Here is a 56,451-nt window from a genome sequence, read left to right as displayed (position 1 = left end):
GATGTTTCGGTCAAGGTGCGTGGGACACGCGACGCTCTAGATTACCCGAGCGGGTCCGGCCTGACAAAATCACGGACCGCCGCCGAGTGGTTCGACCCCTGCGGGGATCCGTGAGACGATGACCTGTCCCGTGTTCACCGACGAGGAGATGCATGCCCGCTCCGCGCCCAGGCAAGACCGACCCTGCCATCATCCGCAACTTCTCCATCATCGCGCACATCGACCACGGGAAGTCCACCCTGGCGGACCGCATGCTGCAGTTGACCGGTGTCGTCGCGGGCAGGCAGATGCGCGCGCAGTACCTGGACCGGATGGACATCGAGCGTGAGCGCGGTATCACCATCAAGTCGCAGGCCGTGCGCATGCCGTGGATCAAGGACGGGGTCACCCACGTCCTCAACATGATCGACACGCCTGGCCACGTGGACTTCACCTACGAGGTGTCCCGATCGCTGCAGGCCTGCGAAGGGGCCATCCTGCTGGTGGACGCCGCTCAGGGGATCGAGGCGCAGACCCTGGCCAACCTCTACCTGGCCCTGGAGGCGAACCTGCACGTCGTCCCCGTGCTGAACAAGATCGACCTCCCCGGCGCCAACCCCGACAAGTACGCCGCGGAGCTGGCCGGGATCATCGGCTGCGAACCGGACGAGGTGCTCCGGGTGTCCGGCAAGACGGGCCAGGGCGTGGCGGAACTCCTCGACGTCGTGGTCGACCAGGTCCCCGCCCCCCAGGGCGATCCGAACGCACCCGCACGCGCACTCATCTTCGACTCGGTCTACGACACCTACCGCGGCGTGGTCACCTACGTCCGGGTGATCGACGGTGAGCTGAGCCACCGCGAGCGCATCCGGATGATGTCCACCAAGGCCACCCACGACCTGCTCGAGGTGGGGGTCATCGCCCCGGACCCGGTCAAGACCGACGCCATCGGCGTGGGCGAGGTCGGCTACCTCATCACGGGTGTCAAGGATGTGCGGCAGTCCCGCGTGGGCGACACCGTCACCGTGGACGCGCACCCCGCCACCACGGCCCTCGCCGGTTACCGGCATCCCAACCCCATGGTCTACGCCGGTCTGTACCCCATCGACGGCGATGATTTCGGCGTGCTGCGGGAGGCCTTGGAGAAGCTCCAGCTCAATGACGCCGCGCTCACCTACGAGCCGGAGAGTTCCAGTGCCCTCGGCTTCGGGTTCCGGATCGGCTTCCTCGGACTCCTTCACATGGAGATCGTGCGCGAGCGCCTGGAGCGGGAGTTCAACCTCGACCTCATCTCCACCGCCCCGAACGTGGTGTACCGGGTGGTGATGGAGGACGGCTCCGAGCACACGGTCACCAACCCGTCGGAGTACCCGGAAGGAAAGATCGCGGAGGTGTACGAGCCGGTGGTGCGCAGCACCATCCTGGCGCCCTCGGAGTACATCGGCACCATCCTCGAGCTGTGCCAGACCCGACGCGGCATCCAGCGTGGTCTGGACTATCTCAGCGAGGACCGCGTCGAGATCCGCTACACGTTGCCGCTGGGTGAGATCATCTTCGACTTTTTCGACGCCCTGAAGTCGCGCACGAAGGGCTACGCGTCGCTCGACTACGAGCCCGACGGCGAGGAGACCTCGGATCTGGTCAAGGTCGACATCCTTCTGCACGGCGACCCCGTCGATGCCTTCTCCGCGATCGTGCACAAGGACAAGGCTTACTCCTACGGGCTCCTGATGGCCTCCAAGCTGAAGGAACTCATCCCGCGCCAGCAGTTCGAGGTGCCCATCCAGGCCGCGATCGGTTCCCGGGTGATCGCGCGGGAGACCATCCGCGCCATCCGCAAGGACGTGCTCGCCAAGTGCTACGGCGGCGACATCTCCCGCAAGCGCAAGCTGCTGGAGAAGCAGAAGGAGGGCAAGAAGCGGATGAAGATGGTCGGACGCGTCGAAGTGCCCCAGGAGGCATTCGTCGCCGCGCTGTCGACCAACGAGTCCACTGCGAAGAAGGCCTGAGCGCCGGGCTCAGATCAGGCCCAGCCGGGCAACGGCGGCCTCCTCGGACCGGAGTTCCGCCACCGAGGCGTCGATCTTCGCGCGGGAGAAGGCGCTGTGGGTGAGGCCCTGCACGATGCTCCAGGAGCCGTCGTTGGTGGTGACAGGGAAGGAACTCACGAGCCCCTCCGGCACCCGGTAGGAGCCGTCGCTCACCACCGCCATCGAGGTCCAGTCGTCGGCCGGGGTCCCAGCGAACCAGTCGCGCACGTGCTCGATGGTCGCGTTGGCCGCCGAGGCGGCACTGGACTTCCCCCGGGCGGCGATGACGGACGCCCCCCGGCGGGCCACCTCGGGGAGATAGTCGAAGGCCACCCATCCGTCGTCGACCCAGTCTGCCGCGGGACGCCCGCAGATCCGGGCATGGTAGACATCCGCGTACTGGGTAGTGGAGTGGTTGCCCCAGATGGTCATCCTGGTGACCTCGTCAGGCCGACGTCGGGTCCGCCGGGCCAGGAGCGAGACCGCACGGTTGTGGTCCAGACGGGTCAGGGCACTGAAGCGCTCGGGCGGAACCCCGTGGGCGTTGCGCTGGGCGATCAGCGCGTTCGTGTTGGCGGGATTGCCGGTCACCACGACCCTCAGGTCACTGGCGGCAGCGGCAGCCAGCGCCTTGCCCTGCGTCGCGAAGATCGCCCCATTGGCCTGAAGCAGGTCAGAGCGTTCCATCCCGGCCTTGCGCGGTGAGGCGCCCACCAGCATCGCCACGTTGACCCCGTCGAAGAGTCGGCGGGGGTCGTCGCCCACTTCTACGCCGGCCAGGACGGGGGAGGCGCAGTCCTCCAGCTCCATGGCGACGCCGGCCAGCGCGGGCATGGCCGCGGGCAGGTCCAGCAGCCGGAGCTCGACCTGCCGGTCCCCGAACACATCGCCCGCGGCGATCCGGTAGACCAGCGAATAGCCGATCTGACCGGCCGCGCCGGTGACCGCGATCCTGATCGGCGCCATGGTCACCGGACGTTCAGGTCGCCGACGAGGACGCAGCGGCGCAGGCGTGCGAAGTTCCTGGCCCGGGTCAGTCCTTCACCCGTGGGGCCCGCGATGGTGAAGGTGCAGTAGCCCTCGCCGCCGATCCCGATGCCGTTGAAGGAGGATCCGTTCTTGACGAAGATCGTGGTCTGGATGCGCTTGGCCATCCTGGTCAGGTGAGACACGTCGCGCGAATGCATGATGGCGGTGTGCCGGTTTCCGTGCTCGAGCTCGCAGGCCAGGTCGATGGCCGCGTCCACATCCGCCGCGCGGACCATCCCGATCACCGGCATCATCAGCTCGTGCACCACGAACGGGTGGTCCCGGTCAGCCTCGCAGACGAGCAGCCGCACGCCCGCCGGGGGCTCCACCCCGATGGCCTTCAGGATCGCTGAGGCCGGCTTGCCCATCCATTCGACGGCCGGGGTGCCGCGGGCGGTGAGGATGACGCCCTCGACGCGGGCCCGCTCGTCGGCGTTCAGCTCGTAGGCGCCGTGCTTGACCATGGAGAACTTCAGCAGGTCGGCGATCGCGTCGACGGCGACGATCTCCTTCTCCGAGGTGCACGGGAGGTTGTTGTCGAAGCTGGCCCCGTCGACGATGCACTTGGCGGCGCGGTCGATGTCGGCGGTGTCGTCGACCACCACGGGAGGGTTGCCAGCGCCTGCGCCGATGGCCTTCTTGCCCGAGCTGAGCACCGTCTTGACGATGCCGGGACCACCTGTGGCCACGATCATGCGCACGTCCTCGTGCGCGATCATCGCGGTGGTGTTCTCGATGGAGGGTTCGGCGACCGTCACCACCAGGTTCTCCGGGGCGCCGACGGCGGAGAGCGCCCGGTTGATCTGCTTGACCTGCCAGACGGAGAGGTCCCGGGCCCTCGGATGCGGACTGAACACCACGGCGTTACCGGCGGCCAGCAACCCGATGCTGTTGCAGGTGATGGTCTCCGTGGGATTGGTGGTGGGGGTGATGGCGCCGATCACTCCGAAGGCGGAGTACTCGACGGTGGTCAGCCCGTCATCGCCGGAGTAGGCCTCGGTGACCAGGTCCTCGACTCCCGGGGTCAGCTCCGCCGCCAGCTTGTTCTTGAGGTACTTGTGCGCGACGTCGCCCATCCCCGTCTGCTGAACCGCCTCAACGGCCATGTAGTCAAGATTCTCGGGGCGCAGCATGACCTCGCGGACGGCCGCGACGTAGCGGCGCCGGTCCGACATCGACCGGGTGAGGTACTCCCGTGACGCCTTGGCAGCGGCCGCGATAGCCGAGTCCATGTCGGCGAAGACGCCGTCGCCTGTGGTGTCCCCGTCGGACGGTAGCTTGGCCAGCACCCGGCGGATCGTCGCTTCGAGCAGAGCAGGATCCAGCTTCATGATTGTTCTCCCATCACAGCGTTCAGTGCATAACTCACAATGTCGGAGTCCTGTTCGACGGTGCCGCCAGAGACGCCGAAGCCTCCCGCGAGGGTCGGGCCGTCGAAGAGCGGCATGCCGCCGCCGAACAGTACGACGCGGCCCGCGTTGCCGTCGGCCAGGCCCGGAAGCGGTCCACCATCACCGGCCAACCGGCCCAGCTCGGACGTGGAGGTCCTGAACGCGGCTGCACTCCAGGCCTTGTTGGCGGCGATGTCGAGTGAGGCGAGCAGCGACCCCGTCATACGGTGCAGAAGAACCGGGTTGCCGGCGGCGTCGACGACAGCCACCACGACGGGCACGTTCAGTTGCGCCGCCCGACGTTCGGCGGCATCAGCCAACTCCTTCGCGCGGCCCAGGCAGGCATCGGCGGACAGGACCGCGCGGTCTGCGGGGCCGCTGAGGGAGGCTGCCACCGCGGCGCGGACCATGCGCTCGATCCGGTCGCGGTCCGCCCACGTCTCCGTGAGGCGAGCCATCGCGTAGACGGCGTCGGAGAGCCGGTTGAGGTACTTGATGAGCTCCGGGCGCACCGGCTCGGACTCGGAGAGGGTAAGGGTGCGGCGCTCGGCTCGGCGCACCACAGTCCGCGCCTGGTGGAATGCCGACGAGCGCTGATCGCGCCCGGGCACCACGAAGGCGCGCTGGGGTCCGGTGATGGCCAGGCAGTCGTCGATGAGCCGCTCGAGGTCGGTGATGTCCGCGTCGCCGACGGTGTCGGCGAGCGTGGCTGTGCCTTTGGCGTCGCTGGCGAGTTCTGCGGCCAGGACGAAGAGTCGCTGCTGCACCTGATGGAGCCGGGCGCGCCAGGGGCCATCGTCGAGGCCCGCCTTGGCCGCCCCGACCGCAGCGTTGGCCTCGTCGACGGTTCCGTAGGCCTCGACGCGCAGGCTCTGCTTCGCCACGCGCGATCCTCCGAAGAGCCCGGTGTCGCCCCGGTCTCCGGTGCGGGTGTAGACGGCGGGCATGACTAGGCGTTCTCGATCTCGACGGCGTCGACGATCCCCACGATGGTGGCGTCGAGGGGGGCCTGGGGGCGATCCGCGGCGAACCGGGCGGAGGAGCCCTTGGTCACGATGACGGTCTCCCCGGTGCCCGCGCCCACCGTGTCCACACACACCTCGGGCGAACCCGTGGCCTCGCCGTTCTCGTCGACGCGGCGGGTCAGCATCAGCTTGAAGCCGATGAGACGTTCGTCCTTGCTCGTCGACACGACGGTGCCGATCACCTTGGCGAGGTACATGTCAGGACCCTTCCTGCAGAGTGATGTGGCGCTTCGCGGCGGCCTCGCGGGCGAGGTCGGTGACGATGGCGCGGGGGTGGAGTCGGATGATGGCGCCGTCAGCCCTGGCCGCGACGGTGGCCTCCGTGACCACGCGCTCGGCCGGGGCATCCGGCTGTGGGGCGCTGCCCGCACCTCCGGCCTGGCGCAGAACCGCCCTGTCGAGACGCGACGCGTCGGACAGCTGCACCCCGAAGGACCGCAGCGTGGCGAGGTTCTTCCGGAGCATCGCCTGGTAGCCGGAGGGCATGTGGGGAAACCAGGAACGCTTGCCCTCGCTGTCCGGGCAGGCGGCGTTGGTGACCACCACGACGGGCTTGCCGCTCATGATGAACTCGGCGATGACGTTGGAGGCCAGACAGTCGCCGACGCCGTGGACCACCTTCGCGACCATGTTGACGGTGAGCGTGGGCACGATGAGGAGGTCGTGGCTGGCCACCAGCGACTTGTCCGCCGGGGTCATGCCGATGCCCGCGATCGTGTCCTGGTCCAGGACCCTGCGGGCCGAGTCCGTCTGGATCCAGTCCAGCGACATCTGGGGATTCAGGCGGGTGAGCGAGGCGCAGGCCTCCTCGAAGCCGAGCAGGGCGCCGGTGAACAGCACGAGCCCGGTCGTCGACGAGGGACTGGGAGCGACCCGCTGGGGCATGAGGCCGACGATCACCTCACGGATGAGGTCTCGCAGCTGCGATTCGTTCATGGGGTCCTCCGCATCGCGGTGCCGAGTGGGGTGGGGAACAGCGGTTCGACGGAGCGCACGACGTCGTGGCCGAGCACATCGTCGAAGACCTCGGCGGCCCGGGGGAAGGAGCTCGATCCGCCGACCAGGTGGATGGCCCCGGGGTCACCGGCGCCGCGGAGGGCGTCACGGGCGATGGTGGCCATCTTCTCTAAAGTGGGGCGGATCAGGCCGAACACCAGCTCGGCGTTGGCCGGGTCACGCTTGAAGTCCTCGGCGTCGGCGTAGTCCATCCCGAGAGCGCCGGAGATGACCAGGGTCATGTGGTGGCCGCCGGTGGCCTCATCGATGGAGAACTCCACTTGCCCGTCGCGCAGCAGCGAGACGCCGGTGGTGCCGTGGCCGACGTCGATGACGGTGCCGTCGCGCACCCCGAGCGCGGTCGCGGCCGCCACCGGTTCGTCGACGATCTCCGCGGTCTGCAGCCCGCAGGACTCCAGCACGTTGCCGAACACCTTCGCGGTGCCGGCGTCGATGCCCGGCGGTGCGGCGACGGTGGCGCGCTCGAAGCGGGTGCCGATCCTCTCCTCCAATGACGTCTTGAGCGCGGCGACGATCCGGACGGCGCCGAGCCAGTCCACCACCACTCCGTCGCGCACCACGGTGGCGCGACGCCACGCCCCAGCCACGGGCGCGCCGGCGTCGTCGACCACCCCGAGCACGATGTTGGCCGTGCCGAGGTCGACGCCGAGGCGCAGTGCGCCGGAGCCGGGGGCGACCTGCTCGGTGCGCACGAGGTGTGCGAACGTCTGCAGGTGGCGGCTGGGGGAGGCGAGCATGGGATCAGTCCTTCACAATGCGCACGTAGTCGCCGGTCCGGGCGCCGACGGCGTTGCCTTCGTCGGTGTCGAGGTGCAGTTCGGCGAGGTAGGAGTCCTTCACGCGGATGAGGAAGTGGTCCAGGCGGCCGCCGCGCTCGCCCTCGAAGAGCACGCTGACGCGGTCCTGGTCGGCGAGCCCCAGCGCGGCCGCGTCGGCGGGACTCATGTGGATATGGCGTCCTGCGACGATCGCCGCGTTGGTGGACGCCACCCGCCCAGCTGGTCCCGAGATCTCGATCGGCGCGGCGTCGTCCAGCCGACCCGACTGGGCCATCGGTGCCGCGACACCCAGCGCGTAGGCGTCCGTGCGACTGAGCTCGACCTGCGTCGCGGGGCGGTTGGGCCCCATGACGCGCACCCGTTCCATGGAGCCCTTGGGCCCATGCAGCGTGACTGTCTCCTCCGCGGCGAACTCGCCGCGTTGCCGCACCATCTTCCGCACGTTCGGCCGGGGGTAGCCGAACAGCGTGAGAAAGTCGGCGTCGGACAGGTGCACGTGCCGGTTCGAGATGCCGACGATCACGCGATTCGGGTCCGCCTCACACAGTCTGGTGAGGACCCTCTCGGCGATCTCGGAGATCAGCTGGGCTTCGGTCATCTCAGGCCTTCGGGAGCAGCTTCTCGACGTCTGCGTGGGGACGCGGGATGACGTGCTGGCTGACGAGCTCGCCGACCTTCGCGGCGGCTGCCGAACCGGCGTCGACGGCAGCCTTGACGGCGCCGACGTCACCGCGGACCATCACGGTGACGAAGCCGGCACCGATCTTCTCGCTGCCGATCAGCGTGACGTTGGCGGACTTGGTCATGGCGTCGGCGGCCTCGATGGCCCCGACGAATCCTTTGGTCTCGACGAGACCGAGCGCTTGGCTCATGCTTGCTTCCTCCTGCTGGTGGTGATGGCGGGGGAGTCCGCCGTCGCCGGGGCGGGTGCCGCGGCGGGTTCTGGGGTGGGGTCTGCCTGAGGTATCTCGGGCGCGGCGGTGGGCTCCTCGACAGCTGGGGGCGCTGCGGAGGGCACCGGCTCGTCGGGGTGGTAGCCGACGGTGGTGCGGTTGAAGACCATCGACTCGACCTGGTCCGAGGGACGGGCGATGACGAGCTTGCTCACCACGCGGCTGACGCGCGCGGCGGCGACCGCGGCGGCGTCGATCGCGGCGTTGACCGCGCCGACCTGGCCGAGGACCTTGATGGTGACGTAGCCGCCACCCTTGGCCAGCTCGTAGCCGACCAGTTCGACGTTGGCGGCCTTGCAGGCTACGTCAGCGGCCTCGATGCCGGCGGCGAGACCGACGACCTCGATCGTCCCTAGCGCTTGCATGGTGGGTCCTTTCCTAGGTGGTGCGAATGAAGTTTCGGAGCGGAATGCGTTTGACGATGCGGGCGGCGTTGGAGCCGACGATCCGGTCGGCCGCACCCCGCTCGAAGTGGCGTGCCACGTAGGGGCGGTGTTCGGGCAGCTTGTCGGTGGTGATGACCACGTAGTCCAGCGCCACGCCGAGGCCGATTCCCAGCCGGGAGGTGACGGCCGCGTCGTGGGCGAGCACGAGCGGGTTGAGGTGGTCGTGCCGCGACACCTCCACGGGGACGCCTTCCTCCTCGATGCCCAGCAGCAGATCGGTCAACTGCTCGTCGGTGGTGCTCTGGTGAACGTGGACGCAGATGGCGGGTGGGCCGTCGATCATCGGGCACCGGCTTCCTCGGCCCAGCTGAGGGCCAGGCCGGTGGCGACGGCGTTGCGGGGTCCCTCGGTGCCGCGGATGTTGGCGCGCCCCGCGACGACGCGGTACTCGGCCAGGGCCTTGGTCACCAGTTGGGGGATCTCGAAGTCGAGCGCCGAGCCGCCCACCAGGACCACGAAGTCGATATCGCGCACGTTGGCGGTGGGGCTCACCTTGCGGAGTGCGCGCACGGCGTTGGTCACGAAGACGCGCTCCTTGGCGCGGATCCGCACCTGCCGGATGGTCTCCAGCGGAAGATCCAGATCCAGGGGCACCATGCCCTCTGGCTTGAGGACCACCACGCGTGCGTAGGCGTGCGGCGGCAGCGGCTCCTCGAAGAATTGGACGGTGCCGTCCTCGTGCCGGATGTTGAACACCGTCTCCACCCGTGCCAGCGGATGTCGCTTGATGTCCTCGGCGGCGTCCCACGAATCCAGGCCCAGCTCGGACTGGATCATCAGCGTGACCATGTTGCCCGCGCCTGCGAGGTGGATCGAGGTGCCGGACCCGTCGGCGTGCATGACTGAGGCGTCTGTGGAGCCTGCGCCGATGTCGAGGATGGCAAGCGGCACGGCCGTCCCAGGGGTGGTCAGCGCGCCGCGGATGGCCATGTCGGCCTCCACTCCGCCCACTTCGACGGGGATTCCGAGCTCTGCGGCCATGTCGGTGGCGATGCGCTGCATCTGCAGCCGGTCGGTCTTGACCATCACCGCGATGCCGACGGCGGCCTCCATGGAGAACTCGTTGGCAATGCCGCCGGAGACCTGGCGCGGGACGTGGGTGTCCACGGCCAGCAGATCGGTGATGCGGATGTCGCGGGGGGAGTGGTTGGTGAGCTGCCCCATCGTGACGCGCACCTTCTCCATCATGCCGCCGACGTTGGTGCCGGGTTCCCCGACGATGTCCTCGACGTGGCGCACCTGCTGGGCCGCGTCCATGATCTCCTCGGAGCCCCGGTCGACGTCGACGTCGACGTGGCGGTTCTCGCCGCGGAAGGTGAGGGTGCCGGCGGGGATGCGGCGTTCCTTGACGTCACCCTTCGGCGTCTTGATGACCACCGCGGAGCGGTTGCCGACCAGCGATCGGGCCAGGGGGACCACCTGCTTGGTGTCCTCGGGGTCCAGCCCGAACAGGGTGGCCAGGCCGAAGGGGTTGGAGAGCACCTCGACGATCCGGCCCACCTCGGCCACCTCGATGGCCGCCAGCATGCCCAGGGGCACCTTCTGGATGAGGGAGACCTCGTCGACGATGGGGATCTTGGTGTGCAGGCGGTTGTGGACGAGGTTGCCGTCGTCGGCCTGAAGGATGGCGCCCGTGATGGTCAGGCGACCGGAGGCGTGGTTGAGCCGCCGGGCCACGTCGTCGTGCGGGTGGCTGCGGTCGGCCACCACGATCAGCGGTTCGGTGGTCGAGGTCGAGTCCAGGTCACCGATGGCGACCGTCTTCCCGACGCCGATGCCGAGCCCGCCGGGGGTGGAGGGGTTGTGGCCGATCATCGTGGACTCCGTGATGATCGTCTCGGTGATGGTCTCCATCGCCACGTCGCCGATGACGGGGGCCGCCTCGTTGATGCGGATGACCTCAACGTCGTCCATCAGCCTGCCGGCGCGGTCGAGGGCCACCCGCAGTGCGTGGACGACGCCCTTGATGTTGGCGTCGGTGCCTTTGATCCCGGTGGTGGGGATGGTTGAGCTCGCCAGAAAGACGAGCTCACCGCCGCGACGCTCGGCCAACGCGACCTCGGTGGTCGCGTTGCCGATGTCGATGCCGGCAACCATCCCCATCGTCGGAGTCCTCTCTTCGGTGTGTGCGGTGGGCTTTTGAGGGTCAGTCGACGCGCAGGCGTCCGCGGCCCTCATAGACGTCGGCTGCCTCGCGGACGAAGCCGGCCGAGACCTTCGCCCCGTAGCTGCCCTCGAGCTCGGCGGCGATGTCGTACAGCTCGGCCTTCGTCGAGCGGTACGGGCGCAGCGCGTTGTAGATCTCGAGGAGCCGCTCGTCGGGCACCTTCACCAGTTCCGCCGCGCGCCGGAGGTTGCGCGCCAGGCTGGCGCGTCCGGAGTCATCAGCCACCTGGGCCTGAAGCTCCAGCGTCTCAGAGGAGATGCGGAAGTCGTCGGGCTTCAGCGCGCCGGAGCGCAGCCCCGCGAAGGTGAGCTCGGAGAGGGGCTTGCCGTTGTTGGTGGTCACCATCTCCGGGTGCTTCTCCGCCAGCGGGTAGTGCTGGCGGCCGATGGTGGCAGCCCCTCCAGCGGCTGCCGTTCCCGCGGGCTTCTTGGCGAACGAGACCTGCTCGCCGTTGAGGTTGGCCATGACCTCGGCCATGATCTGTCGGATGAGTTGTTCTTGATCCATGTCGATTCCTCAGGCCTGGCTGACCTGCAGCGTTTGGGTCTTCTTGGTCAGATCACACAGCCGCGTTTCCTTGTTGTGCAGCAGTGCGGCGATGGCCTGATACTTCGGGCGGGCCATCTGGTCGTTGCGGGTGGGCACCGGTGAGGGAGACTCGCCCTTGGCGTACTTCGCCGCGTTCTTGCCGATGGCGCGGAACACGTCGAGGTCGATGAGCGGCGACTGGCTGAACAGCTCCAGGTTGCTCAACGGGGGGAGGTCCTTCTGGTGGATCACGGTGGTGCCGCGGGACTGCAGCCCGATGCCGATGCCCGAGCCTGACAGCTTGGCTGCCTCGTGGGCGATGAAGCCGACGTCGGCCGTGCGATACACCTTGAGGAGCCGGTAGTGGAGTCCCTCCTCCTCGATGCCCGCGCAGATCTGCTTCAGCACTTCGCCGTGCGGGAGCCCGATGATCGTGGCGAAGATCTGGGAGCTGAACGCCGGCGACAGCGCGATCACCACCTCCTTGGGGTCGGTGCCTCGTTGCGCGGGCCCGGTCTCGGTGAGGGTGATCCGGCCGGCCAACGATTCGGCCGGGATGGAGGGTGACGTCGGTGCGGCAGCCGCCTCGCCGGCCATCTCGCGCACCACCTGCTCGATGATCTGCTTGAGCGTGCTCTGATCGATACTCATTGCGGTCACCTCAAATACTTTCCGGGCTGACGGCCTGACGGATGTCCTTGATCCGGTTCCACAACTCGTCGGAGATCTGGTAGCCGGTCATCGGGCCCGCGTAGTCGTTGGGGTAGTTGACGGCGGAGTTGACGTTGAACTGCTCGTCGAAGATCGCCGCCGTGTGCAGGTAGTCGCCCGCCACACGGCACTTGAGGAGCTTGAACACGGACTCGGCCACGTCCTCGAAGCCGCCCTTGATGAGCGCCTGGACGACGTCGAAGCCGGTCACGGTGCGCTTCATCATCTCCTCGGCCGCCTTGAGGTCCTCCACGACGTTGCGCTTGGGCATGTCGTTGGAGCTGTGGGCGTACGTCGCGGCCTCCACCTCGGCGTCGGTGATCGGCGGGAGCCCGAGCTCACGGAACACGGCCTGCAACGCACGGGTGGCCTTGCGGCGCACCGCCACCACGTCGTCCTCGAGAACAGGGACCAGGCCGCCGTCGACGCGGAGGTCGCGTTGGATGATGTTCCAGTCGTCGTAGTCCTCGGCGTCCCAGTTCGATCCGGCGAACATGTTGTCCAGGTTGGGCGTCGCGCTGTAGCCGGAGCAGATGAAGTCCGTGCCGGGCACGAACTGCATGAGCGAGCGGGCGACGCGGCGCAGGTCCGAGTGGGTGAACGTCTGGTCGTTGCTGGAGGCGCATTCGAGGTCCATCATCATCGCGATGAGGTTCTCGGCCAGGATCGCGCGGATGCCCTGCGGGACCGCGGCGGGGACGCCGACGCAGCTCACGGAGCCGTTCTGCGTGCCCTGGGAGCCGGCGGCCTTGGTGATGAACTGGCAGCGGGCCTCCAGGTAGAGCATGGACTTGCCCTCGGCGTAGCCCATCTGCACCTCGGATCCGGTGCCGGAGGTGAAGCGCATCTTCAGGCCGCGCGAGGCGTAGCTGGAGGCGAGGAACGCCTTCGACCACGGGGTGTCGTCTCCGTCCATGAACACCGCCTCGGTGCCGTAGACCGACACGGTCTCGGCATAGGCGGTCAGACCGCGCATGCCGAGCTGCAGTTCGGTGGCCTCCTCGACGGCGCACTGGGTCAGCACGCCGGGGCGTCCAGTCTGGGCGCCCACCAGCAGGCTGAGGGCGTTGAACGGGGCGTAGCGCACGACGGCGACCGTGGTCTCCATCTCGGCGAAGCCCCGGATGCCTGCCTCGGCGGCGTCTGCAGCGATGAGGACCGGGTGGTCCTGCACGTTGGTGACGTGGCACTGGTTGGCGGGCTGCTTGCGGGCACGCAGCTTGGTGACCGCCATCATCATCTCGAGCACGCTCATCATGCCGACCACCTCGGTGGCCTTCGCCGGCGTCATGGCGGTGGTCAGGGGGATGATCTGGCTGCGGGGGACGTTGATGTCGCACAGCATGCGGGCGAACTGGAGCGAGTCGATGGCCATCGCCTCTTCGGCGCGCTCCAGGTTGATGCCGTAGGTGGCGATGAACGTGTCGAGCATGTCGAAGTCGGCGCAGGCCTTGCCGTCGAGCTCGACGACCTTGCCGCCCTCGATGCGGATCGACGGCTTAGGGTCGTTGGGGCTGTCCATCGCGATCAGGCCCACCTCAGGCCATTCGCTGACGAACCCGTCCTGGTTGACCGGGCGCGCGTCGAGCGCCTCGAACCTCTTGGATCTCATGGGTTGGTCATCCTTCAGATGTAGGGAGTCGTCGAGGACTCGGGGTAGGTGCCCAGCGAGCCGAGCAGGGCGCGCCCGACCTCGCGTGCGGCGACGATGGCCTGCCGGACCGCGCCGGAGTCACCGCTGAAGAAGGAGATGACCTCGTTGGAGTAGCTGGTGCCGGCGGCGGGGCTGGCGTAGCCCACCACCTCGATGGTCGAGGCCTTCACAGCGGTGTCGGCGAGCACGACGCCGATGGCGGCCGGGGCTCCGACGGTGATCCCGAAGGCCTTGCCGATCGGGGCGTTGAACGCCTTCGCCAGAGCGTGCGAGGCACGCGCGGTGTACTGGAACTCGAGGTGGCCGGCTTCGTTGCCGTACACGTCGCCGAAGGTCCTGTCCAGCTCGGACAGCGTCACCTCGACGGCGCGGCGGGCGTCGGAGACGTCCTCGGCACCGAAGACGATGAGGGAGCCGTGGCCGGCTCCGCCCTTGGTGTCGCGGGGGAGCTCGATGGTGAGGACCTCGCAATTGGTGGCCTTGACGGCCTCGTCGGCGGCGAAGATGTGGGGTCCGGCGCCGGTGCGTGCGCCGACGATACCGATGGAGCGGTACTTCGGGTCCAGGTTCATCATCTGGTGCAGCTGGGGGTCCACGTTGGCGATGACCAGGCCGATGGTGTCTCCCAGGGCGTTGGTGCCGACGAACTCGGTGGCCGCGGGCCGCGCGGCGGCGGCCGGGGTGGGGGCGCTGTCGCCCATCTTCTTCATGACTTCAGCCATGACCTTGTTGATCATTTCATCCGACATGTCAGGCCTGCTTCGCGCATCCGGGGAGGATCTTCTCGACGTCGGTGTGCGGGCGCGGGATCACGTGCACACTCACCAGCTCGCCGACCTTGCTGGCGGCTGCCGCGCCGGCGTCGGCTGCCGCCTTCACGGCTCCGACATCGCCTCGGACGAAGACGGTCACGAAACCCGCGCCGATCTTCTCGCTGCCGATGAGTTGGACGTTGGCCGACTTCACCATCGCGTCAGCCGCTTCGACGGCCGCTACGAATCCCTTGGTCTCGACCATGCCTAGTGCTTCTTGCATCACTCGACTCCTTCGTCGTTTGGAAAGTGGCCGACTCTGGTCACCTCGCTGGTCACGATAGGCAGGCTTCCGGTACACGGAGTCGGCCACTTGTTACACATTCCTGCTCAGGCGTGCCCCAGCCGTTGAGGATCCCAGGGGGCGGGTTAGTGTGGTGCTCGCACAGTGGAACGAGGTGGTTCATGGACGTGCAGGACAAGCAGCGCATCATTCAGGAGTTCGTCCCGGGCAAGCAGGTGACGCTCGCCCACGTGATCGCCAACCCAGACGAGCATCTCTACGCCAAGATCGGGTTGACGTCGAAGAGTCGGGGAGCCGTCGGCGTCCTCACCATCACGCCGGGGGAGGCTGCGGTGATCGCGGCTGACGTGGCAACGAAGTCGGCCGGCGTGGAGTTGGCCTTCGTCGACCGGTTCTCGGGGTCGCTCCTCATCGTCGGCCGATTGGGCGACGTTGAGGCCGCCCTGCGCGGTGTGGTGGACACCTTGGAGTCGGTGCTCGGTTTCACTCCGGCCCCGGTGACGCGGACATGACGGCGGCCGGCGTGGAGTGTCCGTCGATCCTGCTGGTCGGCAGTGTCGGATCTGGCAAGACGACCTTCCGGCAGCGGCTGCGCGACGAGGACATCGAGTACGTCAAGACCCAGGCGATCGAGGCCTTCGACGGCATCGTCGACACCCCTGGGGAGTTCCTGCAGCACGGCCGCCTCCGGAGCGCGCTCCAGGTGGTGGCCTTCGACGTGGATCTCGTCGTGCTGATGGTGGATCCCACCACGGGCGGCGCGCGGATCCCCCCCGGGTTCGCCACCTCGTTCAACCGTGACGTCATCGGCGTGGTCACGAAGACCGACCTGGCCACCGCCGAGGAGGTCGCCGCGGCCAGCGCGCTCCTGCGCGACGCGGGCGCCGCGCCCGTCCTGCCCGTCGATTCCGTCAGCGGCGCGGGGTTCGATGCCGTCCGGGAGGTGCTGTGTCCGTCGTAGAGGTCCGCGACGACCGCCTCGCGGGCCTGGACCTGCGCACGCTGATCGACCTGGAGCAGCTCCAGCGCATCCAGGACGACTTCGCGGTGGAGACCGGGCTTGCGATGATCACGGTGGACTCCATGGGCAGTCCCGTGACGCGCGCCTCCGAGTTCAGCGCCCTCTGCCAGTTCCTCCGCCAGGATCCGGAGATCCGGCGCCGCTGCTTCTCCTGCGACGCGCACGGCGGGTTCCAGTCCGCGCTGGAGGGAAAGCCGTTCCTGTACCGCTGTCACGCGGGCCTCGTCGACTTCTCGGTGTCCATCGTGATGGGCCAGCACTACCTCGGCGCCATCCTTGCCGGTCAGGTTCTCCTGACGAAGGGGCAGGAATCGCTGGGCAAGATCCTCGGCAGCACGGATTCGCTCACCGACGCCGGGCCCGTGGCCGACCTGCTGGACCAGGTGAAGGTCGTCGAACTCTCGAAGCTCGAGTCGGCCGCCGACGCCATCGTGCGGTTGGCCAACGACTCACTGACGCGACGCGGCACCAGCTACTACCTCCCGGCTGCGACCGGGCCGTACCTGGGCCGGCTTCAGCCCATCGCAGTGGCAGCCTCCCCGCAGAACCAGGTGCTGGCGCCGCTCCTCCTGGGCAAGTCCAAGGCCCTGCCGCTGGTACCGATCCAGTCTGACCCCCAGCCCCCATCAGCCGACCTCGACGCGAGCAGGGTCGCGGCGAATCTCCACGACGCCAACGTCGCCGCCAACCTCGAGCTCCTCGGCCTCTACCTCGACCGGCTGCTGCCACGGTGGAGCCAGAAGATCCAGGCCTCGAAGCTGGCGGAGTTCGAGGACCTGCTGATCGGGCTGGCGTCGAGTGAGGGCGTGCACCACGGCCGCGACATCTCCCAGGTGGTGATCCGCAACCGCAACAAGCGCCGCCCGGACCTCAACCGCTACGAGTGCCAGGTGTACTGCGAGAAGCTCATCATCCTGCTGCACAACCTGGTTGAGCCGGACCTGCTGCCCAGGGAGCGCACGATCGCCACCCTGCTCAACGAGGTCGAGAAGGACCCCACCAGCTTTCTCACCTCAGCCAAGGCGGCCGAGTACCTCATGTGGTCCGAGTCACACTTCGCCCGACGATTCAAGGACAAGACGGGGCAGAGTTTCATCAACTACGTCACCAGCAAGCGGCTCGAGCGGGCCAAGTTCATGCTGATCCACACCTCCAAGCCGGTGCTGAGGATCGCCACCGAGCTGGAGTTCCAGCCCGCCAACTACTTCTCCCGCACGTTCAAGAAGCTCGTCGGCGTGACGCCGAGTCAGTACCGCCAGGAGCACGCGCAGAAGGGTCAGCCATGAGGGAGTTCCGGCTGGGCACGCACGTCCGGATGGGGCCGGACGCGCTCACCGCGCTCGACGACTTCGCGTCTCGGCGGGTGTTCCTCGTCACCGACGAGTTCCTCTCCACCACGCCGGTCTTCGCGCGGGTGCTGGAGCGGTTGGGGCAGCGGGTGACCAGGTTCACCGACGTGGTGCCCAACCCCACCATCGCCACCATCAGCAAGGGAGTGGCGGTGTACCTGGAGGCGCGGCCCGACGTCGTGGTCGCCTACGGCGGAGGCTCGGTGATGGACGCGGCCAAGGCCATGCACAAGGCGGCGCTGGACTCCGGCTTCGGCGCCACGGAGGGTCTGATAGCCATCCCCACCACGAGCGGCTCGGGCTCCGAGGTGACGTCCTTCGCCGTGCTGACCGACGAACGCACCCACACCAAGATCCCGCTCGTCTCACCGGACATGGTGGCGCGCCTCGCCATCCTGGACCCGGAGGCGGTGATCGGGGTGCCGCAGCGGATCACCGCCGACTCCGGCATGGACGTCCTCACCCACGCGGTCGAGGCGTACGTGTCGACGGGGGCCTGCGACTTCTCCGACGCCCTGGCAGAAAAGGCCGTGGAACTCGTCTTCGTCCACCTCGTGCGCTGCTACACCCACGGTGAGGACCGCGACGCCCGCGGTCACATGCACAACGCGTCCTGCCTGGCGGCGATGGCCTTCGACAACGTGGGGCTGGGGATCACCCACAGCCTGGCGCACGCCCTCGGCGGTCACTTCCCGGTCGCCCACGGCCGGCTCAACGCGATGCTGCTGCCGCACGTCGTGGCCTTCAACGCCGAGCGCAGCACGCTGGCCGCTGCCCGCTACGCCCGCCTCGGCAGGCTCGTGACCCCGTCGGCCACCGGCTCGGCGGCGGTGACTTCCCTGGTGGCGGGGATCCGTCGCCTCAACCAGCAGCTGGGCATCCCTGAGCTGATCGTCGAGGCAGGTGTGGCACAGGACGCGTTCCGGGCCGCGATCGACCAGATGGCGTCCTCGGCGCTGGAGGACGGCTGCACCCCGTCAAACCCGGTGCAACCCACCCGCGAGGATCTGGTGCTCCTTCTGCGGAAGCTCGGCTGAGGATCGCGCCGTAGGCTGGCCGGGTGGCACACCTCCCTGACGGCGACCCGGCCCCTCGCGACGGCTCCCTCCCCGCATCCGCGCTGGATCACGGCCGGCCACTGTCGCTCTACGTCCACGTGCCCTTCTGCAGGGTGCGCTGCGGCTACTGCGATTTCAACACCTACACGCCCAGCGAGCTGGGTGACCTCTCACCGGACACCTACGTGGGCGCTGCGCTCGCCGAGGTGGAGCTCGCGGCCCGCATCCTGGGCCCCCGGCGGGTGGAGACGGTCTTCTTCGGGGGCGGCACGCCCACCATGCTTCCGGCGGAGGGCCTGGCGGGGCTGCTGAGCGCGGTCCGGGAGCGCTTCGAGGTGGAGCCCGGTGCTGAGGTGACCACCGAGGCGAACCCCGAGACACTGTCCCCGGAGTATCTGGACACCCTCCGCGCGGCGGGGTTCACCCGCATCTCGCTCGGCCTGCAGTCGGTGGTGCCGCATGTGCTGCGCGTGCTGGAGCGTCAGCACACCCCCCGGCGAGGCTTGGAGGCGGCGGGATGGGCGAGGGAGGCCGGATTCGAGCACGTGAGCCTGGACCTCATCTACGGCACGCCGGGGGAGTCCCTCGACGACTGGCGCGCCAGCCTCGACGCGGTGGCCTCCGCCCCCGTGGACCACGTCAGCGCCTACTCCCTCATCGTCGAGGAGGGCACCCGCCTGGCGGCGCAGGTGCGGCGCGGGGAGGTGCCCATGCCGGACGACGACGACCTGGCGGACAAGTACCTCCTCGCCGACGAGGCACTGGACGCCTTGGGACTGGCCAACTACGAGGTGAGCAACTGGGCCAGGCCCGGCGGCGAATGCCGCCACAACCTGGCCTACTGGCGGGGCGCCGATTGGTGGGGGATCGGCCCCGGCGCACACTCGCACATCGGTGGCGTCCGCTTCTGGAACCGCAAGCATCCCCGCAGTTACGCGGCCGCACTGGCCGCAGGTGAGTCGCCGGCGCTGGCGCGTGAGGTCCTGGGGGAGGCGGACCGGCGCGTCGAGCGGGTTCTCCTGGAGCTCCGGCTGGCCGACGGGATCCCGCTGGACATCCTCACACCGTCGGAGGAGGCCCGCGTCACGGCCATCGTGCGGCGCGGTCTCGCGGTGGTGGACCAGCACCGGATGCGGCTCACCCGCGACGGCAGGCTTCTGGCCGACGGCGTGGTGCGTGACCTGCTGGACTGACCGGGCAAGGGGTGTCGCGCCCGCCGAACGCCGAGCTGCGCTGATAGCGTCGCGACCCGTGGATCGCTACTCAGGAGACGTGCTGGCCCCGGGCTGGCAGAAGGCCCACCTCAAGCAGACTCGTGACGTACCCATCGAGCTGGACCTCGTGGTGGAGTTCGACGAGTTCTGCGGCGCTGTCGTGGGCTGGGAGAACGGCCTGGTGCTTCTGGAGGACCGCCGGGGCAAGCGGCGCGCGGCGCCCTTCGGTGCGGGTTTCCTCCTCGAGGGACAGCCGGTGGCGCTGCGCCCTCCGCTCAGAGGGACGCCGGCCAGGCCGCAGTACACAGCCTCGGGATCCCGGGCCTCCGTCGAACCGGCGAAGGCGAAGGTCGCGTTGCCGAGCCGTATCTACGTCGAGGGCCGCCACGACGCCGAGCTCATCGAGAAGGTCTGGGGTGAGGACCTCCGCCACGTCGGGGTCGTCGTCGAGTTCCTCGGTGGCATCGACGACCTTCCCGGGATCGTGGCCGAGTTCGCACCCGAACCGGGCCGCCGCCTGGGAGTCCTCGTCGATCACCTGGTCCCGGGCAGCAAGGAGTCCCGGATCGCCCAGCAGGTCTATCGCGCCGGTTACCGTGACACCGTCCTCATCGAGGGGCACCGGTTCATCGACATCTGGCAGGCGGTCAAGCCGCAACGCGTCGGACGGAAGGCGTGGCCGGACGTGCCCCGCGACGTCGACTTCAAGAAGGGCACGCTTCAGGCCCTCGGACTCCCGCACGCAGACCAGGCCGACGTGGCGCGCGGGTGGCAGGCCATCCTGGCCCGCGTGGACAGCTGGCGTGACCTGGAGCCCCAACTCCTCACGCAGGTGGAGACGCTCATCGACTTCGTGACGCAGGACCACCTCAGCGACAGCTGACCCGCGCCGCCCCGATAGGGTGGCCGCATGGATACCGAGGGCATCGCCGATCTGTTGAAGGAGACGGCAGCAGAAGTGGTGATGCCCCGTTTCCGCCAGTTGGCGCAGGGGGAGATCGAGGAGAAGCGCCCCGGTGACTTCGTCACGGTGGCGGACCGCGAGGCGGAGGTGTACCTCACGCGCCTTCTCAAGGCGGCCTACCCCTCCGCGGTCGTCATCGGCGAGGAGGCCGTCCACTCGGATCCAGGGCTGCTCGCGGGCGTGCGGGGTGCCGAGCACGCGTTCATCATCGACCCGATCGACGGCACCCGGAACTTCGTCGCGGGCAAGGATGAGTTCGGCGTGATGCTGGCCGAGGTGCGCGGCGGCGTCGCCACCCGGGGCTGGATCTATCAGCCTCGCACCGGGCGCTCCTACACGACCGAGCGCGGGGCCGGGGCCCGCCTCAACGGCGCCCCCATCGACCGGCCACGCACGGAGCGGGCGCCGCTCGGGGCCACGTCGAAACGTTCCCTCCATGGCTACACCGCGGAAGGACGGCTGAGCCCGGTGGTGGAGAGCCGGTGGTGTTGCGCCTTCGACTATCCCCTGGTGCTGCACGGCGACGTGGACTTCCTCGTCTACACCACGCTGCACCCCTGGGACCACCTGGCCGGATCGCTGATGGTGACCGAGTCCGGGGGGGTCAGCCGCACCATGGACGGACTGTCCTACACCCTGCAGTCGAAGTCGCGTGGACTCGTTGTCGCCGGTGACACCCTCACCTGGATGACCGCGCAGCAGAACTGGCCGGAGCGCTAGGTCAGAGGTTGAGGATGGGCAGCTGGCGCTTGGGCAGCACGCCCTTGGCGGCCAGCTCCGCATACGCCTTGGGCAGCGCCACCGCCAGAGTCTCGTCGGAGAACGGCCACTCGACGGCCGTCGCCGCTGCCTCGGCCGTGAGCCCCTGGTGGATCAGCATCTCGCTGGAGCTGTAGAGCATCGCGATCTCGGCGCGCGCGACGAACGCGAACTCGCGGTCCACGACCGCGCCGTGCCCGGGCACGAAGCGGGTGCCGCCGTTGCTGGCCCCCAGGACGCCGTCGAGGACTGTCGGCCAGTTGGCCAGTGACGTGGAGGCGTCGATCTGGGGGTCGGCGCCCTCTTCGAGCAGGTCGCCGGTGAACACCACGTTCTCGCCGGGCACGAACACGACGACGTCAGTGCGGGTGTGCGCGTCCCCGAAGTGCAGGAGCTCGACCCGCTGCCCGCCCAGATCCACCGCGAGCGCCATGGAGAAGGTCCGCGTCACCGCGGCATCCTCCAGGTTCTCGTGGGCGACGACCTCGACACCGGTCATGCCCGCGAGACCGCCCACATGATCGTGGTGGCCGTGGGTGAGCACGACGTGCGTCACGGGTACCCCGGCCGTCGCCGCCGCGGACGCGACGAGCTGTGCACCCTGCCCGGGAGTGTTGCCGGCGTCCACCAGGAGAGCGGCGCGCTCTCCGACGATCAACCCGACGTTGACCCGGTGCGGTTCGAGCGTGGTCACGAACACGCGGTCGGTCACGGGGGTCCAGGCGAGCGTCATGGCAGCCAGCATAGATGGCGGTTACACTGGCACTCGCCGTCTGTGAGTGCTAGCTGGGGAGGTGACCATGCTCGACGACCGCAAGCTCGATGTGTTGAGGGCGATCGTGACCGACTACGTCTCCAGCCGTGAGCCCGTGGGCTCGAAGGCTCTCGTCGAGCGCCACAGGCTGGACGTGTCCGCCGCCACGGTGCGCAACGACATGGCTGTGCTGGAGGAGGAGGGCTACATCATGCAGCCCCACACCAGCGCCGGCCGGATCCCCACGGACAAGGGGTACCGCCTCTTCGTGGACAGGCTGGCCCACATCAAGCCGCTGTCGCCGGCGGAGCGCAGCGCCATCACCACCTATCTCAGCGGCACCGCCGACGTCGACGATCTCGTCATGCGCACCGTGCGGCTCCTGGCCCAGCTCACGCGCCAGGTGGCGATCGTCCAGTACCCCGTGGCGCAGCGCACCCAGGTCCGCCACGTGGACCTCCTGCTGCTCACCCCGGAGCGCATGCTGGTCATCGTCGTGCAATCCTCTGGCCGGGTGGACCAGACCATGCTGGACACGCCCATCATGGACGAGTCCCGGCTGCAGGCGCTGCGCAACCGGATCGCCGAGGCCATCGTCGGCCGCTCACCCGCGGACGCAGCCGGGGCGCTGGCGTCCATGCTCGACGTGGTGTCCCCGGATGACCGGCCGCTGGCGGCCCCCGTCGTCGCCGCCGTGCTCGAGGCCATCGCCGCCGAGCCGGCCGCGCACGTGGTCGTCGCTGGACTGCCCAACCTCGCGTCCAGCCGGACGTTCGAATCGGACCTGCGCCCCCTGCTGGAGGCCCTCGAGGAGCAGGTGGTCCTGATGCGCCTGCTCGGCGAGGCCGCCGGCGACGACGTGACCGTCCGGATCGGCGAGGAGAACACCGCGGCGGGTTTTCGCACGACCAGCCTGATCGCGTCCGGCTACGGGGCGGACCGCTCCGCGAGCCTGGGCGTCGTCGGCCCCACCCGCATGGACTACCCGTCCCACATCGCCGCGGTCCGAGCCGTGGCGCGCTACGTGAGCCGATTCCTCACCGAAGGCTAGACCCCCCATCCGAAGGCTGACCCAAGAGAAGATATGAGCAAGGACTACTACGACATTCTCGGCGTGGAACGCGACGCGAGCCCAGAGGCCATCAAGAAGGCCTACCGCCGCCGAGCCATGAAGGTGCACCCGGACGTCGCCCAGGAAGAGGGCGCCGCGGAGAAATTCAAGGAACTCAACGAGGCCTACGAGGTGCTCAGCGACCCCAACAAGCGGGCCGTGTTCGACCGTGGCGGAGACCCGATGAGCCAGGGTGCCGGGTTCTCCGGCTTCGGCGGCGGGTTCGCGGGCGGATTCGACTTCTCCAACCTGGTCGACGCCATGTTCGGGGCCGCCGGCGGACGCGGACCGCGTTCCCGGGTCCGGCAGGGCCAGGACGCGCTGGTGCGCGTCTCGCTCCAGCTGCACGAGGCGGTGTTCGGGGTCACCAAGCCGGTGAGGGTGGACACCGCCGTGGTGTGCCCGAAGTGCGCCGGCAAGGGTGGTGAGCCCGGCTCCGAGCCGGTGTCCTGCAGCACCTGCGACGGGGCCGGCGAGGTCACCCAGATCCAGCGCAGCTTCCTCGGCGACATCCGCACCTCGCAGGCGTGCCCCACGTGCCGGGGCTACGGCACCGTCATCCCGCGGCCGTGCGGCGAATGCTCCGGCGAGGGCCGGGTGCGCACCGCGCGGACGCTGCAGGTCCGCATCCCCGCCGGCGTGTCCACCGGGATCCGGATCCATCTGGAGAGCCAGGGCGAGGTCGGCCCCGGCGGAGGACCGGCAGGGGACCTGTACGTTGAGCTCACCGTGCAGCCGCACGAGACGTTCCGCCGTGAGGGCGACAACCTCGAGATGGTGGTGAAGCTGCCCATGACGGCCGCTGCGCTGGGCACCACCGTGGACGTCGGCACCCTGGAGGCGGAGTGGGAGTCCTCGGACCTGGAGGACCGCACCGTCGAGGTCGAGGTCCCGGCGGGCACGCAGTCCGGCACCCGGATCGCGCTCAAGGGGCGTGGCGTGCCGCGGTTGCGCGGTGGGGGCCGCGGTGACCTCGGCGTGACGCTGCTCGTGCAGACGCCCACGAAGCTCGACGACCGGCAGCGCGAACTGCTGCGGGAGCTGGCGGAGGAGCGCGGCGAGTCCATCCCGGAGGCCATCGCAGCCAAGGGCCATAAGGGCGTGTTCAACAAGCTCTCCGAGTGGTTCTCGTGACCGACCCCCTCTTCATCGCCGACCTTCCCGGGGACCTGGCCCCCGGTGGGCGGGTGGTGGTGACGGGCGATGAGGCGCACCACGCCGTCTCGGTCAAGCGTGTCGCCGTGGGAGAGAACGTGCTGCTGTCCAATGGCAGCGGCCTCGCGGTGCGGGCCGAGGTCATCGAGGTGGGCCGCCGCGAGATGGTCACCGAGATCCTGGAGGTCATCGCCGTGCCCTCGCCCGCCCTCGTGTGGGGGGTGGTGCAGGCGCTGGCCAAGGGCGACCGCAGCGACCTCGCGGTCCAGATGGCCACCGAACTCGGCGCGCGCGAGATCCTGGCCTGGCAGGCCACCCGGTCCGTCGTACGTTGGCAGGGTGAACGGGGGGAGAAGGCGCTGGAGAAGTGGCGCGCCATCGCCCGTGAGGCCGCCAAGCAGTCGCGGCGCTTCTACGTGCCGGAGGTCCTGGCGGTGTCGACCACCGACGTCGTGACCGCCATCTCCGGCGTCGATGTTGCCCTCGTGCTGCACGAGGACGCCGCGCAGCACATCGCGGACGTCGAACTTCCCGAGGAGGGCACCGGCGTGGTCATCGTGGGACCGGAGGGCGGAATCTCGCCGGAGGAACTGGACCGGTTCGTCGAGGCGGGCGCCCAGCCGGTCAGCATCAGCGACGGTGTCCTCCGCACCTCGACAGCGGCCGCGGTGGCGCTCGGGCAGCTCGACGTCCTGGCTCGCCGCCCGTGACAGGCTTCTCGTTCGAGGTCACGCGCAGGCTCGAGGACGGACGAGGCCGCGCCGGCGTCATCCACACCCCGCACGGTGACGTCCAGACCCCGGCCTTCATCGTCGTGGGGACCAAGGCCACGGTGAAATCCGTGCTACCTGAGGCCGTCGCGGACCTGGGCGCGCAGGCGGTGCTCGCCAACGCGTACCACCTGTACCTGCAGCCAGGCTCGGACCTCATCGACGAGGCGGGCGGGCTCGGCCGCTTCATGAACTGGCCCGGCCCCACCTTCACGGACTCAGGCGGGTTCCAGGTGATGAGCCTCGGCGCCGGGTTCAAGAAGGTGTTGGCCATGGACACCTCCGGCCTGGCAGATGACGACGTCATCGCTGAGGGCAAGACGCGCATGGCGCACGTCGACGAGGAGGGCGTGACGTTCACGTCCCACCTCGACGGAGACCGGCACCGGTTCACGCCCGAGATCTCCATGCGTATCCAGCACGAACTGGGGGCGGACGTCATGTTCGCCTTCGACGAGCTGACCACGCTGATGAACACCCGCAGCTACCAGGAAGACTCGGTGCGCAGGACGCATCGCTGGGCGGAGCGATGCCTGGCGGAGCACCGACGGCTCACCGATGAGCGCTCGGGCAGGCCGTACCAGGCCCTGTTCGGCGTCATCCAGGGCGCGCAGTACGAGGACCTGCGTCGCCAGGCGGCGCGCGGTCTGGCAGAGGCGGAGGTCGACGGTCAGAGGTTCGACGGTTTCGGTTTGGGGGGCGCACTCGAGAAGGAACGCCTCGGATCCATCGTCGGCTGGATGGTCGATGAACTGCCGGAGGGCAAACCACGCCACCTTCTCGGCATCTCGGAGCCCGACGACCTGTTCGCTGCCGTCGAACAGGGTGCAGACACGTTCGACTGCGTCAATCCGTCACGTGTGGCACGCAACGCCGCCATCTACACTGCCGACGGCCGTTTCAACGTGAACACGGCCAGGCATCGCCGGTCCTTCGAGCCGCTGGAGGAGGGGTGCGACTGCTACACCTGCACCCACTACACGCGCGCCTACCTCCACCACCTGTTCAAGGGCAGGGAGATGCTGTCGGCGACCCTGGCCACGATCCACAACGAGCGGTTCACCGTCCGCCTCGTGGACCGTATGCGGGCGGCACTCGGGACGGGTGACTTCCACGCCTTCCGCGATGAATTCCTCGGCCGCTTCTACGCGTCGCGGCGGCCCGTCGCTTCGGCATAGCTCGGCTCGCGCCGCTTGACGGCGCTGATCACCTGGTAGGTGACCGGGAGGAACAGCGCCTCGATGATCACCTTGTACAGGTACCCCACGACGATGTAGTTGAGCAGCGTGCCGCCGGTGATGATCCCGGCGAAGGCCACGACGCAGAAGATCGTGGTGTCGGCGGCCTCGCCCACCACGGTGGAGCCCAGCAGGCGCGCCCAGAGGGACCCTTCGCTGGAGCGCTGCTTGAGCCTCACCAGCACCCATGCGTTGAGGAACTGCCCGGCGAGATACCCCAGCAGGCTCGCCAACACGATGCGGGGCACGAACCCGAGGATGGCGCCGTACGCGTCCTGGTTGGGCCAGTCCGCCGCGGCCGGTGCGGCGCCGACCGTGAGGAAGGTCGCGGAGGCCAGGATCGATGTGCCGAACCCGAGCAGGATGGCGCGCCGGGCGCCCTTCATGCCGTACACCTCGGCCAGGACGTCGCCCAGGATGTAGGTGAGGGGGAAGAGGAAGGCGCCGCCGTCGGTGATGATGGGCAGGACGGGAATCCCGAAGGGCGTCCACTCCGGGCCGAACTGGATGAGCTTGACCGCCGAGATGTTGCTGATCAGCAGGAGCGCCACGAAGAGCGCCACCACCACGTCGAACACCCCCCGCGGGCGCTCGGCGTACGGGATGGTCGGGGTGGATTTCAGTCCGGTCTCTGTGGGCTGCACCGCCGCATTATACGCCGACATCCAACTGCCAGATGGCCCCACGCGGGCGCGCCACAAGCCCGGGACCAGTTCGTCGGCACCCTGCGCGTAACCCCGCGCAGTGCCCCGGACGGTGGCAAACTTCATTCATGGACGACAATGCAATGGAGTACGTGCCCGACGAATCGGAGCAGCTCGACCAGTTGCAGCCTGCGGATTCGCTGATCGATCGCGGTGTCGAGGACGTCCTGGACGAAGGCTACGTGACGCCCGAACGATGGTCGCCGGCCCAGGGGTTCGGCAACACGCCCGAAGAGATGCGCCGTGGTGAGACGCTCGAGATGCGCCTGAAGCAGGAGGACCCCGAGCCGGTCACCGCAGACGAGGACTGGAACCCCACCCATGAGCCGCGCGAGGTGGGAGCCGTGCGGGCCGGACGCCTGATGGCCGTGCACGGCGGCGGAGGCGCTGAGCACACGCTGGGCGTGGACGTCGGATACGGCGGGGGCGCGGCCAGCGCCGAGGAGGCGGCCATGCACGTCATCTCGGACGACGAGGACGACCTGTCGCTGCTGGAGGGCTGAGTGCCCGCCGGGCACGCCTAGACTGGGTGCTCGTCGGCGGGACGCGCCGATCCAGTCAGACAAGGACACCCGCCCTGAACATGCACTCCTTGGATCAACAGCACGCCACGCGCACCGTCACGGTGCCCGCGTCGATCGACATGGTCAACCTGCTGGGGCCCAGAGACGACTTCCTCCGCATCCTCGAGGACCAGCTCGACGCGGACCTCCACGTCCGTGGCGGGCAGATCACCGTCTCCGGTCCGTCGAACGAGGTGGCCAAGGCCACCGAGGTGATCACCGAACTCGTCACCATCCTCCGCACCGGTCAGGGCCTGACAGGCGAGACGGTGGAGCGGGTGGTCCAGATGGCCGACGATCCCCATGCCGCGGCCGCGGAGATCCTCACGCAGAACATCGTCTCCTCGCGTGGAAAGACCGTCCGCCCCAAGACGCTCAATCAGAAGCGCTACGTGGATGCCATCGACCGCCACACCGTGGTGTTCGGCATCGGTCCGGCGGGCACGGGCAAGACCTACCTCGCGATGGCGAAGGCGGTCCAGGCGTTGCAGGCCAAGGAGGTGAGCCGGATCATTCTCACCCGACCCGCCATCGAGGCAGGCGAGCGTCTCGGGTTCCTGCCGGGCACCCTCAACGACAAGATCGACCCGTACCTCAGGCCGCTGTACGACGCGCTCCACGACATGGTGGACGCGGACTCGGTGCCGAAGCTGCTGACGTCCGGCACCGTCGAGGTGGCGCCCCTGGCCTATATGCGTGGCCGAACGCTCAACGACGCCTTCATCATCCTGGACGAGGCCCAGAACACGTCCATGGAACAGATGAAGATGTTCCTGACCCGGCTCGGCTTCGGCTCCAAGGTGGTGGTCACCGGTGACATCACCCAGGTGGACCTGCCCGGTGGGGTGAAGAGCGGGTTGCGCGGGGTGATGAGCATCCTCGACGGCGTCGAGGACATCGAGTTCTGCACTCTGACCAGCCGGGACGTGGTGCGGCACCGCCTGGTCGGCAGGATCGTGGCCGCCTACGATCAGTACGAGAGCCTGTCCACCGAACGCCGGGGAGCGAAGTGATCGACCTCAACAACGAGTCCGGTGTCGAGGCCGACGAGATCGGTCTCATCGAGCTGGCCCGATTCGCGCTGGACAAGTTGCGCATCCATCCTCAGGCCGAGCTGTCGCTGCTCCTTGTCGACGAGGCCACCATGGCGGACTACCACGAGCGGTTCATGGACCTGCCGGGCCCTACGGACGTGATGAGTTTCCCCATGGACGAACTCCGTGCTCCGGAGGACGACGAGGAGCCCCCGATGGGCCTGCTGGGCGACATCGTGCTCTGCCCCCAGGTGACCGCGCGCCAGGCCGCGGACAACGGCCGCAGCGTCGACGGGGAGGCGGAGTATCTGCTCATCCACGGTCTGCTGCACCTCCTCGGCCACGACCACGCCGAGCCGGATGAGAAGGCCGTCATGTTCGGCCTGAACGACAAGATCATCGCGGCGTGGGATCAGGCGCGCGGTCGCAGCTGAGCCGTAGCCTCGGGCTCGGCGACGCCGTCGCCATCGGGGTGGCGTCCATGGTCGGGGCGGGCGTCTTCGTGGTCTGGGCCCCCGCGGCCGCGGCGGCGGGCGATGCGCTGCTCATCGGCCTGGTCGTGGCGGCCGTCGTGGCGTGGTGCAACGCCAGCTCCTCGGCGCAGCTGGCGGCACAGTACCCGGCCGCCGGGGGTACCTATGTCTACGGGCGCGAGCGATTGGGTGAGTGGGCCGGCTTCCTGGCCGGGTGGAGCTTCGTCATCGGCAAGACCGCCTCGGTCGCGGCGATGGCCATGACTCTGGCCGCCTATCTTGCACCTGTGCCCTGGCGGGTGCCGGTGGCGATCGCGGCCGTGTGGCTGATGGTCGGCGTCAACCTGCTCGGCGTCACCCGGACCGCGAAGGCGGCGATGATGCTGGCGGGTCTCGCCCTGCTTTCCCTGATCTTGGTCCTCTCGTTCGGGTGGAGCGCCGCGACGGGTCGGGTGGAAGACCTGGTGGCCGCGCCGGTCGGGACAGCGGGCTGGTACGGCGTCCTGCAGTCGGCCGGGCTGCTCTTCTTCGCGTTCGCCGGGTACGCACGCGTGGCGACGATGGGTGAGGAGGTCCGCGATCCCCGCCGCACCATCGGAGCGGCCATCATCACGGCGCTCGTGATCGTGCTGGTGGTGTACGCCGTCGTTGGGGTGAGCCTGCTGGCGCTGGTCGGCGCCGACGCCCTGGCGGGCTCCGTCGCCCCTCTGGCGCTGTTGGCCGGCGGCCACCCTGTGGCGGGAGCCGTGCTGACCATCGGGGCGCTCGCGGCGGTGGGCGGCGCCCTGCTGGGACTCCTGTCGGGGATCGGACGGACGTGGCTGGCGATGTCGCGCGTGGGGGATCTCCCACGGTTCTTCGACCTCACGCACCGGCGCACCCAGGTGCCGCACCGGATCGAACTGACGCTGGGCGCGGTGCTCACGCTCGTGCTCCTGGTCACGGATCTGCGCGCCGCGATCGGGTTCTCGTCCTTCAGTGTCCTGCTGTACTACTTCGTCGCCAACGTCGCGGCCTTCACCCAGGGGCCCGCAGAGCGGCGCTACGCCCGGGCGTGGCAGGTTCTGGGCGCGGGGCTGTGCCTGATCCTGGTGGTGACGTTGCCGTGGCAGTCGATCCTCGGGGGGTTGGTGGTGCTGATCGTCGGCATCGCCTGGCGCCGGATCACCTCACGGTCGCTGCGATAGACTCAGGCGGCACACGTGTCCCCGAACCGAGCGAGTTGATCAGCCCCCGTGACCCAGTCCGAATGGATTGAGCTTGGCATCGCCCTGGCCTGTGCGGTCGCGGCCTCCATCCTCGCCGCAGTCGAGACGTCCGTGAGCGTCACCACCAGGGCGCGGGCCGAGCGGATGGCAGAACTCGGCGAACGCGGGGCCGAGCGAATCCGGCTGATCGCCGAGGACCCCGCCCCGTCGATCAATGCGGTGATGTTCACCCGCATGACGCTGGAGATCGCCTCCATCGTGTCGGCCGGGCTGGTGGTGTTCACCCAGTTCGATCTGGACTGGCAGCGTTCGTTGGTGACCATCGGCATCATGCTGGCCGTGTCGTTCATCCTCTGGGGGGTGGCGCCCCGCACGCTGGGTCGGCAGCACCCGGAGCGCACGCTCCGCCTGTTCGGCCCCCTGATCTCCGGCCTCACGACGATCTTCGGCCCGGTCGCCCAGCTGATGATCCTGCTGGGCAACGCGCTGACCCCTGGGCGCGGCTACGCGGACGGCCCGTTCGCCACCGAGGCGGAGTTGCGCGACCTGGTGGACATGGCCGAGAAGCAGGAGCTCATCGAAGCCGGCGAGTCCAAGATGATCCACTCGGTCTTCGAGCTGGGCGACACGCTGGTCAAGGAGGTCATGGTCCCGCGCACGGACGTGGTCTACGTCACCCAGGACAAGACGCTGCGCCAGCTCCTCTCGCTGGCGCTGCGCTCCGGCTTCTCCCGGATTCCCGTGGTGGGCAACGATCTCGACGACATCCTCGGCATCATCTACCTCAAGGACGTCTCCAAGCGCGTCTACGACTTCCCGGACGCCGAGCGTCACGAGACGGTGGGCGAGCTCATGCGGCCCGCTGCCTTCTGCCCGGACTCCAAGCCGGTCAGCGACCTACTCCGTGAGATGCAGCTCAGCCACTCCCACCTCGTGGTGGTCGTCGACGAGTTCGGCGGCACCGCGGGCCTGGCCACCATCGAGGACATCCTCGAGGAGATCGTCGGTGAAATCGTCGACGAGTACGACCAGGACGCTCCCACCGTCGCGGATCTGGGGGAGGGTCGCTACCGGATTTCCTCGCGGCTCCCCGTCGACGAGCTCGGCGCGCTGTTCGGCGTGGACCTCGACGACGACGACGTCGAGACCGTCGGCGGCCTCATGGCCAAACAGCTCAACGTGGTGCCCATCCCGGGTGCACGCACCGTCGTCGGTGACATCGAACTGATCGCTGACCGGGCGGTGGGTCGCCGTCATCAGATCGGCACCGTCCTCGCCCGCCGCCTCACCGAGGCGGACCTCACCACCGAAGAGTCCCCGGAAGGCGACGATGATGACTGACCCTGTGTACCGATCCGGATTCGCCTGCTTCGTGGGTCGCCCCAACGCAGGGAAGTCGACGCTGACCAATGCGCTGGTGGGACAGAAGATCGCCATCGCCTCCAGCAAGCCGCAGACCACCAGACACGCCGTGCGCGGCATCGTGACCCGGGACGACGCGCAGCTGATCCTCATCGACACCCCCGGTCTGCACCGGCCCCGGACGCTGCTCGGCCAGCGCCTCAACGACCTGGTGTTCGCCACCTGGTCCGAAGTGGACGTCGTGGGCGTGTGCCTGCCGTGCGACCAGCGCATCGGTCCGGGCGACAAGTTCATCATCGGCGAGATCGCCAAGCTGCCCCGGCGCCCCAAGCTGGTGGCGCTGGCCACGAAGACGGACCTGGTGAGCAGGGAGCGGCAGCTCTCGCACCTCGTGGACATCTCGGAGGTTGCCACCGAGCTCGGCGTCGAGTGGGCCGAGGTCATCCCGTGCTCCGCCGTGGCGGACGACCAGGTGGACACGGTGCGCGACTCGCTCGTGGGCCTGTTGCCCGAGGGTCCGATGTACTACCCGGACGGCGAGATCACCGACGAGCCCGAGGAGACTCTCATCGCCGAACTGATCCGCGAGGCGGCGCTCGAGGGCGTGCGTGACGAGCTGCCGCACTCGATCGCGGTGGAGATCGACGAGATCATCCCGCGGGCGGATCGGCCCGAGGACAAGCCGCTTACCGACATCTTCGCGTCCATCGTGGTGGAGCGTGATTCGCAGAAGGGCATCATCATCGGGCACCAGGGGGAGCGGCTGCGTGACATCGGCACCCGCGCCCGCGAACAGATCAACCGCCTGCTCGGGACGCGGGTCCACCTGAAGCTCCACGTCAAGGTGCTGAAGGAATGGCAGCGCGACGCGAAGTTCCTCAACCGTCTCGGCTTCTGACCCCTTCTGCTCACCCGGTCTGCGCACTTAGGCTGTTAACGGTAACTATTTGGTCACGGCCCGGGCGATTCCCGCGCGACGCGGCGCGGCCCTCCTAGGATCGCGGCAACAGCCAGTCCTGGTTGACGAACGAAGTCAGAAAGGAACCGCACGTGAAAAAGCGCGTCCTGAAGTTCAGCGCGGTGGCCGCCGTCGGCGCCCTCGCCCTCACCGCCTGTGGCGGGAGCACACCGTCAGCGACCAGCACCTCCTCGGAGGCCGCCGGATCGCTGGAGACCACCATCAAGATCCTCGCCCCCTCCTACTCCGACACCTCGAAGTCGGACTGGGAGACGATCATCTCCGCCTTCAACGAGACCTATCCCGACGTCGAGGTGGAACTGCAGATCGAGGGATGGGAGGGCTTCACCGACAAGGTGTCTGCGCGGATCCAGGCGTCCGATTACCCCGACATCCTCAATGACAACGCGTTCGCCGCGTCGGCAGAGGCCGGCATCCTCTACCCCGTCGACGAGGTCATGTCGGCAGAAACGCTGGCCGCGATCGAGCCGTCACTGCTCGCCAACGGCATGGGTACCGACGGCACCCAGTGGGCAGCGCCTGACATCGCGACGGCCCGCATGATGGCGTACAACATGGACCTGTTCGAGGCCGCCGGCATCGCCGAGCCGCCCAAGACGTGGGCGGAGCTGGAAGAGGCGTCGGCGAAGCTGGTGGCGCTCGGCGACGACGTCCGCGGCTACGGCATGCCCCTGGGCCGGGAAGAAGCCCAGGTGGAGTCCTCGCTCTGGCTCTGGGGCGCCGGTGGTGACTGGGCAGAGGGTGACGTGCTGACGGCGGACACGCCCGAGGCCACCGAGGCCTTCGCCCAGATGAAGAAGATGTTCGAGGCCGGCCACACTCAGGCCAACCTCGAGGACAACCGCGTGGACGTCGCGGACCTGTTCCAGGCCGGCAAGCTCGGCATGATGATGGCGCACTCGGCCATCGTCGCCGACGCGCAGGCCAAGGGCATCAACGTGGCGCTCGCGCCCATCCCGTCGAAGGACGGAGGCGACGGCGTGGCGCTGGGCGTCACCGACTTCATCGTGGCCTTCGACAACGGCGACGAGGACCGCAAGGCCGCCACCGCGGCGTTCCTGGACCTGCTCTACTCGGACGAGTTCTACGAGGGCTGGTACAAGGGCACCGGGCTTCTCCCGGTGACCACGTCCATGATCGAGAAGGGCCAGGCCGAATCGGACGAGATCGGCTCGGCGTTCCTCGAGGCCCTGTCCATCGTCAAGTTCCTGCCGGTGGGCAACCCCTCGTGGGACGCTCTTCAGACCGCGCTCCAGGGCTCGGCGTACAAGGTCGGGGCGGGAGATCCCGCCGAGGTCCTCGCCGAGATTCAGGCGCAGGTCGACGCTCAGGCCTGATCGACGTGCGGGGTGGTGCCGTTCTGCGGTGCCACCCCGCTCCCGTGGGCAAGGACAGGAGAGGGACGACGTGACACTGACCGCCACACCGACGATGGTGCAGGAGGGGAAGAGGCTGAGGAAGCGGTCGGGGTCCACCGCGGCTCTCACCGCGCTGCCGTGGGTACTGCCGACGCTGATCCTCATCCTTGGCGTGGTGCTGTACCCCGCCGGGCTGATGATCTACACCTCCTTCTTCAAGTACAACAACCGCGGCATCCTGCGCGACGAGGCCCCCGTCGGGCTGGACAACTACATCGGTCAGGCGGGGGCATTGACCTTTCCCGGCGTGCCCGTCGGCAGGATCCTGCTCAACACGGTGACGTGGGTGCTGGTCGTGGTGGCGGTCACGGTGGTGCTGTCCCTGCTGCTCGCGCAGTTCCTCAACCTCGAGTTCCGGGGCCGCAAGGCGCTGCGCCTGTTCGTCATCCTCCCGTGGGCCTGCTCGGTGGTCATGACGGCCACCGTGTTCCGCTACGGGCTGCAGGAGAACGTGGGCCTGTTCAACCGCCTTCTCGTTGACACGGGGATCCTGGAACGGGCTCAGGCCTGGACCAAGGACCCCACGAGCGCATTCTGGGTCGCGGTGTTCGTGGCCATCTACGTCTCCCTCCCCTTCACCACCTACACCATCCTGGCGGGTCTTCAGGCGGTGCCCGGTGACGTCCTCGAGGCGGCGCACATGGACGGCGCCAACACGCCCCAGCGCTACTGGCACATCGTGTTACCCCTCCTGCGCCCCGCCATCGCCGTGGCGGCCCTCATCAACATCATCAACGTGTTCAACTCGCTGCCCATTCTCCGGCTGCTGCAGGAGACCCCCGGCTACCACACCGGCCACATCACCACGACGCTGATGTTCGAGTACCAGAGAGCGCTCGGTCCCGGCGTGTCGTCCGCCCTGTCGGTGCTGAACTTCGTGTTCTGTCTGGTCATCATCGCGATCTACCTGATGGTCGTCCAGCCGACGAAGGAGGTGGTCTGAGCCATGGCACAGGCGAAGCCGAGCGCCCTCCGCGGTGGGATCAACCGCCCCCCGAGCCCCTGGACCATAGCCCTGGGATCGATCGCGATCGTGGTCTTCTTCGGGTTCCCGTATGCGCTGATGTTCATCAGCTCGCTGAAGACCCGCCTCGAGATCACCAACATTCCACCGGACTACTTCCCGGCAGAGCCCCGCTTCGACAACTACCTGTCGGTGTGGGCCTCGGAGGTGGATCCGGCGTCGTCCCTCCTGGCCACCGCCGTGATCGCGATGGGTGCCACTCTGCTGGTCCTCCTCATCGCCACCCCCGCCGCCTACTACGTGGCACGGTTCCGGTTCCCGGGCCGGATGCCGTTCCTGCTCCTGGTGCTCTGCACCCAGATGCTCCAGCCCACCGTGCTGGCCGTGGGCCTGTTCCAGGAGTTCAAGGGATGGCAGGGATATGCGGTGTGGGCGGCGCTCATCCTCATCAACGCCGCGTTCAACCTGTCCTTCGCGATCTGGATCATGCAGGCCTTCTTCGCCTCGGTGCCGAAGGAGATCGACGAGGCCGCGCTCATCGACGGACTCGGCCGGTTGCAGACCATGTTCCGGATCTCCCTGCCGCTCGTCTGGCCGGGGATCGTGACCGCCATCGTGTTCGTGTTCGTCAACACGTGGAACGAGTTCTCCGCCGCGTTCATCCTCGTGCAGCAGACCAACCTGCAGCCGCTGACGGTATCAATGCCGCGCTTCCTGGGCCTCTACATCAAGGACTGGCAGTACCTGTTCACCGTCGCGATGGTGGCCATCGTTCCGGTGGTCATCCTGTTCAGCTTCATCGAGAAGCGGCTGATCGGAGGTCTCACCGCAGGTTCGGTCAAGTAGCCGAAACAGCCACGGCCGGTGCTACAGTGGCCAGCGTGGCACGGCATTTCCTGCTCCTTGGTTGCCGCAGCGAGGCCCAGAATCACTGAGCCAGATGTCCTCGCTGCGGTGTCTCGACGCGTCTGGCGCCTGACCCCAGCCCAGGAGTACCTCTGATGTCCCAGTTCACCACCCGCCCGCAGCCCATTCCCGTACAGCAGCCCACCCCCATGCCGGTGCACCGCTACACCCCTTTCATCCCCGTCGATGTGCCGGATCGTACCTGGCCCACGAAGCGCATCGAGAAGGCGCCCCGCTGGTTGTCCACCGATCTGCGTGACGGCAACCAGGCCCTGATCGATCCCATGACGCCCTCGCGCAAGATGCGCATGTTCGAACTCCTGGTGGAGATCGGGTACAAGGAGATCGAGGTGGGCTTTCCCTCCGCCTCGCAGACGGACTTCGACTTCGTCCGTCAGCTGATCGAGGGGAACAGGATCCCTGACGATGTGACCATCTCGGTGCTGACGCAGGCCCGCGAGGACCTGATCAGCCGGACGGCCGAGTCGCTGATCGGCGCGCACCGCGCAACCATCCACATGTACAACGCCACCGCCGAACTGTTCCGCAAGGTGGTGTTCCGCATCTCGGAGGCCGAGTGCGTGCAGCTGGCCACCCGCGGCACCGAGCTGGTGATGAAGTACGCGGACCAGCACCTGCGAGACGTGGAGTTCGGCTACCAGTACTCGCCGGAGATCTTCACGCAGACGCCCACGGACTTCGCCGTCGAGGTGTGCAACGCGGTGGCGGATGTGTGGCAGCCCGGCGAGGGCCGCGAGATCATCTTCAACCTGCCCGCCACCGTCGAGCGCTCGACGCCCAACACCTACGCGGACCAGATCGAATACTTCATCCGCAACGTCCGCAACCGCGAGCACGTCGCGGTGTCGCTGCATCCCCACAACGACCGCGGCACGGCCGTCGCGGCCTCGGAGCTCGGCCAGATGGCCGGCGCGGACCGCGTCGAGGGCTGCCTGTTCGGCCACGGTGAGCGCACCGGCAACGTGGACCTGGTGACGCTGGCCCTCAACCTGTACACGCAGGGCGTGGACCCGCAGGTGGACCTCTCCGACATCGACCACGTTCGCCGCACCGTCGAATACTGCACCGGCCTGCCTGTGCACCCCCGCCACCCCTACGCAGGCGATCTGGTGTACACGGCCTTCTCGGGCTCGCACCAGGACGCGATCAAGAAGGGCCTGGAGTATCTGGAGCACCAGGCGGAGGCGCAGGGCAAGCTGGTCGACGAGATCGACTGGGAGGCCCCGTACCTGCCCATCGACCCCCACGACGTGGGCCGCACCTACGAGGCCGTCATCCGGGTCAATTCGCAGTCCGGCAAGGGTGGCATGGCCTACCTCATGAAGAACGAGTACAAGATGGACCTGCCGCGCCGGCTGCAGATCGAGTTCTCGCGCGTCGTCCAGGCGCACACCGAATCGACCGGCGGCGAAGTCACGCCGACCGAGATGTTCTCCATCTTCGAGCGCGAATATCTGGGGGAGGGGCCCTGGCGGCTGACCTCGGCCGGGTCCACCTCGAGCAACGGGCAGTTCCACGTCGCCGCGGTCGTCGACGGTCCCACCCGCACTGGCGTCGAGGTCGAGGGCGAAGGCAACGGCCCGGTGTCGGCGTTCGTCGACGCGCTCGTGCAGGCCGGTGCGCACGTGCGGGTGCTGGACTACGCCGAGCACGCCCTGGACTCGGGCGGCGACGCCAAGGCTGCCGCCTACGTCGAGTGCGAGGTGGGTGAGGGCGACGATGCCGCAGTCCTCTGGGGCGTGGGCGTGGACCCGAGCATCACCAGTGCGTCGATGAAGGCCATCCTCAGTGCGCTCAACCGCGCTGTGGCATGGACCCTCGCCCCGGCCTGATCGGCGGGAATGCCGAAGCTCACCGATCCGGTCGCCACAGACCCCGACTCCCTCTATACGCGGTTCACGTCCTGGGCGGAGGGGCAGGGCATCGAGCTCTACCCCCACCAGGACGAGTCCGCCATCGAGCTGTTCACCGGTAACAACCTCATCCTGTCCACGCCGACGGGGTCGGGGAAGTCGCTGGTGGCGCTGGCCGGCCACTTCGCGGCGCTGGCGACGGATCGGGTGAGCTTCTACACCGCGCCCATCAAGGCGCTGGTCAGCGAGAAGTTCTTCGCGCTGTGCCAGGTCTTCGGTGCGGAGAACGTCGGCATGGTGACCGGCGACGCCTCGGTCAACTCGGACGCGCCCATCATCTGCTGCACCGCCGAGGTGCTGGCCAACATCGCGCTCCGCGAGGGTGGCTCCGCCGACGTCGGGCTGGTGATCGCCGACGAATTCCACTTCTACTCCGAGCCGGACCGCGGCTGGGCGTGGCAGGTGCCGCTGCTGGAGTTACCCCAGGCGCAGTTCCTCCTCATGAGCGCCACCCTGGGAGACGTCTCGGCGCTGGCCGAGAACCTCAGCCGTCGCACGGGCAGGCCCACCAGCCTGATCAGCGACGCTGAACGGCCGGTCCCGCTGCTGTTCGAATGGTCGAGGACCCCGCTGCAGGAGCGGTTGGTGGACCTCATCCAGGAGCAGAAGGCGCCGGTCTACATCGTCCACTTCACGCAGGCCGAGGCCCTGGAACGCGCTCAGGCGCTGTTGTCGCTCAACCTCATCACCAAGCACGACAGCGCGCGGATCGCCGAGGAGATCGGCGCGTTCCGCTTCGGGCTGGGGTTCGGCAAGATCCTTTCGGGGCTGGTGCGCCGCGGCATCGGGGTGCACCACGCGGGGATGTTGCCCAAGTATCGCCGCCTCGTCGAGCAGTTGGCGCAGACGGGCCTGCTCAAGGTGATCTGCGGCACCGACACCCTGGGGGTGGGGATCAACGTGCCCATCCGGACGGTGCTGTTCACCGGGCTGGCGAAGTACGACGGCACGCGGGTTCGGCGGCTACGTTCGCGCGAATTCCACCAGATCGCGGGCCGCGCCGGTCGGGCAGGCTTCGACACCGTCGGCTTCGTCGTCGTCCAGGCACCTGAGCACGTCATCGAGAACGAGCGGGCCCTGGCCAAGGCCGGGGACGATCCGAAGGCCCGCCGCAAGGTGGTGCGCCGCAAGCCCCCGGAGGGCTTCATCGGCTGGACCGAGGAGACATTCGACCGGATCGTCGTGGCGCAGCCCGAGCAGCTGGTGTCGCGGATGCAGGTCACCCACGCCACCGTGCTCAACATCGCGCAGCGCCCGGGCAACGGCGCGGAGTCGATGCGGGCGCTCCTCGGCTCGTCGCACGAAACGGCTGACCGCAAGCGGGTCCTGACCCGGCACGCCCTGGCGCTGACCCGAGCCCTGCTGCGGTCGGGAGTTCTGGTCAAGCTCGCCGCGCCGGATCTCGAAGGACGCTGGTGCGCCATGGCCGAGGGAGTCCGCGACGACTTCGCCCTCAACCAGCCGCTCGCCCCCTTCGCCGTCGCATCCCTGGCGCTGCTCGATCCGGATTCACCCACTCACCACCTGGACGTGGTCTCGATCATCGAGGCGGTGCTTGAGGACCCGTTCCAGGTGGTGCTGGCGCAGCAGTTCGTGGCCCGGGGCGAGGCCGTGGCGCAGATGAAGGCGGACGGCGTCGAATACGACGAGCGGATGGAGCGACTCGAGGAGATCACCTGGCCCAAGCCGCTCGACGAGCTGCTCCAGCACGCCATGGGCATCTACGCGCAGTCGCATCCCTGGGTGGACGCGTCGGCACTGTCGCCCAAGGCGGTGGTGCGAGACATGTGGGAGCGTGCCATGAACTTCAACCAGTTCATCTCCTTCTACAAGCTCCAACGCACCGAGGGCGGGCTGCTGCGGTACCTCTCCGACGCCTACCGGGCGCTGCGCCACACCGTGCCCGACGAGCATCGCAGCGAGCAGTTCGAGGACCTCGTGGAGTGGCTGGGGGAGACCGTGCGCCAGACGGACTCCTCGCTGCTCGACGAGTGGGAGGCGCTGACGGATCCGGACAAGGTCGCGCTGGCTGCCGAGGCGGCCGCACACGGTGCCCCTCCGCCGCCACCGAGGCCGGTGACGGGCAACGAGCGTGCCTTCACCGCCATGATCCGCACCGCGATGTTCCGGCGGGTGGAGCTGGCCGCCCGCGACGACGTCGACGCCCTGGCCGCCCTGGAGACGGCCTCGGCCGCGCTGGCGGACCCCCCGCTGACCGTACTCATGGACGCCGACGCCTGGGACTCCGCGCTGGCCGGGTACTGGGACGAGCACGACGACATCCTGACCGACGGCGACGCCCGCGGCCCGGGTCTCTTCCGCATCGAGAAGGGCCGGGAACGCTGGACGGTGCTCCAGGTCATCCACGACCCGGCCGGTAACCATGACTGGATGATCCGGGCCGACGCGGACCTGGCCGCCAGCGACGCGGCGGGGGCCGCCGTCGTCCGGGCCGCCTCGTTCTCGCGCCTGGACTGAGCCGAGAAATCTGGACCGAGCAGAGAAGGAGCCACAGTTGCCTGGAACCCAGCGGGGCGTCACCCTGCGCTTCCTCGCCGAGCCGATGGACGCCAACGTCCGTGGCGTGATGAGCGCCGGCAAGGTGCTGGAGTGGATCGACAAGGCCGGCTACGCCGCAGCGGTGGGGTGGGCCGGCACCTACGCGGTGACCGGATACGTCGGCAACATCCACTTCACGCGCCCCATCAACGTGGGCGACCTGGTGGTGGTCCAGGCCCGGGTCGTGCTCACCGGGCGGACCTCGCTGCAGGTGGTGTGCACCGTCTCCAGCGGCGACCCGCGATCGTCCACGCGCGTGCTCAACACCCAGTGCGTCCTGCAGTTCGTGGCGATGGAGGACGGCAAGCCGGTCCAGGTGCCCGCCTTCGAACCCCGCGACGAGTGGGAGCGCGGCCAGCACGACCGTGCCCTGGAGATCAACCTCGCTCGGCGCGCCATCGAGGCCGAGATGGAGAATCAGGACTATGGAGGCGAGACCGGATCCTGCAGGGAGACGCTTCGCTTCCTGGCGGCGCCGACGGACGTGAACTGGGGCGGCAAGGTCCACGGGGGCTACGTCATGAACTGGATCGATCAGGCAGCTCAGGTGGTCGCAGAGCGGTGGCACGCGGGCCCGGTGGCGTCCGTCTTCGCAGGCGGAGTGCGCTTCTACCGGCCGATGTTCATCGGCGACCTCGTGGAGGTGGAGGCCAGGCTGCTCTACACCGGGACCACGAGCATGCACATCTCGGTCCACGTGCGCTCCGGCGATCCCCGGACCCGTGACCTGCGTGAGACGACGCACTGCACCATCGTCTACTGCGGTGTCGACGAGCAGGGGCGCAAGCGGCCCGTGCCGCCGTGGCTCCCGGTGCACCCGGCCGACGTGGCACTGGCTGACCATGCGCGCGCCATGGTCGACATCCGTGAGCGGCTGCTCAGGCCGGTGCCGAAGGAGCTGCCACCGGACCTGTGACAGGGCCCGGTTCAGGCGGAGCCGAAGCGTCGCTCCCGGCCGGCGTACTGCCCCACGGCGGCCCAGAGGTCCCGGCGGTCGAAGTCCGGCCACAGGCGGTCCAGGAAGATGAACTCGGCGTAGGCGGACTGCCAGAGCAGGAAGTTCGAGGTGCGCTGCTCCCCGGAGGAGCGGAGGAACAGGTCCACGTCGGGGATGTCGGGCTCGTCCAGGAACCTCGCGAAGCGCTCCTCGGTGAGGCGCTCCGGATCCAGCTTGCCCGCCTTCGCCAGGCGCGCGATCTCGCGGGCGGCATCGACGATCTCCGCCCGCCCGCCGTAATTGACGCAGAACTGCAGGGTGAGGGTGTTGTTGCTCATGCTCATCTCCTCGGCCACCTCGAGTTCCCTGATCACCGAGCCCCAGAGCCGCGGCCGCCGACCCGCCCAGCGGATCCTGACTCCGAGGTCGTTGAGTTCGTCGCGGCGACGGTGGATGACATCACGGTTGAAGCCCATGAGCCAGCGCACCTCGTCCGGTGAGCGCTTCCAGTTCTCGGTGGAGAACGCGTAGGCCGACAGGTACGGGATGCCCAGCTCCACGGCGCCGTGGATGACGTCGAGTAGCGAGGCCTCCCCTCGGGCGTGGCCCTCGGTGCGCTTGAGGCCGCGCTGCTTCGCCCACCTCCCGTTGCCGTCCATGACGATGGCCACATGGCGCGGGAGAGCCGCCCGCGGAATCTCCGGCGCTGTGGCGCCGCTCTCGTGCGGGGTGGGGCGACGGCGGGGTGTGGGCACGCTCAGAGCCTAGCCGCCTAGACTCTGACCGTGCCCACCTACCGCGACCAGGCTGTGGTGCTGCGAACCCACCAACTCGGTGAGGCGGACCGCATCATCACCCTCCTGACGCGCAGCCACGGCAAGGTCCGGGCGGTGGCCAAGGGCGTACGCAAGACCTCAAGCAAGTTCGGGGGCCGGCTCGAACCGTTTCAGCACATCGATATCCAGTTCGCCGAGGGGCGCGGATCGCTGGAGGTGGTCACGCAGGCCGAGGCCCTGCACGTGAGCAGGCTGGCGGGAGACTATTCGCGGTTCACCGCGGCGGAGGTGCTCGTCGAGGCGGCGGACCGCCTGGTGGCGGAGGAGCACAGCCCCGCCCTGCAGCAGTACCGGCTCCTCCTCGGGGCCCTGCTGGCCCTGGAGGCGGGAGAGTTGCCCGCTCCGCTCGTGGTGGACTCCTACCTGCTGCGCGCCCTTGCCGTGGCCGGGTACGCGGTGTCGACCACACAGTGCGCCGGCTGCGGAAGCACCGACACCCGATGGTTCTCCCCGGTGGGCGGAGGCGCGGTGTGCACCCCGTGCCGCCCGCCCGGTGCCGCCCAGCTGGATGCGCCGTCGTCCTCCCACCTGGGAGCCCTGCTGAGCGGGGAGTGGCCCGCCGCCCTGGCCACGGATCTCGTCACCGCCAAGCGTGTGGACGCCATGGTGGTGACGTACGCCACGTGGCACCTGGACCACGCGCTCCGCTCGCTGCCCTTCTTCGAGCGCTGACGTGAGATCGCGCTCAGTCCGACGAGCAGGCCCCGCAGAGCCCGAACACCTCCACCTCATGGACCACCTCGGTGAAGCCGTTGGCCTGGGCCACGCTGGCCGCCCAGGCCTCGACCTCCTCCGCGGCGATCTCCAGCGAGAAGCCACAGGCGCGGCAGACCAGGTGATGGTGGTGACCGGAGGAGCACCGCCGATAGGAGGACTCGCCATCCGGCGTGCGCAGGACATCCACCTCGCCGGCCTCCGCCATGGCCTGCAGCGCCCGGTACACCGTCGCCAGGCCCACCTTGGCGCCCACCTCGCGCAGCTGGTCGTGGAGTTGTTGAGCGGTGCGGAACTCCTCGGCGCCCTCGAGCAGGTCCCGTACAGCCGCGCGCTGCCACGTCTGGCGCGTGGGTGTGGACCTAGTGCTCGTCATAGTGATCTCCATGCCGGGCATGGCGGTGCCCGTCGTGGACGTAGTCCAGGTGGTCGCCGTGCTGGATCACCCTCACCCCCTGCGTGTGCGCGTACTCGTCGTCGTGGCCCTCTGCCGGGTGGTGGGTGTGGCCTCCGTGATCCTCGACGTAGGGGATGAACCTCGCGGCCCCCCGCAGCCACCGGCCGAACACCCAGGAGAGGGCCAGAAGCAGGATCGCGGTGATCACGATGGTGGCCCCGGTGGCGGTGTCCAGGTAGAGCGAGCCGACGGTGCCGCCGACTGCGGCGAGTGCGCCCAACCCCATGGCGCCGAAGAATGAGGTGGTGAAGCCGACGAACGTCTGTTGCGCGGTGGCCACCGGGATCACCATCAGCGCGCTGATCAGCAACAAGCCGACGGTCCGCATCGAGATCGTGACCGTCACCGCGGCCAGCACCACGACCAGCAGGTTGAGGGCGCGCACCCTGATGCCGAGGACGCGCGAGTAGTCCTCGTCGACCGAGACGGCGAACAGTCGCGGCGCGAGGCCGATGGTCAGGGCGAGGATCACGACGGCGAGCGCGACGATCACCCACACGTCAGCCTCGCTCACTGAGGTGAGGGAGCCGAACAGGAAGGACGAGAGCCCGCCCGCGCCCTGGCCTGCGATCCCGGCCATGAGGACGCCGGAGGCGAGGCCCCCGTAGAACAGGATGGCCAGGCCGAGGTCTCCGGACGCCTTGCCGTGCTGGCGGAGCATCTCGACGATGACGGCTCCTGCCACACACGTGACCAACGCGACGGGCAACGGCGCCCAGCCGGTCATCAGGGCGAGACCGACACCCATGATGGCCACGTGGCCGAGCCCGTCGCCGAGCAGGCTCATCCGGCGCTGCACGATGAAGGTGCCGATGGCGGGGGCGATGAGGCCGCTCAGCACGGCGGCGATCAGCGCGCGCTGCATGAACGGAAGGCCGAGGGCGTCGATCATCGCAGGGCTCCCGCGATGGGGTCGGCGAGGCCGACGACGGACCGCGGGGTCCTGGGGGGCCCGCACTCGTGGGCACCGGGACGTTCAGCGTCGACGACCCGCCCGTCGCACAGGGTGACGGAGCGGTGCAGGACGGACTCCATCGGCCCCAGTTCATGCAGCACCACCAACAGCGCCAGGCCTTCGTCGCCGAGGCGGGCCAGGAGTTCGGCAAGACCGGCCTGGCTGTGCAGGTCCACGCCCGCGAGGGGCTCGTCCATGATGAGGAGCTCCGGGTTGGTGGCGAGCGCCCGGGCGATCAGCACCCGCTGCTGCTGCCCTCCCGAGAGGGCGCTGAACGGCCATCCGGCCCTGTCGTCCAGGCCCACCAGGGTGAGGGCCCGTTCCAGGGCGAGCTTGTCCTGGCGGCCCAACCACTGGAATGCCCTGCGGTGGGCGAGGCGCCCGGAGGCGGCGATCTCCCGCACGGTGGCGTTCGCCACGGCCACCGCCGAATGCTGCGGCACGTATCCGAGGCGTGACCAGTCCCGGAACCCCTCGAGGGGCGTCCCGAACAGCTCGACGCTGCCCTCCTGGTGGGGCACCAGGCCGAGCAGCGTGCGCACGAGGGTGGACTTCCCGGAGCCGTTGCCGCCCAGGAGAGCGACGGCCTCGCCGGCCGCCACGGACAGGGATACGTCACGCAGGATGGGCATTCCGCCGAGGGAGACGTAGAGCCCCTCGGCGCGCAGCGGGTCAGCGGCAGTCATTGGCGGCGGCGAGAGCGGTGAGATTGGCGCGCATGATCGAAGGGTAATCCGTGCCGGGGGAGTTGTCCGTCACCCCTTCGAGGGGGTCGAGGACGGCGGTCGCGAGGCCGAGGTCGCCTGCGATCGAACTGGCGACGGCGTCGGAGGTCAGCGTCTCGAAGAAGATGGTGCTCACCCCGTGCGCCACGGCCTCGTCCTGGATCTCCCTGATCCGCGCGGGCGACGGCTCGGCGTCCGGATTCACGCCCGAGATGCCGATCTCGACCAGCTCGTAGCGGGTTGCCAGATAGTGGAAGGCGGAGTGTGTCGTGATGAACTCGCGACGCTCGCATTGCTGCAGGCCGGACGCGAGTTCGGCGTCGAGGTCCATCAGTGACGAGGCCCCGGCTGCCGCGTTGGCGGCGTAGGCGTCGGCGTTGTCAGGGTCGATCTCCGCCAGCCGGTCGCCGATTCCGCTCACGAGGGCCGCCATGCGGCTGGGGTCGAGCCAGAAGTGCGGGTCGAGATCGCCGTGATCATGTCCGTCGTCCGCGGTGTGTTCCGCTGCCGCTTCGTCATGGTCATGCTCCTCTGCCACCGGCAGCAGGTCGACCAGCTCGGCGACGTCGAGCACCGTGGGGGCCCCCGATTGTTCGATGGCCTCGTCGACGGCAGGCTGGAAACCGCCCAGGTAGATGACGAGGTCCGCGTCGGCCAGCGAGGCGATCTGCTGCGGGGACAGCTCCGTGTCGTGGGCCTCGGTGCCGGGCATGGTCAGCGTCGTGACAGAGCCCCGGTCGTCCAGGACGGCCGAGCTGGCCCACTCGAGTGGGTAGAAGGCGGCCACGACGTGCGGGATCGCCTGCGGGGCGCCTGTCGTCGGGCTGCAGGCCGTCGCAGCCATGGCGAGGCCGGCGGCCAGGGCGGCGATGCAGAGCTTGCTATTCATGAGAACCATTATCAATTAGGGGGGTGTCGCGGTCAAGTCGCAGCGCATGTCACGGTTTGATAACTTCCCCACGAAAGTAAAGACAGCGGCAAGCCGAGGTGGCACGATCGCGACAGGAGCGCGCTTGACAGCGATCGTCGAGCGGCAGTCATCTCCATCGCAAAGGAGCGAACTGAAATGCGCAAGAAGATTTCCCTGGTCTCCGGCCTCGCGGCCGTGAGCCTGCTGGCTACCGGATGCCTCGGCGGCACCACGCCCGACGCGTCCGAATCCGTGGGTGAGGCAACCGCCAAGGAGACCATCCAGATCATGTACGCGTTCTCCGGTGACCAGTCGACAGCCTTCCAGTCGGACATGGACACCTGGGGCGAGGCCAACGGCATCACGTTCGACTGGATCCAGTCCAACGAGTTCGAAGTCCAGATCAACTCGAAGGTCCAGTCCGGCAACGCGCCGGACATCGCGATCTTCCCCCAGCCAGGCATCCTCAAGGCACTGGCAGAGGAAGGCGAGCTCGCCGAGCTCGGCACGCAGGTGGACCTCGATCAGCTGCAGGAGGACATCATCCCCGGCTTCCTCGATGCCGCCACCGTCGACGATGTCGTCTACGGCGCACCGATGGCCATGAACGGCAAGTCGTTCTACTGGTACAACAAGCCCGCCTTCGAGGAGGCCGGCTACACGGTCCCCGAGACCCACGATGACCTGCTCGCCCTGATCGACCAGATCAAGGCCGACGGTGTGGCCCCCCTCTGCTACGGCATGGAGTCCGGTTCGGCCACCGGCTGGCCCGCCACCGACTGGATCGAGGACTACGTGCTGCAGACCGGCGGCACCGAGGTCTACGACCAGTGGGTCAGCGGCGAGATCAAGTTCGACAGCCCAGAGATCCGCGAGGCCTACGCCATCTACGAAGAGGTCCTCATGACCGAGGGCAACGTGTACGGCGGAATCCAGAATTCCTCCTCCAACGCCTTCGCCACCGCGCTCAACCCGATGTTCGATCCCGAGCCGAAGTGCTACCTCGGTAAGCAGGGCAACTTCATCACGCAGAAGGGTTTCTTCCCTGACGACATCTTCGCCCAACTGGACACCGTCGTCGGCATGTTCGTGACCCCGAGCGTCTCGGGTGAAAGCCCCGTTCTCGGTGGTGGCGACCTCGCGGCGGCGTTCACCAAGAACGACTCGAACGTCATGAAGACCATGGCCTTCATGACGACCGATCCCGAATTCGGCGACGCCCAGGTCAACACCGGCGCGTGGTTGTCGCCCCTGAAGACCTTCGATGCGGAGAAGTACCCCAACCAGGTGCTCAAGGACGTCGCGGCCTCCGTGGCCGACTCGTCGGTGTTCCGCTTCGACGGTTCGGACCAGATGCCCGGCGCAGTCGGCTCCGGCAGCTTCTGGACCGGCATGGTGGACTTCACCAGCGGTCGCACCGATCTCGACGCCACGCTGCAGGCGATCGACGCCAGCTGGCCCGCGAGCTGATCGGCGCCCCTTCGAATCCGTGTAGGCGGTGGCCCGGGAAACCTCGGACCACCGCCGACCTCACCCCTCAGGAGCAACTTCATGTACGAAAAGCTCGGCCTCGCGCTCGGCGCGGTCGTGGTGGGTGTGCTGGGTGCGGTGGCGCTGTTCTGGCTGTTGAACAAGGCGTGCGAGCTTCTCCCGAAGAAGTGGGAACTCCGCCTCAAGCCCTATGCGCTGCTGTTGCCGGCCTACGCCGCGATCGGCATCTTCCTCCTCTATCCCGCTGTCGAGACCGTGACCTCGAGCTTCCGCCGTGGCCGTAACGGCCGGCTGCTGGAGTTCGTCGGCTTCGACAACTACTCGCGTCTCTTCAGCGATCCCCGCTTCCTCAACACGCTGATCAACAACGTGCTGTGGATCATCGTCGCCCCCGCCGCCATCGTCGCGGCAGGGCTGCTGGTGGCCGTGTTGGTGGACAAGCTCAAGCCGATGGCGGAGAAGACCGCCAAGTCCATCATCTTCCTGCCCATGGCGATCTCGATGGTGGGCGCCTCCACCATCTGGAACCTCGTCTACGCCTGGCGCCCCGAGGGCTCATCGCAGGTGGGTCTGCTCAACCAGATCGTGGTCTCTCTGGGGGGCTCGCCCCAGACGTGGCTGCAGATGGACACCGCACGGTTCAACACCTTTTTGCTGATGGCGGTCTACATCTGGACCCAGGTGGGCTTCGCCATGGTGCTGCTGTCGGCCGCACTCAAGGGCGTGCCGGAGGACACCATCGAGGCGGGCCGCATCGACGGCGCCTCCGAGGGGGCCATCTTCTGGCGGATCATCCTCCCGCAGGCATGGCCCACGGTCATCACGGTGTTCATCACGGTGCTCATCGGTGTCATGAAGATCTTCGACATCGTCTACGCGATGACCAACGGTAACTACAACACCAACGTGCTGGGCAACGCGTTCTACGCGTCGCTGTTCCGCAACGGTGATCCCGGCACGGCCTCGGCCATCGTCGTGATTCTCATCATCGCCATCATCCCGGTCCTGGTGTACCAGGTCCGCCAGTTCCGGCTCCAGGAGGCGAACTCATGAGCGTCGTAGTCCCCCCGAAGCAGGTCAAGATCAAGCGTGGCGAGGAGGTGGCGCGTTCCGTAGGCTCGGGGAAGTTCCTCTGGCTGATCGAGTCGGCAGTGGTCATCCTCTGCCTGCTGTGGCTCATCCCGACCATCGGCCTCTTCATCACCTCGCTGCGCCCGCGTTCCGAGGCCAACACCAACGGCTGGTGGAACGTCTTCGCCAACCCCACCCAAATGACGATCGACAACTACAGCGAGGTCATGACCACGGGCGCCACCCCCTTCGGCGAGGCGTTCATCAACTCCATGACGGTGGCCATCCCGGCGACGATCATCCCGATCCTCATCGCGGCCTTCGCCGCCTACGTCTTCACGTTCATGGAATTCAAGGGTCGTGACGTGCTGTTCATCGTCATCGTCGGCCTCCTCGTGGTGCCGAACTCGGTGTCCTTCGTCCCCCTGTCGATCATCTTCCAGCAGCTCGGCATCAACGGGCAGTTCGCCACTGTCTGGCTGGCCCACACCGGCTTCGGCATGCCGCTGGCGGTCTACATCCTGCGCAACTACATGGCGTCCCTGCCCAAGTCGGTGGTGGAATCGGCGGAGATCGACGGCGCCTCCCACTGGCAGACGTTCTGGCGGCTGATCATCCCCATGTCGATGCCGGCGCTGGCCTCGTTCGCGATCTTCCAGTTCCTCTGGGTGTGGAACGACCTGCTGGTGGCGCTGATCTTCCTCGGCCAGGGCGAGAACGCGGTCCTCACGATCGCGCTCGCCGGAGTTCTGGGCACCCGAGGTGAGAACTGGCACCTGCTGACCGCAGGCGCCTTCATCTCCATGCTGCTCCCGCTCGTGGTGTTCTTCGCCCTGCAGCGGTACTTCGTCCGAGGCCTCACCTCCGGCGCGGTCAAGGGCTGATCGGTTTACACCCCCGGGTCGCGCCGGCCCGCCGGCCCGGGGGTAGCCTTCACCATCGTGATCGTCCTCACCCGCTTCTCCGCCCCCGGCCCAGGCTTCATCGATGAAGCCCGGGCCGTCGTGGCTTGGTGGGCCCAGCGCCCCGGCTGCCTCGGCATCGACCTGGTCCGCAATCTCGACGACCCGGACCTCTTCGCGATCGTGGGGCGCTGGGTCAACGTCGGCGACTACCGGCGGTCCTTCAACGGATACGACGCCAAGATGATCCTCACCCCGCTGTTGTCGAGGGCGATCGACGAGCCGAGCGCCTTCCTGCCGGTAGACGAACTCGGCGCCAACGTGCCCCGCGGCACACACTGACCAGGAGACTTCATCATGCACACCCGCCTGCTGCTCACCGCCGACGGCGTCTCGGTCGCCGTGCGGGTCGACGATTCGCGGTTGCCGGAGGTCGTCCACTGGGGCCCGGCCATCGGACCGCTCTCCGCCGAGGAGTTCGACGCGCTGGCGTTGGCGGACGTCTTCCAGGTGGGACCCAACAACCCGGACCTGCCGCCGCGCTTCGGCATCCTGCTCGAGGGGCGCTACGGCTGGGCAGGCCGTCCCGGGCTCGTCGGATCCCGGTCCGGCCGCGACTGGACCCCCGACTGGCGGGTCAACGAGGTCCTCGTGGACTCCGATCCGGCGGGCGAACTGGTCACGTCAGGGCCCTGCACCGTGGAGTTCCGCGCGGAGTCCGAGGCGTCCAGGCTGAGCCTGGTCCTGACGCTACAGCTGACGCCCGAGGGCCTGGTCGTCCTGCGCGGCACCGTCACCAACGTGGATGACGACGCCTACCTCCTGGACGAGTTCACGCTCGGGCTGCCCGTGCCCAGCAAGGCCTCCGAGCTCTTCGACTTCGCCGGACGGTGGGGGGTGGAGCGCTTCCCGCAGCGCCGTGAGTTCACCGTCGGTCAGCATCGGCGCGAGGGTCGTCATGGTCGCACCGGAGCCGATTCCGCCTACGTGCTCCACGCGGGTGTGCCAGGCTTCGGTTTCCGCGGCGGCGAGGTCTGGTCGGTGCACACCGCCTGGAGCGGCAATCACCTGCACGTGGCCGAACGCGACTTCATCGGCCAACAGGTGCTGACCGGCGGCGAGCTGCTCCTGCCCGGAGAGGTGGTCCTGGGCCGCGACGACAGCTATGCCACGCCCGAACTCTTCTTCAACTATGCCGACGGGCTGGACCGTCAGGCCGACCGCTTCCACAGCCACCTGCGCAGCCTGCCCCACGCGCCCTCGAGCGACAGGCCCGTCACGCTCAACGTCTGGGAGGCCGTCTACTTCGACCACGACACCCCACGGCTCCTCGACCTGGCCGAACGCGCCGCGGCGCTGGGGGTGGAGCGGTTCGTCCTCGACGACGGCTGGTTCGGATCCCGCCGCGACGACACGGCCGGGCTGGGAGACTGGGTGGTGGCCGCCGACATCTGGCCCCAAGGCCTGCACCCGCTCGTGGACCGCGTCAAGGACCTGGGTATGGAGTTCGGCCTCTGGTTCGAGCCGGAGATGGTCAATCTCGACTCCGACCTCGCCCGCGCACACCCGGACTGGATCATGCAGCCCGCGGGGCGCCTGCCCGTCGAGGCGCGCCAGCAGCACGTACTCAATCTCTCGATCGAGGGTGCCTGGAATCACGTGTTCGCGCAGATGGACGCCATCCTCGGCGAGTACCGGATCGACTACGTGAAGTGGGACCACAACCGGGATCTGATCGACGCGGGCACGGCCCCCCACGGCACGCCGGCCGTGCACGCCCAGACGCAGGCCTACTACCGGCTGCTGGACGCGCTGAGGGAACGTCACAGGGGAGTCGAATTCGAGTCCTGCAGTTCAGGCGGCGCCCGTGTCGACCTGGAGGTCATGCGCCGTGTGGAGCGGGTGTGGGTCTCGGACGTCATCGATCCTCAGGAGCGCCAGCGCATGCTCCCCTGGACCAGCCAACTGCTGCCGCCGGAGTTCCAGGGCAGCCACATCGCCTCCGGCCGCTCCCACTCCACCGCGCGCTGGCACGACATCAACTTCCGGGCCGCCACGGCGGTCTTCGGACACCTCGGGATCGAGTGGGACCTCGCCCAGGCGTCGGAGGAGGAACTCGCTCAGCTGCGGTGGTGGATCGACTGGTACAAGGAGAACCGCCACGTACTGCTGGCCGGTCGCCAGATCCGTGTCGACATGCGCGAGCCTCAGTGCTACTTCAAGGGCGTCGTGACACGCCAGAAGGCCATCTTCTCGCTGTCACTGTTGAGCGTCTCGCCCGTGGTGAGCCTGGGCAAGCTCCAGTTTCCAGGCCTGGACCCGTCGGCAACCTACCGGGTGAGTGTCATCGACAGGCAGCTCGTGCCTCCCATCCACGTCGTCGCATGGGAGGCGTCGGGGTCTCCGCTCGTGCTGCCAGGCGACGTCCTGATCAATGTCGGTATCCGCGCGCCGCAGATGCAGCCGGACACCGCGGTGCTCTTCGAACTCGACCGGGTCTGACATGAGCCCCTGGCCCCTGGACCCCACCACCCGGAGCGTTGCTCTGGCGGTGCTGCGCCACGGGCCGATTTCGCGGGCGGAGGTGGCCCGGATGCTCGGTCTGTCGTCCGGGTCGCTGACCAGGATCACCAAGCCGTTGATCGAAACCGGTGTGCTGGAGCAGGGGCCCCCGTCGGCCCTGGACATCGGCCGGCCACCCCTGCCGCTGCGGATCATCGACGAGGCCGCGCGGTTCCTCGGCGTCAAGATCGTGCCCGGCCACGCCTGGGTGGTGGAGACGGGACTGGCCGGGGAGGTCCACCACTCGGAGGAACTCGACCTCGACACCGCGACACTCGAGTCGACAGCCCAAGGGCTGGCCCGGGTCGTCGGGACATTCCCCGGGGTGTCCGCCGTGGGGGTGTGCCTGCCCGCCTCCGTCGGGCCCGACGGGGTGCTGCACGCCACCCGGATGCTGGGCTGGCCCGGCGGGGGAAACCTGGCGCACCGTCTCACCCACCTCACGGGGAAGGACTGTGCCACCGCCAACGACATCGACGGGTTGACCCTGTTCCAGCACTGGTTCGGGGCCGGCCGGGGTCTGACCCACTTCGCGGTGGTCACGTTCGGGCTGGGTGTGGGATGCGGTGCCGTGGTCGACGACCAGTTGCTGCTCGGCAGGCAGGGCGCGGCCGCGATCCTCGGGCGGCTGTGGCTGCCCGATGGTCGCGTCTTCGGTGACGTGCTGTCGATGGAGGCCGTGACCGAGGCCGCCAGTGTCGCGGCAGGGCGGCCCCTCACGTTCGGCGAGGCTCTCGATGCACCGGAGGCGGTGCCGGCCGTCGAGGACGCCGTGACCGCGCTCGGGTGGATCGTGCGGGCGGCCGCCATCGCCTTCGCCCCGGAACGGATCCTCATCACCGGCGAGGGCATCGACCTCGTGGGCGGCTCCCTCGACCTCGTCCGGGAGGTTCTCTCCCGCGACTGGCGCGAGGACCTCCACGTGCCGGACCTGGTTCTCGCGCCGCTCGACTTCCACGATTTCGCCCGTGGCGCGGCGGTCGCGGCGATCAGGCTGCGGTTCACAGCGCCGTCCTGACGTAGGCTGGGGGGTCGCCGTCGAACCCAGGAGCCCCATGCCCCACATCACGCCACTGCGTCTCCACGCGCCCAGCCGCCGCGACGCCGTCGTCGTGGACCTTCCCGTGGTCCTCGCGCCGATGGCCGGGGTCACCAACGCCGCCTACCGGCAGCTCTGCCGCGAGCAGGGCGCCGGCCTGTACGTCTGCGAGATGATCACCTCCCGGGGACTGGTGGTGGGGGACTCCAAGACGCGCGACATGCTGCAGTTCGACCCGGGCGAGACCACCCGCTCGGTTCAGCTCTACGGCGTGGACCCCGGCGTGATGGCCGACGCCGCCCGGATCCTCGCCCGGGACCACGGCGTGGCGCACATCGACCTCAATTTCGGCTGCCCGGTGCCCAAGGTCACCCGTAAGGGCGGCGGAGGCGTGCTGCCGTACAAGCGGGACCGGTTCCGGTCGATCGTCCGGGAGACGGTCCGGGCGGCCGACGAGTTCGGGGTGCCGGTCACCATCAAGACCCGGATCGGCATCGACGACGACCACGTGACCTTCCTCGACGCCGGGCGGATCGCCCAGGAGGAGGGGGCCGCGGCCATCGCCCTGCACGGCCGCACCGTGCAGCAGGCGTACTCGGGTGAGGCCGTCTGGGCACGGATCGCGGAGCTGGTCAGGGCGGTGGACATCCCCGTCCTCGGGAACGGGGACATCTGGGAGGCCGAGGACGCGCTGCGGATGATGGACGAGACCGGCTGCGCGGGTGTGGTGGTGGGTCGCGGTTGCCTGGGCCGGCCCTGGCTGTTCGGTGACCTGGCCGCCGCGTTCACGGGAGGAGAGTTGCGGCACCGCCCCACGCTCGGGGAGGTGGGCCTCATGCTGACGCGCCACGCGGAGCTGCTGGTGGGATACGTAGGGGAGCGCCACGGACTCACGGACCTGCGCAAGCACATGGCCTGGTACTTCAAGGGCTATCCGGTGGGGGAACTGAGGCGCCGCTTCGCCATGGTGTCGACGCTGGCCGAACTGCGGGACCTGGTGGCGCAGCTGGACCACGACGCCGAGTTCCCCGTCACGGAGCTGGGCACTCCCCGCGGGCGGCAGGGTTCGCCGCGGGGCAAGGTGGTGGTGCCCTACGGTTGGTACGACGACACCTCCGGGTGTGAGCTGGACCTATCTGACGCCGAGATCGGCGTGAGCGGAGGATGAGAATGTCAGAGCAGGGCAACGGACCCGAGAAGAACCAACCGAGGAAGAAGCTGCCGCTCTGGGCTCAGGCGGGCAGGGCTGTGGCGCTGCTCGCTGTGGCCGTCCTGTTCGTCAGCGCCTACTTCCAGTCCACCACCAGCGGCGCGGAGTCGCTCGACTGGGAACGGGTGGGCAGCACCGCCTTCGGTATCGCGGTCATGGGGGTGGCGATGCTTTTCCTCGGGCGCGCTCAGACTCGAAAGTAGCCCCACCCCGGCTGCGTCCCTGGCTCCTCGTTATTGTGAGGCAAACGCCGGACCGTTCACGGCCGGCCCGGCCCCAGGAGGTTCCATGGGTGAAACGGCAACGATCATCATCGACGGGGTGAGCCACGTTCTCCCCCTCATCACCGGCACCGAGGGGGAGCGGGCGATCGACATCTCCTCGCTGCGCTCCAGCACAGGCACCATCACGCTGGACGACGGCTACGGCAACACCGGCTCCTGCCAGTCCGCCATCACATTCATCGACGGCGAGAAGGGGATTCTCCGCTACCGGGGCATCCCGATCGAGGACCTTGCCGAGCGGTCGAGCTTCATCGAGACGGCCGAACTCCTGATTTTCGGTGAACTGCCGGACGAGCAGGAGCGGGCGGAGTTCCGGCTCCTTCTCACGGAGAACGCCGCGCTGCACCGCGACATGCGCAAGCACTTCGATGGTTTCCCTGCCAACGCCCACCCCATGGCGATCCTCTCGGCGATGATCAACGCGCTGCAGACCCATGAGATGACCGAGAGCCAGTTCACCGACGCGCAGCAGTTCAAGTACGCGGCGGCCGGCCTCATCGCGAAGACGCGCACCATCGCCGCGGCGTCGTACAAGTCACACATCGGGCAGCCCATCGCCTACCCGCGCTACGACCTCTCCTACGCCGAGAACTTCCTGCACATGATGTTCTCGGTTCCCTACCGCGATTACGAGCCGACGCCCGAGGTGGCACACGCGCTCAACATGTTCCTCGTCCTGCACGCGGACCACGAACAGAACTGCTCCACCTCGACGGTGCGCATGGTGGCCTCCTCCGGGGCCAACATGTACTCGGCGGTCTCGGCCGGCGTGAACGCGCTGTGGGGAAGGCTGCACGGTGGGGCGAACATGGGCGTCATCGAGATGCTCGAGTACATGCAGGCGAGCGGCACCACGCCCCAGCAGTATCTGGCCCGGGTCAAGGACCGGTCCTCCGGGGTGAAGCTGATGGGCTTCGGCCACCGCGTCTACCGCAACTTCGACCCGCGGGCGAAGATCCTCAAGAAGGCCGCCCACGACCTCCTCAACGCCATGCACGTCACCGACCCGCTGCTGGACATCGCCCGCGAGGTGGAGCAGGCCGCCCTGAGCGATGACTACTTCGCCTCCCGGCGGCTGTATCCCAACGTCGATTTCTACTCGGGCATCATCCTGCGCGCCATCGGCATCCCCTTGGACATGTTCACGGTGATGTTCGCCATCGGCCGGACGCCCGGATGGGTGGCGCACTGGAAGGAGGTCACCGACAATCCGCGGCAGCGGATCTACCGCCCGCGCCAGGTGTACGTCGGCAAGCCGCTGTCGGGGTGGGTGCCGCGCGCCGAGCGCTGAGGCGGCTACGGTGAGAGGTGATGGACACACCGCTACCTCGCACCGCACTCTGGGCCCGGACCATGCATGGGCACGGAGACGACGTCATCACCGCCCACGCCGGGACCACGGCCCGGGCGGATGCCCGTCAGAGCCGTGGCCGGACCGAGCGTGAGGAGCACGAGAGGCTCACGCTGATCCCTGAGGCCTCCTACGCCGTCGGGGCGGGCGAACGCTCCAGGGGGGAGGAACCGGATCCCTTCCGCACCTGCTTCGAGCGCGACCGTGACCGCATCGTGCACTCCGCGGCGTTCAGGCGGCTGGCGGGAAAGACCCAGGTCGTGGTCTACCCGACGGACCACCAACGGACCCGGCTCACGCATGCGCTCGAGGTGGCGCAGGCCGCCGTGGCCATGGCGCGGGGGATCGGGGCGAACGTGACGCTGGCGGACGCCGTCGCGCTCGGTCACGACTGCGGGCACGGTCCCGGAGGCCATGCGTCGGAGGATGCCTTCGACCAGTTCGTCGACGGCGGCTACGACCACGGGCCCTGGGGTGCGGACGTGGTTCTGGCCGATCTGAATCTCACGCGCCAGACGCTCGACGGCATCCGCAACCACTCGTGGTCGCGGCCCGCGCCGGCCACCATCGAGGGCGAGATCGTGTCCTGGGCGGACCGGATCGCGTACTGCGCCCACGACCTCGAGGACGCGGTAGCGGCCGGGATCGTGACGCTGTCGGAGCTGCCGGCCGTGGTGCGCGAGGTGGCAGGCGTGACCCGCCGCCAACAGTTGGCCACCTTCATCACCGCTGTGATCGAGACCAC

General features: G+C 68.5%; 58 protein-coding genes (1 of these 58 only partly in view). 35 read left to right on the top strand and 23 right to left on the bottom strand.

The window, feature by feature from the left end:
• Positions 1-152: 152 nt before the first annotated feature.
• Entirely contained in the window at positions 153-1,988 is a 1,836-nt protein-coding gene (gene lepA, locus ACZK5N_RS02830; RefSeq protein WP_459019976.1) for a translation elongation factor 4, read from the top strand.
• A gap of 9 nt (positions 1,989-1,997) precedes the next feature.
• Here the strand turns inward: lepA and ACZK5N_RS02825 are convergent, their stop codons facing one another.
• The 16 genes from ACZK5N_RS02825 to pduA are packed head-to-tail and all read right to left on the bottom strand — an operon-like array spanning position 1,998 to position 14,747.
• Positions 1,998-2,981: a malate dehydrogenase gene (locus ACZK5N_RS02825; protein WP_459019975.1), complete on the bottom strand. Its 984-nt coding sequence runs from the start codon at positions 2,979-2,981 to the stop codon at positions 1,998-2,000.
• Positions 2,978-4,369: an aldehyde dehydrogenase family protein gene (locus tag ACZK5N_RS02820; RefSeq protein WP_459019974.1), complete on the bottom strand. Its 1,392-nt coding sequence runs from the start codon at positions 4,367-4,369 to the stop codon at positions 2,978-2,980. Before ACZK5N_RS02820 ends, ACZK5N_RS02825 begins: the two co-directional genes overlap by 4 nt.
• Entirely contained in the window at positions 4,366-5,376 is a 1,011-nt protein-coding gene (locus ACZK5N_RS02815) for a cob(I)yrinic acid a,c-diamide adenosyltransferase (protein ID WP_459019973.1), read from the bottom strand. Before ACZK5N_RS02815 ends, ACZK5N_RS02820 begins: the two co-directional genes overlap by 4 nt.
• 2 nt (positions 5,377-5,378) lie before the next feature.
• The gene (locus ACZK5N_RS02810; RefSeq protein WP_459019972.1) at positions 5,379-5,651 is read right to left on the bottom strand and encodes a EutN/CcmL family microcompartment protein; all 273 of its coding nucleotides are present in this window, start codon (positions 5,649-5,651) and stop codon (positions 5,379-5,381) included.
• Between the two features lies 1 nt (position 5,652).
• Positions 5,653-6,390, bottom strand: a complete 738-nt coding sequence (locus ACZK5N_RS02805; protein WP_459019971.1) for a flavoprotein — start codon at positions 6,388-6,390, stop codon at positions 5,653-5,655.
• The gene (eutJ, locus tag ACZK5N_RS02800; RefSeq protein ID WP_459019970.1) at positions 6,387-7,208 is read right to left on the bottom strand and encodes an ethanolamine utilization protein EutJ; all 822 of its coding nucleotides are present in this window, start codon (positions 7,206-7,208) and stop codon (positions 6,387-6,389) included. Before eutJ ends, ACZK5N_RS02805 begins: the two co-directional genes overlap by 4 nt.
• 4 nt (positions 7,209-7,212) lie before the next feature.
• Positions 7,213-7,848: a phosphate propanoyltransferase gene (pduL, locus tag ACZK5N_RS02795; RefSeq protein ID WP_459019969.1), complete on the bottom strand. Its 636-nt coding sequence runs from the start codon at positions 7,846-7,848 to the stop codon at positions 7,213-7,215.
• Position 7,849: 1 nt separating this feature from the next.
• Positions 7,850-8,122, bottom strand: a complete 273-nt coding sequence (locus tag ACZK5N_RS02790; protein WP_459019968.1) for a BMC domain-containing protein — start codon at positions 8,120-8,122, stop codon at positions 7,850-7,852.
• Positions 8,119-8,568: a BMC domain-containing protein gene (locus ACZK5N_RS02785; protein WP_459019967.1), complete on the bottom strand. Its 450-nt coding sequence runs from the start codon at positions 8,566-8,568 to the stop codon at positions 8,119-8,121. Before ACZK5N_RS02785 ends, ACZK5N_RS02790 begins: the two co-directional genes overlap by 4 nt.
• 13 nt (positions 8,569-8,581) lie before the next feature.
• Positions 8,582-8,932, bottom strand: a complete 351-nt coding sequence (locus ACZK5N_RS02780) for a glycerol dehydratase reactivase beta/small subunit family protein (protein ID WP_459019966.1) — start codon at positions 8,930-8,932, stop codon at positions 8,582-8,584.
• Positions 8,929-10,752, bottom strand: a complete 1,824-nt coding sequence (locus ACZK5N_RS02775) for a diol dehydratase reactivase subunit alpha (protein ID WP_459019965.1) — start codon at positions 10,750-10,752, stop codon at positions 8,929-8,931. Before ACZK5N_RS02775 ends, ACZK5N_RS02780 begins: the two co-directional genes overlap by 4 nt.
• Positions 10,753-10,795: 43 nt before the next feature.
• A complete protein-coding gene (locus ACZK5N_RS02770) occupies positions 10,796-11,323 on the bottom strand; it encodes a diol dehydratase small subunit (RefSeq protein WP_459019964.1) in 528 nt (175 codons plus the stop codon).
• Positions 11,324-11,332: 9 nt separating this feature from the next.
• Positions 11,333-11,995 (bottom strand): propanediol/glycerol family dehydratase medium subunit, encoded by a 663-nt coding sequence (locus tag ACZK5N_RS02765; RefSeq protein ID WP_459019963.1) that lies wholly within the window; start codon positions 11,993-11,995, stop codon positions 11,333-11,335.
• Positions 11,996-12,005: 10 nt separating this feature from the next.
• Entirely contained in the window at positions 12,006-13,667 is a 1,662-nt protein-coding gene (locus ACZK5N_RS02760) for a propanediol/glycerol family dehydratase large subunit (RefSeq protein ID WP_459019962.1), read from the bottom strand.
• Between the two features lie 14 nt (positions 13,668-13,681).
• Positions 13,682-14,458 (bottom strand): propanediol utilization microcompartment protein PduB, encoded by a 777-nt coding sequence (gene pduB, locus ACZK5N_RS02755; RefSeq protein ID WP_459019961.1) that lies wholly within the window; start codon positions 14,456-14,458, stop codon positions 13,682-13,684.
• A 1-nt stretch (position 14,459) separates the two neighbouring features.
• Positions 14,460-14,747 (bottom strand): propanediol utilization microcompartment protein PduA, encoded by a 288-nt coding sequence (gene pduA / locus ACZK5N_RS02750; protein ID WP_459019960.1) that lies wholly within the window; start codon positions 14,745-14,747, stop codon positions 14,460-14,462.
• A gap of 179 nt (positions 14,748-14,926) precedes the next feature.
• Here pduA and ACZK5N_RS02745 point away from each other — a divergent pair, with 179 nt between their 5' ends.
• From ACZK5N_RS02745 to ACZK5N_RS02715, 7 genes are read left to right on the top strand one after another with little or no spacing between them, the layout of a single operon-like run.
• Positions 14,927-15,277, top strand: coding sequence for a BMC domain-containing protein (locus tag ACZK5N_RS02745; protein WP_459019959.1), 351 nt, complete (start codon positions 14,927-14,929; stop codon positions 15,275-15,277).
• Positions 15,274-15,726 carry a EutP/PduV family microcompartment system protein gene (locus tag ACZK5N_RS02740; protein ID WP_459019958.1) on the top strand — a complete coding sequence of 151 codons (453 nt, stop codon included), beginning with the start codon at positions 15,274-15,276 and terminating at the stop codon, positions 15,724-15,726. The genes ACZK5N_RS02745 and ACZK5N_RS02740 overlap by 4 nt, the downstream gene beginning before the upstream one ends.
• Positions 15,714-17,072 carry a PocR ligand-binding domain-containing protein gene (locus ACZK5N_RS02735; protein ID WP_459019957.1) on the top strand — a complete coding sequence of 453 codons (1,359 nt, stop codon included), beginning with the start codon at positions 15,714-15,716 and terminating at the stop codon, positions 17,070-17,072. Before ACZK5N_RS02740 ends, ACZK5N_RS02735 begins: the two co-directional genes overlap by 13 nt.
• Positions 17,069-18,172: a 1-propanol dehydrogenase PduQ gene (locus ACZK5N_RS02730; protein WP_459019956.1), complete on the top strand. Its 1,104-nt coding sequence runs from the start codon at positions 17,069-17,071 to the stop codon at positions 18,170-18,172. Before ACZK5N_RS02735 ends, ACZK5N_RS02730 begins: the two co-directional genes overlap by 4 nt.
• Positions 18,173-18,195: 23 nt before the next feature.
• On the top strand, positions 18,196-19,386 hold the full coding sequence (gene hemW / locus ACZK5N_RS02725) for a radical SAM family heme chaperone HemW (RefSeq protein ID WP_459019955.1): 1,191 nt from the start codon (positions 18,196-18,198) through the stop codon (positions 19,384-19,386).
• A 58-nt stretch (positions 19,387-19,444) separates the two neighbouring features.
• Positions 19,445-20,290, top strand: a complete 846-nt coding sequence (locus tag ACZK5N_RS02720; RefSeq protein WP_459019954.1) for a DUF3097 domain-containing protein — start codon at positions 19,445-19,447, stop codon at positions 20,288-20,290.
• 27 nt (positions 20,291-20,317) lie between these two features.
• A complete protein-coding gene (locus ACZK5N_RS02715; protein ID WP_459019953.1) occupies positions 20,318-21,091 on the top strand; it encodes an inositol monophosphatase family protein in 774 nt (257 codons plus the stop codon).
• Position 21,092: 1 nt separating this feature from the next.
• On the opposite strand, the gene ACZK5N_RS02710 is transcribed toward ACZK5N_RS02715, so the two are convergent.
• Complete coding sequence (locus ACZK5N_RS02710; RefSeq protein WP_459019952.1) at positions 21,093-21,863, bottom strand: MBL fold metallo-hydrolase; 771 nt, start codon at positions 21,861-21,863, stop codon at positions 21,093-21,095.
• A gap of 67 nt (positions 21,864-21,930) precedes the next feature.
• On the opposite strand from ACZK5N_RS02710, the gene hrcA reads away from it, so the two are divergent.
• Genes hrcA through tgt form a run of 4 tightly spaced genes read left to right on the top strand, consistent with a single transcriptional unit; the run spans position 21,931 to position 26,098 of the window.
• Positions 21,931-22,935, top strand: a complete 1,005-nt coding sequence (gene hrcA, locus ACZK5N_RS02705; RefSeq protein WP_459019951.1) for a heat-inducible transcriptional repressor HrcA — start codon at positions 21,931-21,933, stop codon at positions 22,933-22,935.
• Between the two features lie 33 nt (positions 22,936-22,968).
• Complete coding sequence (dnaJ, locus tag ACZK5N_RS02700; protein ID WP_459019950.1) at positions 22,969-24,129, top strand: molecular chaperone DnaJ; 1,161 nt, start codon at positions 22,969-22,971, stop codon at positions 24,127-24,129.
• The gene (locus tag ACZK5N_RS02695) at positions 24,126-24,860 is read left to right on the top strand and encodes a 16S rRNA (uracil(1498)-N(3))-methyltransferase (protein WP_459019949.1); all 735 of its coding nucleotides are present in this window, start codon (positions 24,126-24,128) and stop codon (positions 24,858-24,860) included. Before dnaJ ends, ACZK5N_RS02695 begins: the two co-directional genes overlap by 4 nt.
• Positions 24,857-26,098, top strand: coding sequence for a tRNA guanosine(34) transglycosylase Tgt (tgt, locus tag ACZK5N_RS02690; RefSeq protein WP_459019948.1), 1,242 nt, complete (start codon positions 24,857-24,859; stop codon positions 26,096-26,098). The genes ACZK5N_RS02695 and tgt overlap by 4 nt, the downstream gene beginning before the upstream one ends.
• On the opposite strand, the gene ACZK5N_RS02685 is transcribed toward tgt, so the two are convergent.
• Complete coding sequence (locus ACZK5N_RS02685) at positions 26,065-26,802, bottom strand: queuosine precursor transporter (protein WP_459019947.1); 738 nt, start codon at positions 26,800-26,802, stop codon at positions 26,065-26,067. The genes tgt and ACZK5N_RS02685 overlap by 34 nt on opposite strands.
• Positions 26,803-26,930: 128 nt before the next feature.
• On the opposite strand from ACZK5N_RS02685, the gene ACZK5N_RS02680 reads away from it, so the two are divergent.
• The 12 genes from ACZK5N_RS02680 to ACZK5N_RS02625 all read left to right on the top strand — a co-directional run bounded on the left by ACZK5N_RS02680 (position 26,931) and on the right by ACZK5N_RS02625 (position 41,178).
• Entirely contained in the window at positions 26,931-27,365 is a 435-nt protein-coding gene (locus ACZK5N_RS02680; protein ID WP_459019946.1) for a DUF5709 domain-containing protein, read from the top strand.
• A 74-nt stretch (positions 27,366-27,439) separates the two neighbouring features.
• Positions 27,440-28,438, top strand: a complete 999-nt coding sequence (locus ACZK5N_RS02675; RefSeq protein ID WP_459020399.1) for a PhoH family protein — start codon at positions 27,440-27,442, stop codon at positions 28,436-28,438.
• Positions 28,435-28,893, top strand: a complete 459-nt coding sequence (ybeY, locus tag ACZK5N_RS02670; protein WP_459019945.1) for an rRNA maturation RNase YbeY — start codon at positions 28,435-28,437, stop codon at positions 28,891-28,893. The genes ACZK5N_RS02675 and ybeY overlap by 4 nt, the downstream gene beginning before the upstream one ends.
• Positions 28,866-30,119 (top strand): APC family permease, encoded by a 1,254-nt coding sequence (locus tag ACZK5N_RS02665; protein ID WP_459019944.1) that lies wholly within the window; start codon positions 28,866-28,868, stop codon positions 30,117-30,119. Before ybeY ends, ACZK5N_RS02665 begins: the two co-directional genes overlap by 28 nt.
• Before the next feature lie 48 nt (positions 30,120-30,167).
• The gene (locus ACZK5N_RS02660) at positions 30,168-31,481 is read left to right on the top strand and encodes a hemolysin family protein (protein ID WP_459019943.1); all 1,314 of its coding nucleotides are present in this window, start codon (positions 30,168-30,170) and stop codon (positions 31,479-31,481) included.
• Positions 31,474-32,400 (top strand): GTPase Era, encoded by a 927-nt coding sequence (era, locus tag ACZK5N_RS02655; protein ID WP_459019942.1) that lies wholly within the window; start codon positions 31,474-31,476, stop codon positions 32,398-32,400. Before ACZK5N_RS02660 ends, era begins: the two co-directional genes overlap by 8 nt.
• Before the next feature lie 152 nt (positions 32,401-32,552).
• The gene (locus tag ACZK5N_RS02650; protein WP_459019941.1) at positions 32,553-33,818 is read left to right on the top strand and encodes an extracellular solute-binding protein; all 1,266 of its coding nucleotides are present in this window, start codon (positions 32,553-32,555) and stop codon (positions 33,816-33,818) included.
• Between the two features lie 70 nt (positions 33,819-33,888).
• On the top strand, positions 33,889-34,842 hold the full coding sequence (locus tag ACZK5N_RS02645) for a carbohydrate ABC transporter permease (RefSeq protein ID WP_459019940.1): 954 nt from the start codon (positions 33,889-33,891) through the stop codon (positions 34,840-34,842).
• A gap of 3 nt (positions 34,843-34,845) precedes the next feature.
• A complete protein-coding gene (locus tag ACZK5N_RS02640) occupies positions 34,846-35,709 on the top strand; it encodes a carbohydrate ABC transporter permease (protein WP_459019939.1) in 864 nt (287 codons plus the stop codon).
• A 155-nt stretch (positions 35,710-35,864) separates the two neighbouring features.
• Positions 35,865-37,622: a 2-isopropylmalate synthase gene (gene leuA / locus ACZK5N_RS02635; RefSeq protein WP_459019938.1), complete on the top strand. Its 1,758-nt coding sequence runs from the start codon at positions 35,865-35,867 to the stop codon at positions 37,620-37,622.
• A 9-nt stretch (positions 37,623-37,631) separates the two neighbouring features.
• Positions 37,632-40,181 (top strand): DEAD/DEAH box helicase, encoded by a 2,550-nt coding sequence (locus ACZK5N_RS02630; RefSeq protein ID WP_459019937.1) that lies wholly within the window; start codon positions 37,632-37,634, stop codon positions 40,179-40,181.
• A gap of 37 nt (positions 40,182-40,218) precedes the next feature.
• Entirely contained in the window at positions 40,219-41,178 is a 960-nt protein-coding gene (locus ACZK5N_RS02625; RefSeq protein ID WP_459019936.1) for an acyl-CoA thioesterase, read from the top strand.
• Positions 41,179-41,189: 11 nt separating this feature from the next.
• On the opposite strand, the gene ACZK5N_RS02620 is transcribed toward ACZK5N_RS02625, so the two are convergent.
• Positions 41,190-41,897, bottom strand: coding sequence for an isoprenyl transferase (locus tag ACZK5N_RS02620; protein WP_459020398.1), 708 nt, complete (start codon positions 41,895-41,897; stop codon positions 41,190-41,192).
• 87 nt (positions 41,898-41,984) lie between these two features.
• Here ACZK5N_RS02620 and recO point away from each other — a divergent pair, with 87 nt between their 5' ends.
• Positions 41,985-42,707, top strand: a complete 723-nt coding sequence (gene recO, locus ACZK5N_RS02615) for a DNA repair protein RecO (RefSeq protein WP_459019935.1) — start codon at positions 41,985-41,987, stop codon at positions 42,705-42,707.
• A 13-nt stretch (positions 42,708-42,720) separates the two neighbouring features.
• On the opposite strand, the gene ACZK5N_RS02610 is transcribed toward recO, so the two are convergent.
• Genes ACZK5N_RS02610 through ACZK5N_RS02595 form a run of 4 tightly spaced genes read right to left on the bottom strand, consistent with a single transcriptional unit; the run spans position 42,721 to position 45,775 of the window.
• The gene (locus tag ACZK5N_RS02610; RefSeq protein WP_459019934.1) at positions 42,721-43,125 is read right to left on the bottom strand and encodes a Fur family transcriptional regulator; all 405 of its coding nucleotides are present in this window, start codon (positions 43,123-43,125) and stop codon (positions 42,721-42,723) included.
• Positions 43,112-44,098, bottom strand: coding sequence for a metal ABC transporter permease (locus ACZK5N_RS02605; protein ID WP_459019933.1), 987 nt, complete (start codon positions 44,096-44,098; stop codon positions 43,112-43,114). Before ACZK5N_RS02605 ends, ACZK5N_RS02610 begins: the two co-directional genes overlap by 14 nt.
• On the bottom strand, positions 44,095-44,847 hold the full coding sequence (locus tag ACZK5N_RS02600; RefSeq protein WP_459019932.1) for a metal ABC transporter ATP-binding protein: 753 nt from the start codon (positions 44,845-44,847) through the stop codon (positions 44,095-44,097). Before ACZK5N_RS02600 ends, ACZK5N_RS02605 begins: the two co-directional genes overlap by 4 nt.
• Positions 44,834-45,775 (bottom strand): metal ABC transporter substrate-binding protein, encoded by a 942-nt coding sequence (locus ACZK5N_RS02595; protein WP_459019931.1) that lies wholly within the window; start codon positions 45,773-45,775, stop codon positions 44,834-44,836. Before ACZK5N_RS02595 ends, ACZK5N_RS02600 begins: the two co-directional genes overlap by 14 nt.
• Positions 45,776-45,952: 177 nt before the next feature.
• Between ACZK5N_RS02595 and ACZK5N_RS02590 the strand changes: the two genes are divergently transcribed.
• From ACZK5N_RS02590 to ACZK5N_RS02545, 10 genes are all read left to right on the top strand, one after another.
• Positions 45,953-47,266 (top strand): ABC transporter substrate-binding protein, encoded by a 1,314-nt coding sequence (locus tag ACZK5N_RS02590; RefSeq protein WP_459019930.1) that lies wholly within the window; start codon positions 45,953-45,955, stop codon positions 47,264-47,266.
• Between the two features lie 81 nt (positions 47,267-47,347).
• Complete coding sequence (locus ACZK5N_RS02585) at positions 47,348-48,340, top strand: carbohydrate ABC transporter permease (protein WP_459019929.1); 993 nt, start codon at positions 47,348-47,350, stop codon at positions 48,338-48,340.
• Positions 48,337-49,242, top strand: coding sequence for a carbohydrate ABC transporter permease (locus ACZK5N_RS02580; RefSeq protein ID WP_459019928.1), 906 nt, complete (start codon positions 48,337-48,339; stop codon positions 49,240-49,242). Before ACZK5N_RS02585 ends, ACZK5N_RS02580 begins: the two co-directional genes overlap by 4 nt.
• A gap of 57 nt (positions 49,243-49,299) precedes the next feature.
• Positions 49,300-49,602: an antibiotic biosynthesis monooxygenase family protein gene (locus tag ACZK5N_RS02575; protein WP_459019927.1), complete on the top strand. Its 303-nt coding sequence runs from the start codon at positions 49,300-49,302 to the stop codon at positions 49,600-49,602.
• A gap of 15 nt (positions 49,603-49,617) precedes the next feature.
• Entirely contained in the window at positions 49,618-51,762 is a 2,145-nt protein-coding gene (locus ACZK5N_RS02570) for an alpha-galactosidase (protein ID WP_459019926.1), read from the top strand.
• 1 nt (position 51,763) lies between these two features.
• Entirely contained in the window at positions 51,764-52,840 is a 1,077-nt protein-coding gene (locus ACZK5N_RS02565; RefSeq protein ID WP_459019925.1) for an ROK family transcriptional regulator, read from the top strand.
• Between the two features lie 37 nt (positions 52,841-52,877).
• The gene (gene dusB / locus ACZK5N_RS02560) at positions 52,878-54,029 is read left to right on the top strand and encodes a tRNA dihydrouridine synthase DusB (protein ID WP_459019924.1); all 1,152 of its coding nucleotides are present in this window, start codon (positions 52,878-52,880) and stop codon (positions 54,027-54,029) included.
• A gap of 2 nt (positions 54,030-54,031) precedes the next feature.
• On the top strand, positions 54,032-54,274 hold the full coding sequence (locus tag ACZK5N_RS02555) for a hypothetical protein (RefSeq protein ID WP_459019923.1): 243 nt from the start codon (positions 54,032-54,034) through the stop codon (positions 54,272-54,274).
• An 85-nt stretch (positions 54,275-54,359) separates the two neighbouring features.
• The gene (locus ACZK5N_RS02550; RefSeq protein ID WP_459019922.1) at positions 54,360-55,646 is read left to right on the top strand and encodes a citrate synthase; all 1,287 of its coding nucleotides are present in this window, start codon (positions 54,360-54,362) and stop codon (positions 55,644-55,646) included.
• 62 nt (positions 55,647-55,708) lie between these two features.
• On the top strand, positions 55,709-56,451 hold the 5' portion of the coding sequence (locus ACZK5N_RS02545) for an HD domain-containing protein (protein WP_459020397.1). Its footprint extends 322 nt past the window's final position; 743 of the gene's 1,065 nt are visible here — the first part of the coding sequence; its start codon is at positions 55,709-55,711; its stop codon lies off the right edge, out of view.

The organism is Tessaracoccus pujii, from assembly GCF_055326215.1.
The sequence above is the reverse complement of the archived record's forward strand: the minus strand, read 5'-3'. Positions and strand labels throughout refer to the sequence as shown.

Coding starts and splice junctions, on each gene's coding strand:
- lepA (WP_459019976.1), top strand. CDS start 153: ATGCCCGCTCCGCGCCCAGGCAAGACCGACCCTGCCATCATCCGCAAC.
- ACZK5N_RS02820 (WP_459019974.1), bottom strand. CDS start 4,369: ATGAAGCTGGATCCTGCTCTGCTCGAAGCGACGATCCGCCGGGTGCTG.
- ACZK5N_RS02815 (WP_459019973.1), bottom strand. CDS start 5,376: ATGCCCGCCGTCTACACCCGCACCGGAGACCGGGGCGACACCGGGCTC.
- ACZK5N_RS02810 (WP_459019972.1), bottom strand. CDS start 5,651: ATGTACCTCGCCAAGGTGATCGGCACCGTCGTGTCGACGAGCAAGGAC.
- ACZK5N_RS02805 (WP_459019971.1), bottom strand. CDS start 6,390: ATGAACGAATCGCAGCTGCGAGACCTCATCCGTGAGGTGATCGTCGGC.
- eutJ (WP_459019970.1), bottom strand. CDS start 7,208: ATGCTCGCCTCCCCCAGCCGCCACCTGCAGACGTTCGCACACCTCGTG.
- pduL (WP_459019969.1), bottom strand. CDS start 7,848: ATGACCGAAGCCCAGCTGATCTCCGAGATCGCCGAGAGGGTCCTCACC.
- ACZK5N_RS02790 (WP_459019968.1), bottom strand. CDS start 8,122: ATGAGCCAAGCGCTCGGTCTCGTCGAGACCAAAGGATTCGTCGGGGCC.
- ACZK5N_RS02785 (WP_459019967.1), bottom strand. CDS start 8,568: ATGCAAGCGCTAGGGACGATCGAGGTCGTCGGTCTCGCCGCCGGCATC.
- ACZK5N_RS02780 (WP_459019966.1), bottom strand. CDS start 8,932: ATGATCGACGGCCCACCCGCCATCTGCGTCCACGTTCACCAGAGCACC.
- ACZK5N_RS02775 (WP_459019965.1), bottom strand. CDS start 10,752: ATGGGGATGGTTGCCGGCATCGACATCGGCAACGCGACCACCGAGGTC.
- ACZK5N_RS02770 (WP_459019964.1), bottom strand. CDS start 11,323: ATGGATCAAGAACAACTCATCCGACAGATCATGGCCGAGGTCATGGCC.
- ACZK5N_RS02765 (WP_459019963.1), bottom strand. CDS start 11,995: ATGAGTATCGATCAGAGCACGCTCAAGCAGATCATCGAGCAGGTGGTG.
- ACZK5N_RS02760 (WP_459019962.1), bottom strand. CDS start 13,667: ATGAGATCCAAGAGGTTCGAGGCGCTCGACGCGCGCCCGGTCAACCAG.
- pduB (WP_459019961.1), bottom strand. CDS start 14,458: ATGTCGGATGAAATGATCAACAAGGTCATGGCTGAAGTCATGAAGAAG.
- ACZK5N_RS02745 (WP_459019959.1), top strand. CDS start 14,927: ATGGACGTGCAGGACAAGCAGCGCATCATTCAGGAGTTCGTCCCGGGC.
- ACZK5N_RS02740 (WP_459019958.1), top strand. CDS start 15,274: ATGACGGCGGCCGGCGTGGAGTGTCCGTCGATCCTGCTGGTCGGCAGT.
- ACZK5N_RS02730 (WP_459019956.1), top strand. CDS start 17,069: ATGAGGGAGTTCCGGCTGGGCACGCACGTCCGGATGGGGCCGGACGCG.
- ACZK5N_RS02715 (WP_459019953.1), top strand. CDS start 20,318: ATGGATACCGAGGGCATCGCCGATCTGTTGAAGGAGACGGCAGCAGAA.
- ACZK5N_RS02710 (WP_459019952.1), bottom strand. CDS start 21,863: ATGACGCTCGCCTGGACCCCCGTGACCGACCGCGTGTTCGTGACCACG.
- hrcA (WP_459019951.1), top strand. CDS start 21,931: ATGCTCGACGACCGCAAGCTCGATGTGTTGAGGGCGATCGTGACCGAC.
- dnaJ (WP_459019950.1), top strand. CDS start 22,969: ATGAGCAAGGACTACTACGACATTCTCGGCGTGGAACGCGACGCGAGC.
- ACZK5N_RS02680 (WP_459019946.1), top strand. CDS start 26,931: ATGGACGACAATGCAATGGAGTACGTGCCCGACGAATCGGAGCAGCTC.
- era (WP_459019942.1), top strand. CDS start 31,474: ATGACTGACCCTGTGTACCGATCCGGATTCGCCTGCTTCGTGGGTCGC.
- ACZK5N_RS02640 (WP_459019939.1), top strand. CDS start 34,846: ATGGCACAGGCGAAGCCGAGCGCCCTCCGCGGTGGGATCAACCGCCCC.
- leuA (WP_459019938.1), top strand. CDS start 35,865: ATGTCCCAGTTCACCACCCGCCCGCAGCCCATTCCCGTACAGCAGCCC.
- ACZK5N_RS02630 (WP_459019937.1), top strand. CDS start 37,632: ATGCCGAAGCTCACCGATCCGGTCGCCACAGACCCCGACTCCCTCTAT.
- ACZK5N_RS02610 (WP_459019934.1), bottom strand. CDS start 43,125: ATGACGAGCACTAGGTCCACACCCACGCGCCAGACGTGGCAGCGCGCG.
- ACZK5N_RS02605 (WP_459019933.1), bottom strand. CDS start 44,098: ATGATCGACGCCCTCGGCCTTCCGTTCATGCAGCGCGCGCTGATCGCC.
- ACZK5N_RS02600 (WP_459019932.1), bottom strand. CDS start 44,847: ATGACTGCCGCTGACCCGCTGCGCGCCGAGGGGCTCTACGTCTCCCTC.
- ACZK5N_RS02595 (WP_459019931.1), bottom strand. CDS start 45,775: ATGAATAGCAAGCTCTGCATCGCCGCCCTGGCCGCCGGCCTCGCCATG.
- ACZK5N_RS02590 (WP_459019930.1), top strand. CDS start 45,953: ATGCGCAAGAAGATTTCCCTGGTCTCCGGCCTCGCGGCCGTGAGCCTG.
- ACZK5N_RS02585 (WP_459019929.1), top strand. CDS start 47,348: ATGTACGAAAAGCTCGGCCTCGCGCTCGGCGCGGTCGTGGTGGGTGTG.
- ACZK5N_RS02580 (WP_459019928.1), top strand. CDS start 48,337: ATGAGCGTCGTAGTCCCCCCGAAGCAGGTCAAGATCAAGCGTGGCGAG.
- ACZK5N_RS02570 (WP_459019926.1), top strand. CDS start 49,618: ATGCACACCCGCCTGCTGCTCACCGCCGACGGCGTCTCGGTCGCCGTG.
- ACZK5N_RS02565 (WP_459019925.1), top strand. CDS start 51,764: ATGAGCCCCTGGCCCCTGGACCCCACCACCCGGAGCGTTGCTCTGGCG.
- dusB (WP_459019924.1), top strand. CDS start 52,878: ATGCCCCACATCACGCCACTGCGTCTCCACGCGCCCAGCCGCCGCGAC.
- ACZK5N_RS02555 (WP_459019923.1), top strand. CDS start 54,032: ATGTCAGAGCAGGGCAACGGACCCGAGAAGAACCAACCGAGGAAGAAG.
- ACZK5N_RS02550 (WP_459019922.1), top strand. CDS start 54,360: ATGGGTGAAACGGCAACGATCATCATCGACGGGGTGAGCCACGTTCTC.